Consider the following 57671-nt stretch of genomic DNA (forward strand, 5'->3'; position numbering starts at 1 on the left):
TCACCCAGCCATGCGTGAAAATGCAACGGACCCGCCGTGCTCGCCTGCTCAAAATCCGGCGCTTCCTGCCCAAGCTGTAACGACATCAAGCTTCCATCCTGCCTGTTGGTGCCCCATCGGGCTTGCCACATGAGGTGGGGGCGACCGGGCGGATTTACCACCGGCCCCTCTCATCGAATTCTGGCTGGCCCGCTCTCCCTCCCGCCCTCAAAGTCGGGAGGGTGCGGCTAGGCGCGTAGCCCGGGATCGCACGCCCAACATCAGGATCGGGAGATCACGATGCCAAAGCTTACCTTGGCCACCATCGCCGCCTTGGGGATGTTGACGCTGAGCGGCGCGCTCGTCACGGCCGGCGCTGCCTGCACGCAGCATCAGTCAGCCAGCGCCCAGAGCCAGGAAAAGCCACCGGCCAGGACGAGCGGCCAGTCCAGCTGAGCTCGTCCTCGTCATCCCTTAATCCAGGTTGACCCTCCTCGTCCGGGCCCCTTTCGGGCGCGCATGTGATCCTTCGCCCTCTGGCCTCAAGCTCTGCATGGGGCTATGGCGGGCCGACGCCGATGCTTGATGCGGCAGGTGCGGCGCCCACAGGGCTCAAGGCAAAAAGGATCGCAATATGGATTACGTGAAGCTCGGCCAGACCGGCCTCGATATCTCGCGCCTTTGTCTTGGCTGCATGACCTTTGGCGACCCTGATGCCGGCGCCCATCCCTGGACGCTGAACGAGGAAGCTTCACGGCCGATTTTTCGTCACGCGGTCGAGAACGGCATCAATTTTTTCGATACCGCCAACAGCTACTCGGCCGGCACCTCCGAGCGCATGGTTGGCAAATTCCTCAAGGAATTCACCCGCCGCGACGAGACGGTAGTGGCAACCAAGGTCTATTTCCCCGAAGGGGCCGCCGGCGGCCCCTGGCACCCGAACCGCCAGGGCCTCTCGCGCAAGGCCATTTTCACCGGTATCGATGCCAGCCTGCAGCGCCTCGGGCTCGATCACGTCGATCTCTACCAGATCCACCGCTTCGACCCGACCACGCCCATCGAGGAGACGATGGAAGCGCTTCACGACGTCGTGAAGGCGGGCAAAGCCCGCTATATCGGCGCCTCGTCGATGTATGCCTGGCAGTTCGCCAAGATGCAGGTGGTGGCGGTGCGGCATGGCTGGACCCGCTTCGTGACGATGCAGAACCATCTCAACCTCCTTTACCGCGAGGAGGAGCGGGAGATGGTCCCGCTTTGCGAGGACGAGGGCGTCGGCATGATCCCCTGGAGCCCGCTGGCGCGCGGACGCCTGGCGCGGCCATGGGAAACGGAGACTGGTCGCAGCCGGACCGATGCGGTGATCGGCCGGCTTTATGCCAAGACCGAGGCCGCTGATCGCGAGGTCGTCGAAGCCGTGGCCAAGATCGCGGCCGCGCGCGGCACGCCCATGGCGCAGGTGGCCCTGGCCTGGGTGGCGCAAAAGCCGGTCGTCTCGGCGCCGATCGTCGGTGCCTCCAAGACCGCCCAACTCGACGATGCCCTGGCCGCCCTCTCGGTCAAGCTTTCCGCCGAGGAGATCGCCGCCCTGGAGGCGCCCTACGTGCCGCACGATCTGGTGATCTGACGGGTGCCATGCCTTCAGCGCCTCGCATGCCTTGCTACACTGATACCGTGAGCGGTGATCGCGAGGCGAGTGCATGACGGTTGACCCGTTCGATCCGGCCACAAGGCTTGTGCGCCTCCTGCGGGAGCGGCGCATCGGCGCGCTCGAGCTCCTGGACCAGATGATCGAGCGCGTTCTCAGGCTGGACGGCCCGCTCAATGCTGTCGTCGTCCGTGACTTCGAGCGCGCCCGCGAGCGCGCGAGGGGGCTGGACTCGACGACAGGACCTGTCGGCCCGCTGCATGGCCTGCCCATGACGGTCAAGGAGAGCTTCGACATCGTCGGGCTGCCCACCACTTTGGGTTTCCCCGAGCGTGCAAGATACAAGATCGCCGAGAGCGCCCTCGCGATCGAGCGCCTCGAGGCGGCCGGTGCGGTGATCTTCGGCAAGACGAACGTGCCAACGGCGCTGGCCGACTGGCAGAGCGCCAACGCCCTCTATGGCACGACGTGCAATCCCTGGAATCTCGAGCTGACGGCGGGCGGCTCCTCGGGCGGCTCGGCTGCCGCGCTGGCGGCCGGCCTCACGCCCTTGGAGCTCGGCAGCGACATTGGCGGCTCGATCCGCCAGCCCGCCCATGCATGCGGTGTCTTCGGTCACAAGTCGACCTATGGCCTCGTGCCACGCCGGGCGGCACCGGGCAGGCTGCCCTTCGCCGTCGACATCGCCGTCAGCGGGCCACTGGCCCGGACGGCGGCCGATCTTGACCTCGCTCTCGACGTCCTGGCTGGACCTGACCCGGCTTTGACCCGGGCCAGGCTCAGCCTGCCGCCAGGGCCCGTCACCCTCTCAGGTCTCAAGGTGGCGATCTGGGCCGAGGATGGCGCGTCGCCCACGGATGGCCAGATCACCCAGGCCATCCTCGATCTCGTGCCGCGTCTGGAGGCCAAGGGTGCCATCGTCGATGTCCGCGCGCGACCGGCCTTCGATCCCGCCTTCGCCATGGCGCTCTATCTGATGCTGCTCACTCAGCCTCTGACGATCGGCGTCGAGCCCGAGATCGCGGCTGCCAAGGCCGCCGAGTTCAAGGACCTCTTCGCGCGCTTTCCCATCGACCAAAGTCCAGTCGGCCTCAGCCATCAGGCGTGGCTGAAGCTGGACGCGCAACGGAGCGACCTGACGCGCCGCTACGCCGCCTTCTTTGCCGACTGGGATGTTCTTCTCTGCCCGGCCTTCAGCATTCCCGCCCATCGCCACCTGACGGGCGAGCAGAAGGACTGGCACCTCGACGTCGGCGGCCAACTCATCGACTATGGCGAGTTGCTTTTTTGGCCGGGCATCATCGGCGCCTTCGGCCTGCCCGCAACCGTCGTCCCTTTGGGCATCACCCGAGACAACCAGCCCTTCGGCCTCCAGATCGTCGGCCCCCTCCATGGCGACCGCATCACCATCGCCGTGGCCGGCCTCCTCGAGGCCATGGGTCTGACCTTCCAGCGGCCGACCGGCTATGGCTGAACCGGGCAGGGCGGCACAAAGGCACCAACCCCTTGTGGCGACCAGGTCGGCCAACTTGGCATTTCCCTAACTCCTTCTCGACCATCCGCCGCGTCGCGATCCTGCCGGCCGGTCGCCCGAAAATGCCTCTGGCGTTCAGACCGCTTCCAAACCCTCAACGAACCGCCTGAGCGCGGCATTGCCATTGTGTCGACGAAAGAGCGCTGCGATCGGTAATTCGGGAAAGGCGCGATCGCCCTGCAGGAACGTGACGCCTGGCGGCGCGGCACTTTGCAGGATGGTGGGCACGGTGGCTATGCCAAGGCCGGCGCCGACCAGCGACAGCAGCATGATCGGGCTTTGCGCATGGTGCCGTACCATGGGGGCGAACCCCGCCGCCTCGCGAAAGGCGTCGACTCCGAGATCCTCGCCCAGTGCTTCATAGGTGATGAACGGTTCCTCGCGCAGCAGGTCGAACGGCACCACCGCACGCTTGGCCAAAGGGTGCCCTGTCGGCAGGGCCAGCGCCATCCGCCAGCGCTCGACCACCAGGCTGTCAAATGCTGGCTTACGGCTCTCGGCATTGGCGACGACGAAGCCGATATCGAGTTCTCGGGTCAGCAGCGCCTCGCGCTGCATGGCCGGATGCAGCTCGCGGACGTCGAGCGTGATCTCTGGCAGCGCGGCATGGAACGCGCTCAGCAGGCGCGACAACAATCCGGAATAGGCCGTGGCAGCGGAGTAGCCGATCGCCAGCCGTCCGGCCTCGCCCCGACCGGCACGCTGGGCCAGGTCGATCGCCTGATCAAGGGCACGCAAGATCCGGCGCGCTTCCTCCAGGAACAGCTGCCCGGGCTCGGTCACGGCCACCGATCGGCGCGTTCGGTCGAGCAGGCGGACCCCCAACATCTCCTCCAGCTGGCGAATCTGCATGCTGAGGGCGGGCTGGACGATGTTGAGCCGCACGGCGGCGCGCCCGAAATGCAATTCCTCGGCGACGGCCGCGAAGGCACGCAGATGGCGAATCTCAGGAATCATCACGGCATTTGATCAGTATGGTCATAAACCAATATTGGACGAATAAGTGCCGTCTTTCCATCAGGGCAACGATCTTAGATTGGAAAACGCCATGATGAGTGGAGCCGGCGGCATGCCCCCTGCGCCGAGAGCCGTCGAGATGCGCGCAGGTGGGCCAGCCTTCACAGTCTTTCTGGGCGCCTTGACGGCGTTGCCCCCGCTCGCGATCGACATGGGGCTTCCTGGTATCCCCGCGATCGAGGCCGATCTCGCCGGCGCGGCCGGTCGCGGGGCGCTGACGCTCAGTCTGTTCCTGGCGGGTTTCGCGGTAGCGCCACTGGTGTGCGGACCCTTGGCCGATCGCTTCGGGCGAAGGCTTACCATAATGGCGGGACTGTTCGTCCTGTCGCTGGCGGCAGGCGCATGTACGATCGCGCAAAGCTTCACACTGCTGCTGGCCTGCCGGCTGCTGCAGGGAGTAGCCGCGGGCGCCTGCGTCATCCTGCCGCTGGCGATCGTGCGCGATCTATTTGACGGATCCGAGGCGCGCCAACATCTCAGCCGGATTAGCGCGGTGATGGGCCTGGCGCCGATGTTTGCGCCTGTCTTGGGCGGATGGGTGATGCTGATGGGCGGCTGGCGCGCCATCTATGGCGCTCAGGCGCTGTGCGGGGCGCTTTTGCTGGCCGTCGCCTTTTTTGGTTTCACCGAGACGCTGCCCGCCTCGCGGCGACGGCAGCTCGCGCCCAAGATCCTGGCCGCCGGCTATGCGACGGTGCTGCGCGACCGCGCGTTCCGCGGCAATACCCTCGTCTACGCCGTGACCTTCGCCTGCATGTTCAGCTTCATCTCCAGCGCGCCCGCCGTGCTGATGGGCCAGCTCGGCCTGTCCCCCACGGTCTTCGCGCTGGTATTTGGCCTCACCTCGTGCGGGACGTTGCTGGGATCGCTGCTCAGCGGCTGGCTGAACCGGCGGGGTGTGTCGGGTCCGGCACTGGTGGATCGTTCCGCGATCGGCATGCTCGTCGCGGCCCTCGTGCTGGTCGTGGTAGTGCTGACAGGCGTCGCCAATCTTTGGACGATCGTCGCGCCGGTCGCCGCGGCGATCTTCTGCTTCGGCCTGCTCGGCCCCAGCTCGAATCATGATGCGCTGCACGGCTTGCCGCAGGTGGCTGGTGCAGCATCCGGCGTCCTGCGCTGCTTGCAGATGGTGCTGGGCGCGCTCGCCAGCGCACTCGTCGCCTGGCTGGCGCCGCTCGACCAGCCGCTGGCGGTGATGGCCGGCCTGATGGCAGGAGCCGCGCTGGCGGCTATGGCAGTCCTGGTCAGGCTGCGCCTAGGAGAACGTCGCGACCAGCAGTCAAATCTCGTTCGCGACATGTCCTGACGGGCGACATCGCCCGCGGGGGCCAACGATCGCCGTCACGCCCAAGCCACTGCCCTCAGGCGAGCTGCCACGTCCGCTTGCCTGAGGGCAATGCGCGCCTAATCCTTGAAGACGACGGTCTTCCTGCCGTTCGGCAACACACGGTCGGCCAAGTGCCAGGCAAGCGCGCGGGCCAGAACCCGCCGCTCGATATCACGCCCCTTGCGCACGAGATCCTCCGGCTTGTCGGCATGCGTGATGCGCTCGACGTCTTGCTCGATGATCGGCCCCTCGTCCAGGTCGGGCGTCACATAGTGCGCCGTGGCGCCGATCAGCTTCACCCCGCGCGCATGCGCCTGATGATAGGGCCGGGCTCCCTTGAAACCCGGCAGGAACGAGTGGTGGATGTTGATGCAGCGACCGGCGAGCCTGGTCGATAGCTCGTCGGAGAGGACCTGCATGTAGCGGGCGAGGACGACGACGTCGGTTTGCGTCGACTGGACCAGATCCCAGATCGCCGCCTCCTGCTGCGCCTTCGTCTCGCGTGTTACCGGCAGATAGTGGAACGGGATGTCGCCGAAATCGTGATGCGCGTAGGTGGATCTCGGATAATTGGCGACGATGGCCGAGACTTCCATCGGGATCTCGCCGATCTGCCGGCGATAAAGCAGGTCCGCCAGGCAATGGTCGAAGCGCGAGACGAGCAGCATGACCCGACGCGTCTCCGCCTGCGAGCGCATCGCCCAGTCCATGCCGAACCGCGCCGCCACCGGTACGAAGGCGGCCCTCGCCGCCTCGAGCAGGACGCTTGCCGCCCTCTCGTCCCTGACAGGATTGAAGGTGATCCTGGCAAAGAAGCGGCCGCTCTCCTGATCGTCGTATTGATGCGCCTCGAGGACGTTGAATCCTTCCTCGAACAGGAGGGTGGAGGCGGCGGCGACGATGCCGGGCCGGTTCTGGCAGACAAAGGTCAAGACCAGTTGGCAGCCGGGCGAAGAAAGGTCGATGGACATCTAAACGTCTCGCAAGAAAGAAAGGACAGGCAGCTCTTGGGCAGCTGCCTTGGCCAGCCGGCCACCGCAGTGCCACCGCGCGGACCGTCCTTTCGCCGACCGGGCCCAATCGTATCGGCCAATGTCGGGATGACGCCGCCGCGCGCCCTTCAGCGCTGCTTGCCGCAGTCCAGAATTCACAACCTCGCCGAAGCGCTGGGCGCGCGGATCGCCTCGGGCCGGAGTCCTTCTATCTCCGTTGGATCGGCCGCAGAACCCTGTCGTTTTGGAGAGCGAGTATGCGCCGCATGGTCCGCTATGCCTGCTTTGTCGTCATCGCTATCCTTTTGCTTATTCTCTACGCTGCCGGCCAACAGCTTTCGCCGACAGCACACAAAGCGCTGCTCTATGCCCTGATCGTCACGGGCGCGTCGCTCGGTGCTTTTTGCATCGCCGCCAAGGGCAACGGCCGCGACGCGAACGGACCAGGCCGAGAATAGCCCCGAGCGTTCGACTGGACGGGCCGCGCGCAGACTTCTCATTGACAGGCAGGGCCTCGGCGCATGATTAATGGTTGGCGCGTCCTTTCGACCGCGTGGCTGCTCCCTTTCGATCCGACCGACATACCGAGCTCCCGCGCCTAAAACGTGCCGGGACGGTACCGGCCGAGCCGACAGCCTTACCCCAGTGGGCATCAGGTCAGGGCCGCTCAATGAAATTCGCCTCCAGATCGCCGCGTGCGATGTCTGCCTCGAACCGGCCGCCAGCTGATCGGCGCGCCGCCGCCTGTCCCGCAATCGTAGCCCGCGCATGAGCACGCCCATGTTGCGTATCCATATCGGCTGCCAGCTCAATTTCACGCTGCCGCAGATGACGCCCATGATCGTTATGCTGAATGTGCATTTCTCACGCTTTTCGGATCTGGAACGCCCCGATCATCTCATTACGAAGCCTGCCACCCAGGTTGCGGGCTATCGCGACAGCTTTGGCAACTGGTGCAGCCGTCTGGTGGCGCCTGCTGGCGAATTCACGCTCGGCACCGACGCGATCGTTCTCGATTCCGGCGCGTCCGACCCGATCGATCCCGGCGCCATCCAACATCAAGTGCAGGATTTGCCGGCGGAGACTCTCTTATTCCTCCTTGGCAGCCGTTATTGCGAGACCGATCGGCTCTCCGAAGAAGCTTGGCGGCTGTTCGGCCTTATGCCGCTCGGCTGGGCACGGGTCCAGGCCATCTGCGACTTCGTGCATAACCATCTGGAGTTCGGCTACGCGTATTCGCGGGCGACGCGCACCGCATTCGAGGCCTATACGGAGCGTCGCGGCGTCTGTCGCGACTTCGCGCACCTGGCGATCGCATTCTGCCGATGTCTGAACATTCCCGCCCGCTATTGTACAGGCTACATCACCGACATCGGGCTTCCTCCACCCTACGCGCCCATGGATTTCGCCGCCTGGATGGAGGTCTATCTGGGTGGCAGGTGGCACACGTTCGATCCGCGCAACAACGCTCCCCGGATAGGCCGCATCCTAATCGCCCAGGGCCGTGACGCCGCCGATGTGCCACTTACGCACAGCTTCGGGCCCGGCCTGTTGTCGGATTTCCGGGTGTGGGCGGAAGACGCGTCAGCGGTCGAGATGATGCTTTAGCTTATTAGCCATATCCGGCTAACCGACCGAAATTTCATCAAAATAGCCGGGCTCAGGCGTCGAGAAGAACGTCGCCTTGGGGCTGGCCGACGCAGGTGAGGACGAAGCCGTCGGCAATATCGTCCTCGCTCAGGACCTGTTGAGCGGGCATGTCCACCCTGCCACGGATCCGTTTGATTTTGCAGGCGCCGCAGATGCCGGATCGGCAGGAGCTCTGGAGATCGACACTTTCGCGGGTGGCTGCATCCAGGATCGTTTCGCCCGTGGCACACACGACGGTCTTGCCGGTTTTGCGGAACGTGACCGTTGCTCGTCCAGCACCGGCAGCTGGAGCAGCCGATGTGGGATACGACGGGTGCGCAGTCGACGGCTTGAGGACCGCCAGGGATCGCGGTGCGACGGCAGGGGGGGACGCCAGAGCTGTCGAGGTCGAGCTGCCGCCAAAGCGTTCACTATGGAGGCGCTGGCGCGGTAGTCCTTCCGCGAGAAGCAGGCTCTCCACCATGTCCATATAGCCCGACGGTCCACAGACGAAAGCTTCCCGTTCGGCCAGATCGTCGACCACCGCCCGCAAGAGTTGCGGGGTAAAGGGCCCGGTCAGCCCGTGCCAGGATTGGCCGGGAACTAGGCGCTTTGGCACGATGACCAGTCGCAATCGCTCTTGCAGGCGAGCGTTCAGATAGGAGAGTTCTTGCGCGAAAGCGACATCGGCGAGGCTACGCACGTTATAGATGACGACGCTCTTTGTGGGCGCTTCGGTGTCGGCGATCCAACGGAGCATCGAGATGATGGGGGTGATCCCGATCCCGGCAGCGATAAAGAGCAGCTTCGGCGAAGGGTGATCGACGCAGGTGAAATCGCCACCTGGCCCGGTAATATCCAATTCGAAGCCAGGGATGACCTCATCCCAGAGCCAGTTCGAGATCCAACCCAACGGCACGCGCTTTACCGATATCGACAAGGTGAAGGGCCGCGAAGGCGAGGAGGAAAGGGTATAAGTCCTCCTTAACAGACGGTCGCCGATAGGGGCTTCGACGGTGACGAACTGACCGGGCTTGTAGCTGAAGAAGCAGGGTCGGAGGGCACAAAAGCTGTAGGTCTTGACGTCGTGCGTCTCGATGGTCACCGACACACAACGCAGGCGCATCTTGCCGCCCTGCCAGAGGTCTTCCGTCTTACGGGTAATGCCTGGCGGTGGCCATGCCGGGAGGCCGAGCCCGGCGGCCGACGTGGCATTTGCGGGCGGCACGGAGTCTTTCGCCGGTGTGCTTCGGCTGCCCGCCTCCGCTCGCGACAAAGAGCCGCCTTTGGTCCCACTATTGGCCGGCGCGCGGCGTTCGGCTTGCAGAGCAGGCGCCAGCGGAGAGCCCTCGACCGAAGGCAGATCAAGCGGCGGCGAGGCCGCAGCCAATTCGAAAGCCGGCGGCGAAAATAGCGTCTCGCCATCCCTTTGCTGGATGAGCTTGCGGATCTCGCTGCGCACCTGCGCGCGAGATCTCGATTCGTTGCCGAGCGTGAACCGATGACCGAAAATTCGGCCATCGCCCGCCAGTTGGGTCACGAAGTCGTCGAGCGCGCGCATCAGGTCCGCATGATGGCCAGTATCGACGAGCGTACCGATCCTGGCCAAGGCGTCGGCGACGGCGGTTGGGCCTGTCACCAGCCGCCCGGCCTCATAAGCCCCCCACATGGAGGAGTAGCTGCGCTGCAGTTCGGCTAGTCCTTTGCGTATGTCCTCGTTCATTGTCCAAACGCCATCGCTTAACAATCGATGGAAATGTTGGACGTCGTGAGGTGTTATGTCCTTCTCGCAGTCGGCGATCGATATAAAGATCAGGAACATAATGCTCGCGAGCTCATCATGCAGATCGACAAGGTCCTGCACGGTCTTTGCTTCCGACATGACTCATTCCCCCTCGACTTGAAATCTATTTGGACGGATCAAATGGACGCATCACTCAATGTTGAGCGCGGCCGCCAGCGCAGGTGGCCGCGCGCTGGCGGCCCGACTTGAAGCCAATGACCTTTGTCCTCCGAGCGTGTCGCTCGGCGCCGTCCGCCAGTCTGGGGCGACGATAATGACGGCAAATTCGCTGACGATCTGGTAGACACGATCGCCGGTCGTCGCGCCGCCCTTTTGCGCTTCAGGAAATTCCAGCTGCACACGCGCACTCAAGCTGGCACTTTCAGCATCGTCGCCGGTCGGATCAGGTGAGTATTTGACCGAGCCCAGGTAGAGAAGATGGGCAACGCGCCCAGCTTCCGCCAACGGGCGAAGCTCGCCGCCGCACTTGTAGCGTCGCACTTCGCTCTCTTGTGCAATCATGGCCAGCCTGCCGAGCGGCATGTCGCCCAGGATGTCGAATTCGGCCAGCAGGAGGATGCGCGTGACGGTATCGTAGGCTTCCAACTCGTAGGACTTGGGCGCTTCCCAATCGAGCTTTAGGACGGGCCCTACTCCACCTATCGCGGCAAAGCTGATCGAGGCGCCGCGCTCGACGACGGCGGAGGCGCTATCGCACAAAAGGCCATCGACGAAGAAAGGGGCCAGGTCCAGACGCTCGACCCGCACCTCGCCCAAGTGGCGGACGATGGCCAGATGATAGGGTAGGAGGCTACGGTCCCGGATACTCACGTCGTTACCGGGCGCGCGCCCGACGGTGATCTTGGATTGGGTCCAGTTCGTTACCTGAGCCGTCTTGTCAGGCCATGTCACCGTGAGATGCAATGCCATGAGGCCGGCGGTATTGTTTCCACCCCTGGGGCCCATGGCCAAGAGCCCAGCTAGGACTTCATCGAGCAGCCAATGGCCAACGAGCTCGTCCTTCGGACGGCTGGCCTTGAGACCGGCTGCCGCCTCTGCGGCCAGTGGCGGATCGATACCGGCAAACGCCGTCAGGGTGAGCGCTTGGCCAATGGGATCGGCGTTGCCCAGGAGGGTCTCGAGATTTGCAGCCCCGTCCAGTCCTTGCACGATGACGTCGCGAAAGACGTGGCGCTCCAATCCTTCGGGCGATTCGAGCTCTTTTTGCGTATCTTGGAGACGCAGCGCAGCGACGAGATCGGGAGCCAGGGCGCTTTCCCAACTCGTCCCGGCATCGCGCGCGGCCGGAAGCAACAGAAGGGGTGCCATGACGTGGCCGGCAAAGCCTGCTGCGTCGCTCGCATACCAAAGGCCGAGCTCGCTCGGGCCCATGGCCCTGAGCAGGCTCAGTAGCCTGCAGCCAACATCCCGCAGGTGGCCGCCCACCTGGGTGTGCAGGAGGCGCCCCAGCGTGATCGAGAAGCTGTCGCCGCACAGGTTCGAATCCAGGAAAAAGCGCGCGGCCAGGAGGTCTTGCAGCGTTTGCAGGCAGATCGAGGCGCGCATGCTCATGATCCCGTTGGGCTCGGCAAGCCCGCGCAGCATCCTTTGATGATCTTCGGCTGAGACCTGCAAGCTTGCCTGCAGCACGTCGAAGGTGGTGCGCATGTCGTGGCTATCCCGCAGGCCCGCGAGGGTGCCCCCGGCCTCGACATGATTGACGACCATTCCTCCAGCCATGTCGCGGTAAGCAGCAAAGGCGGTTTCCTTCTCCAGGCTCGTCGCTTCCGACGCTCTTGAATCGACGACCTCGCTCATGCCTAAATCGTCGAGCAGCCGCGCATGGTCGGCGTCACTGATCCCCATCTGCGTACGGATGTCGTAGAGGAGGTCTGCGAAGGATGTCGTGCTCGTCGTACCGGTAGCGACGGCGTCGTCCAGAACATTGCGATAGGCTTGCAGCTTCTGCTCGTGTGAAAAGCCCGGCAGAACCTTGGTCAGCAGATAGAGCTCGTCGGGTCCGAGATCGTCGAGCTGGCGTCCGTCCAAATAATGAGCAACGTCGACTTTGAGCTTTTTCAGCTGACTTAGCAGGCTCGATGCCATGCCCTCGCGGCGATATTTGATGGGTGAGCGCTGCAGGGCCTGCCAGAGCCACATCGTCGTCAGGAGAACGATCAGAATGTCGACGATGTGCATCGCCAAAGCTGGCAGCAATAAAAGGTTGGGGCGCCCCCCGAACAGATAGAAGGTGTTGATCGAGACATAGGCGCTCACGCACAGGCAGTGATTGACAATCTCTGCCTCCGAGATACGCCCTTTGCGGTTGCGGAACGACCGATAGGCGCGCTCGAGGAGCTTGCCGATCGCAAGCGAGGCCACGGCCGCCAGCAGGAGAACCAGCGGCGCTGCCAGCACTTTGGGGATCGGCACCACCTGGCCTCTAAGATAGAGGCCAGGTGACATCAGCTTTGCAAGCGCGCCTTCCTCATGAGTCCAGATGCCGGAGAAGTAATAATCTCCGCTGCCAGAATATAGGTAATAGTATCCGTAAAATCCGACGATAAGACCAAAGAACATATAATAGACCTGCCGGCGGGCAGGATTGGCGATGCTATCCCAATATGAGCGCTCGAGGTCGATATCGCCGCAATTGGCCGTGCACGCGACACAGGCGCTGCGGTCACTCTCGTTGGAGGATGCCCGGCACATGGATTGCGGGGTCGCCGGTCGCTCCACATGCGGGGCGCTCTCCAGCAGGCCGCGTGGCTCAGTATAGATCTTCTGCACGATGTTGACCGGACAGAAATAGTTACACCAGCTCTTGCCGCCCCAAAGCGTCCCAACCAGGAACGCCGCGGCCAGCACGCCAAGCAAGGCCACCGCGAGCGCCATCCGGTCGCTGTTGATCAAGAGTATGCGCGATGTCAGGCCCGCAAACAGAAGGCCTAGCTGGACGTACCACGCATGCCGTGCCAGCCAGTCATTGCGGCCAATCAAGGCCAGGACGCGCTCGATTTTTCCCGTCCGGCGTTGAAGGACGATCCGCCGGCGCTGCAATCCCAGATAACGCGGGAATTGGGATACGAAGGAGAGCGGGCAGATCCGGCGCCAGGCCTCATGACCAAAGACCATGAGAAACAGCGGCAAAACCGGCACGACCATCGTCCAGAAGATACGAGCGCCCATTGCATAAGGGCTGTTTTGAAGAAGCTGGTCCTGTACGGGTATCCCTGTGGCCGTAATTCGAAAGGGGCTGCCGAGCTTCTCGGGCATGGTCCAGGCGGTGGTCAGCGGATCCCAAAAAAGCGACACGATCAATCCAAGCCATCCAAGCAGGAGGGTGGCACGGACAATAACCATCTTTCGCTCGGTCGTTCGCGCGAACATGCTTGAGGCTCCGGCGTCTCAGCTGAGCGCAGTTGGCAAGAACCGACCCGCGATCAGTCCCTGTCATTTCTTCCCCGACAGGTTACTCGCCGATGAATGGCCCCAAATAGTCGTTAGATGATATGCGGAAAATACATGCGAGTATGATTACGATCATTGTCGTCAGTATTGATATATGCGCATGCGATTTTGGCATTACCGCGACTGACCGCAGGGCGATGAAGATTGGGGCGACGCAAGACCGAGGATGATGTCTGTGATCTCACAGGGCGCGACAGCAAAAACCAAACGCCTGCCCATATTGCCGGCCAGGCCCGTTCGCCCGAGGCGACGGCGATGTCGGGCCGGCAATCGACGGGCGTTGTCTGTTGCGGATTGGCTAGTCCGGGCACTCGCGGGTGTGAACCTGGCATTCTTAACAGCGATACCAGCGGTCTCGGCTCAAGAAGCCATCGTCCCCATTCCGTTGCATCAGGATCTGGATTTACGCAAGGTCAAGCTCGGCGCTTCGCTGTTTAGAGACCCGCGCCTTTCGCACGATAACAGCAATTCATGTTCGACCTGCCACCTCTTAGAGCGCGGAGGTGCCGACGGTCTGCCTTTATCGGCGGGCCTGGACGGAAAGCCCGGCATGACGAACACGCCGACGGTCTTCAACTCTGCCTTTAACTTCCGGCTGAATTGGGACGGTCGGGGCGCCTCGCTGGCGACGCAGCTCGATGCCGCCATCAAGGATCCGACCGTCATGGGTGCGACTTGGCCCGAGATCATCGACAAACTGAAGGCCGACAAACGCTTCTCCGTAGAATTTACCAAAGTCTATCCGCAAGGCTTGACGCCAGATGCGACCATCGACGCCCTCGTTACCTACGAGCGCTCTCTGACGACGCCCGATGCGCCTTTCGATCGCTATCTCCGCGGTGATGTAGCAGCCGTCGATGCGGACGAGCTCGAGGGGTATCGCCTCTTTAAGGCCTACGGGTGCATCGCCTGCCACCAGGGAATGAACGTGGGTGGCAACATGATGCAGGTATTTGGCGTCCTCGGTGATCCCGGCGATTATTTTCGCGGGAAGGGGTCAACAACGCCCTTCGATACCGGCCTTTATCGGCTGACGGGCAAGGAAGAGGACAAGTTCGTCTTTCGAGTGCCGAGCCTTCGCAACGTCGCCTTAACGGCACCTTATTTCAATGACGGCTCCGCAACAACACTGCCGGATGCCATTCGGATCATGGCAAAATATCAGTTGGGCCGCCCCATCAGCGAGCGCGACGTCGACCTGATCGTGGCCTTTCTGCAGACCCTGACGGGCGACTATGAGGGCAAGCCCCTCGATGCCCCAAGTGCCAGTGCGGCCGCTCATTGACGACGGTTCGGCCAACTCAAATCCCCGCCGTGCTGTAGGAAGTTGCAAAGAGGTCTCTCGATGGAAAGACGAATACCAAAGCACGGATGGTCGCTCGCAATATGCATCGTCGTCCTGGCCGCGACGACCGCATCTTTCTTCTTGCTATCGCATTCGCCAACCCAGCAGTTCCGTGAGGCGGATGACGAGTTGGCCGAGCTGAAGCAAACGGATGCGCGCTGGACAGCCGACATTCTCAGCCTCGAGCTCGGTCTGAACGGCAATTACGATGTCGTAACGACGCCGCTTCGCGGCTTTAGCGCAGCCTATGAGAGGCTCGAGCGCACAATCGCTGCGATTCACACCAAGGACGAGGCGGCAGCAGCCTCGCAGGCCCTGGCCGACTACAAGGCCGTGATGGCACAGAAAATCGCGTTGGTGGACCGGATCAAGGCGCAATATGCGGTCTTGAGCAATTCATCGCGATTTCTTTCCGTGGCCGACAGCGAATTGTTCATGGTGTCCCAGTCGAGTGACGTCGATCTGACCGTTCAATCGCGGATCGCCGGTATTTTGAACCAACTTATGACGAGCGTTACCAGTTACATGGTAACACCCAATAATAGCCTGCGCGATGTCATCGGTCAGCAGATGCAGGAATTGCAGCGGGTGGCCGAAAGTGTGTCGCCCACAGCGAGCTCCAAGGCCGCGACACTGGTCAAACACACGGACACCATTCTGCGGCAGCGTCAGTTGGGCAACGAGTTGATCGTGGGCGCTGTAACCCTGCCGACCGCCAAGGCAATCGATCACCTGGCGATGCAGTTGCGCGGGCTGAGGGACCAGATCGAGGCAAAGTCCCTGATCTATCGTGACGTTGGCCTCATCTGCCTGGCCCTCCTGGCCGGCAGCCTCGCCTCGGCCGGTTGGCTCCTTTATCGGCACCTCTCCCGGCTCGACGCGTCGAACTCGAAATTGCAACTCGCCAATGACGAGGTGCAGACCCAGCTCATCCAATCGGCCAAGCTCTCCGCGATGGGGCAGATGGTTGCAGGCATCACGCACGAGATCAACACGCCTTTGGCCTATGTCAAAGCAGTCTTCTCCTTGATCAGAGAGCAACTGGCCCTGGTGGCAGCTGCCGACGGGGGACAGGCGCTCAGCCAGATCAAGACGCCCGGTGCCGAGACCAATTTGCTCGATGAAGTCCACATGTTGCTCGAAGAGGGGCTGCACGGCATCGAGGAGATCGCAACCCTTATCCTGACGATGAAGAATTTCAGCCGGCTCGACAAAGGCAGGCTCGACGAATTTTCCGTCGAAGAAGGACTCGAGAATGCCCTCTTGATTGCACGCTCGGAGTTGAAATACGTGGCCGACGTCACGCGTGATTATGGCAACGTGCCGTCGATAACCGGTTCGTCCTCGCAGATCAAACAGGTCTTCTTGAACCTGATCAACAACGCCGCCCATGCAATGGCAAGCCTTGATCGTCGTGGCGAGCTTACCATCCGAACCCGTCTGGAGGGCGAGGATCAGGTGGTTATCGAGATTGCGGACGACGGCCCGGGCATTCCGGCCGCGATTCGCGACAAGATCTTCGATCCGTTTTTTACGACCAAGGAGGTCGGCAAGGGGACCGGCATGGGCCTCTCGATCTGTTATCGCATCGTCCACAATCATGGCGGGTCGCTGACGGTCAATTCCGAGGAGGGGCGAGGTACGACCTTCATGGTCCTTCTTCCCATCCGCCATCAGCTGAATGACGCCGCCACTGCTGACACGCGGCTTGTCGCGGCAGTCTGAAATCTTTTCTTCTCAAATCGAGGAGCGCCGTTCGTGACCCAGAAGCCAACCCTTCTTTTCGTCGACGACGAAGAGCGCGTCGTCAAACTCTTGAAGATCATGTTTCGCGCGGATTATCAGGTTTTCACGGCCAATAGCGGCCGTGAAGCCCTAGCTATTCTCGAAGCGCATCATATCGACGTCATCGCCAGCGACCAGCGCATGCCGGAAATGCTTGGCATCGAACTCTTGGCGCAAGCGGCCAAACGCTGGCCGCATTCGGTCCGCATCCTCCTGACTGGCTATAGCGATCTCGTAGCCATCATCGGCGCGGTCAACGAAGGCGAGGTCTTTCGTTTTCTCAACAAGCCATGGAACCAGGATGAGCTTCGCGCCGTCATTGCCGAAGCGGTACAGATCTCCCAGCGCGATCGAGAAGCAGCACTCGCAGCGGCGGCCAGCCCACAAGGAGCCCCCGCCGAGGATGTGGCGCGGTCGAGCAGTCAGTTGCCTCTAGCGACGGCGGCCAAGCTCCTGGCGATCGACGGCATTGCGAGTGACCGTCAGGAAGTCGTCGAGATGTTCACGCAGGATTACCACGTGATCACGGCCTCCACCATCGAGACGGCACTCGAGATGATCGAGATGCATGATGTGGGCGTCATCGTGACGAACAGCATCGTCGACGGCGTCGACATCACCGACATGCTGGCGGCCATTCGTGAGCAATATCCAGCCATTACGGTCGTCGTCGTCACCACCAACCCCGATAGTGACACGATCATCAAGCTGATCAATCGCGGCCAGATCTATCGTTTCGCGATGAAACCTCTAAGCCCCAATATTTTCCGCTTGGCCGTAGGCGCGGCGATGCGGGAATATCATCGCCGGCTGGCCGACATTCGCTTGTCTCCGCCGACACCGCGGCATGACCCGAGTGCTGTCACATCCGGCGTCTTTGAAAGTTTCGTGCGCAGCATTGCCCGCTTCACCAAGGTGCGCGATCGTTCTTCGCTCTGAACGCCGCGAGGAATGAGCCCGGTTTCGTGCTACCAGGCCTCATCGAGCATCGGTCGATTGCCGACCCCATCAGCGATGATAGCAAAGCCAGTTAGATCGACCGTCCCGTGGCGCGGTAATGCGCTCATCCGGCAAGTGATGTTCTCTATCAGGGCGCTGCCATGATGTTGCTACGCAAGCAGTAGCATATGGCTCAATCGAGGCTTTATCGCGTGAGATGATGCCAAGCGTTCGCCGCACCGCTCTCTAGTCTAGAAGATAATTGTCATAATGTAACTTATCGACAACGCGCAAGCATTGCACTTTTTACAACGCACAGCATAGACTCGTCGTCTCGGACATGCAGAGGGTCTGTCCCCGCACATGCGGGGAACACAGCGAGACCAAAACACAATCGAGCATTATCGCCGGTTCATCCCCGCGCATGCGGGGAACACTCTTGCTGGAAAGTGTTGTAACGCAACGACTTTTACGATGCCAAAGAACGCACCGACGATGATAAGGAAATCTCCCTGCCCTTAAAAGGGCGGAATTTCGTTCAGATCGGCCGACGGATGGAATGCGACGAGGCGAAAATCGTCGAAGTCGACCGGTACGCGACGGTTCCGACCGCATGTGTCGAAGGCGAAACCGGCATCGTTGGGGGCTGCCCAGGCGATTACGGCGTTGCCCTCCCCCACCTGAGCCAGAACGTCGGCCCAGATCCGCTCGCGGACGCGCCGGGAATAGCTGCCGACATACACGCCCGCGCGAAGCTCCAGCAGCCAAACGGCGAGACGACCGCGTAGGCGCGGCGGGACATTTTCAGTGACAATCATCATCATGAGCAACCTTCCTCGACGCCAGCGTTCCGGAGAGGCTCAGCCACGATGACCCTCATTGCCCGATGGGGCCGGATCCTCGAAAGCGACCGGCTGGGCATCGGGCGGCGGGTCGGGGCGCGCCAGCCCACCCGCTTCCAGGATCGAATCGATGAGCGGGATCAGCCGCTCCAGGAGATTTGAGCGTCGGAACGCGTCACGACATCCCCGCCGGACCGCGCTCTCGAGCGACGGGGCATTAAGGCTCTTGCCTTGTATGGCCTGGGCGGCCACGCGAGTCGATGGGCCTGATCGCTCACCTCGCCGGGCAATAGTCTAGTACATAAAAGATTACACGCTTAGATACTTTATAATATAAAAAGCTAACTGTGAATAAAAGATTCTTTTATTCATTCTTTTACAATAATATTTATTTAGCACAGGGCGATTGCGCACGTCGCGGACCATGAAATTCAATAATCCCCGCACTTGGGCGACGAAGCCTATCTTCGGTCATCTTGTCAAAGAAGCGGCATGGAATTTGCTAAACAATCTCTTCAACCATGCTGTGATGAGTCGCAACAAAGGGAGATGTCGTGCTTCGTCGATCAATCCTTCAGCTTCCCCTGGCCGGCTTGGTCGGCAGCCTGCCGCTGTCCAAGGCGCTCGCTGCGGCCGGCGCCGGCACATTGCGGATCGGCATGACGGCCTCCGACATTCCGCTCACGACCGGTCAGACCGACCAGGGTGGTGAAGGCCAGCGCTTCATGGGTCTGACGCTCTACGACGCGCTGGTCGGGTGGGATCTTTCGAGCGCCACGAAGCCGTCAGTCTTGATCCCCGCTCTGGCTACGTCTTGGAAGGTCGATGCGAATGACCAGACGAAATGGACCTTCGTGCTCCGCGACGGCGTGAAGTTCCATGACGGCAGCGAATTCGATGCCGAGGCCGTCGTCTGGAATTTCGACAAGCTCTTGAAGCAGGATTCGCCGCAATTCGATCCGCGCCAGTCCGCCCAGGGGCGCTCGCGCATCCCCTCGGTCGCCAGCTACCGGGTCGTCGACCCGAAGACGGTCGAGATCACGACGAAGTCGCCGGACGCGACGCTGCCCTACCAATTGGCCTGGATTCTTTTCTCCTCACCGGCCAATTGGGAAGCCCAGGGCAAGAGCTGGGATGCCGTCGCCCAGAAGCCGTCCGGAACCGGACCCTGGAAGCTCGAGCACGGCTTTCGCCCGCGCGAGCGCGCCGAACTCACCCCCAACAAGGACTACTGGGACGCAACACGCGTCCCCAAGCTCGAATCGCTGGTCCTCATCCCCCTTCCCGAGCCCAACGCACGGGTGGCAGCCCTGCGTTCGGGTCAGGTCGACTGGATCGAGGCGCCGGCGCCCGACGCCGTGCCGTCCTTGCAGGCGGCCGGGTTCGACATCGTCACGAATTCCTATCCGCATAACTGGACTTGGCATCTCTCGCGCGTTGAAGGGTCGCCCTGGAACGACATCCGCGTCCGCAAAGCGGCCAACTTGGCCGTCGACCGGGAAGGCATGAAATCGCTCTTGGGCAACCTGATGATTCCGGCCGAGGGCTTCTTCCCCCCGGGGCATCCCTGGTTTGGCAATCCGAGCTTCAAGCTCGCCTACGATCCCGAAGCCGCCAAGAAGCTGATGACCGACGCTGGCTATGGACCCGACAAACGGTTGCATACCAAGACCGTCATCTCGCCCTCGGGCTCGGGGCAGATGCTGCCCTTGCCGATGAACGAGCTCATTCAGCAAAACCTGGCCGACATCTTCATCGACGTCGAATTCGAGGTGGCCGACTGGAATACCGTCATCAATATCTGGCGGGCGGGAGCCAAGGATCCGACTGCAAAGGGCGCCGACGCCGTCAACTATTCCTATTTCATCCAGGACCCGTTCAGCGGCCTCATCCGGCAGGTCGAATGCGATCTGGCGCCGCCTAACGGAACCAATTGGGGCTATTACTGCGACAAGGAGATGGATGCGCTCCTGAGCCAGGTGCGCACGACCTTCGATCCCGACGAGCAGGTCAAGGTCTTGCAGAAGGTCCATGAGAAATACGTCGACGACGCGCTCTTCTTGATGGTGGCGCACGACGTCAATCCCCGCGCGATGAGCCCCAAGGTCAAGGGCTTCGTTCAAGCGCAGAACTGGTTTCAGGACTTCTCGCCGATCACGATGGCCTGACCGCCGAAGATGCGGGGATCGCCCTGATGCTGGCTTATGCCTTCAAACGTCTTCTGCATGTCATCCCGGTGGCGTTCGGGGTAAGCATCGTTTGCTTCCTCCTTCTCCACATAGCACCGGGCGATCCCCTGGCGGCGATCCTCCCCGCCGATGCCACGGCCGAGCTCCAGGCGCAGATGCGGGCGCTCTACGGCCTGGATCGCCCGCTTGTTATCCAGTATCTCCTCTGGCTGCTTCGGGCCCTGCATGGTGATCTCGGTTTGTCGATCGCCACGGGCCGGCCGGTCACGCGCGAGATTCTGGGCGCCATGGTCAACAGCTTCATCCTGGCGGGTGTCGCCACCTTGATCGGCTTCTCGCTGGGCTCGCTTCTCGGATTCCTGGCCGGCCTCTATCGGGGCTCCTGGATCGACCGCCTGGCCTCCAGCATCGCCATGCTGGGCGTCAGCGTTCCCCACTATTGGCTGGGCATCGTCCTCGTCATCATTTTCTCGGTCGAGTTGAACTGGCTGCCGGCCACCGGCGGCGGGACGGACGGCTCGGGGGGACGGGCCCTGGATTGGAGCTATCTCCGCTTCCTCGTCCTGCCCGCCTTGACGATGTCGGTCATCCCGATGGGTATCATCGCCCGGACGATCCGCTCGCTCGTCGCCGAGGTGCTGGCGCAGGATTTCGTCCAGGCGCTGGCCGCCAAGGGTCTGATGCCCCGCCAGATCCTCCGCCACGTAATCCGCAACGCCGCGCCCACGGCCATCTCGGTGATGGGCCTGCAGCTCGGCTATCTGCTGGGCGGCTCCATCCTGATCGAGACCGTTTTTTCCTGGCCCGGAACGGGCTTTCTCCTCAACAACGCGATCTTCACCCGCGACCTGCCGATGCTCCAGGGCACGATCCTCATACTGGCCCTCTTCTTTGTCATCATGAACGTCCTGGTGGACATCGTTCAAAGCGCCATCGACCCCCGCATCCAGAGGAATTGAGCCGTTGGCCCTGACGCTGACCCGCGAGAAAGCCCAACCGGCCATCGTGCTCCGTTCGCCCGGCTACTGGCAAGGCGTTCTTGCCCGGCTGAGCCGCGATCGCATCGCGATGATTGCCCTGATCGTCGTCGCCCTCCTGATCCTGATGGCGATCCTGGCCCCCTACCTCGCTCCCGACGATCCGACGCGGGGCAGTCTCGCCCGCCGACTAAAGCCGCTCGGCACGCCCGGCCATGTCCTGGGTACGGACGAGCTGGGCCGCGACATGCTCTCCCGCCTGATCTGGGGAGCCAGGCTGTCGCTGGTCATGGGCGTGGTGCCGGTGCCAGTGGCTTTCGTCCTCGGCAGCGCCATCGGCATCATCGCCGGCTATGCGGGCGGCCTGACGAACAGCATCATCATGCGCACCGTCGACGTGTTCTACGCCTTCCCCTCGGTGCTGCTGGCCGTGGCACTTTCCGGCACGCTGGGCTCAGGCCTCACTAACGCACTGGTCTCGCTCACCGTCGTCTTCATTCCGCAGATCGCGCGTGTCGCCGAGAGCGTGACGACCCAGGTGCACCGGCTTGACTATGTCGAGGCGGCCCGCGCATCGGGCGCCGGTTCGCTGGCCATCGTTCGCGTCCACATCCTGGGTAACGTCCTAGCGCCGATCTTCGTCTTCTCGACCAGCCTCATCTCGGTTTCGATGATCCTGGCAGCCGGCCTGTCCTTCCTTGGACTGGGGGTGCGGCCGCCGGATGCTGAGTGGGGCCTCATGCTGAACACCCTGCGTACGGCGATCTACATCAATCCGACGATCGCGGCCCTGCCGGGCGTGATGATCTTTATCACCTCGATCGCCTTCAACCTTTTCTCAGACGGGCTTCGCAACGCCATGGACGTCAAGACATGAGCCTGGATCTTGGCGGTCCGGCCCAGCCCCTTTTAACCGTACAGGGACTGGTCAAGCATTTCCCGGTGAAAGGATCAGGCCTGATGCGACGGCGCGTCGTGCGCGCGGTCGACGGTATCGATTTCAAGGTAAAGAAGGGCGAGACGCTGGGTGTCGTCGGCGAAAGCGGTTGTGGCAAGTCGACGACCGCCCGGCTCATCATGAAGCTCTTGGACCCGGACTCGGGAACGGTTCTCTTCGATGGCCAGAAGCTCGGTCACGAACTCGAGCTTAGCGCCTATCGGCGGCAGGTGCAGATGGTGTTCCAGGACAGTTACGCCTCGCTCAATCCCCGCCTGACGATCGAGGAATCGATCGCCTTCGCGCCGCGGATCCACGGCGTCACCGCACGCGCCGCGACCGAGCGGGCCCATGCGCTGCTCAATCGGGTCGGACTCGATCCCGGACGTTTCGCCGGCCGCTATCCGCACGAGCTTTCCGGCGGGCAGCGCCAGCGGGTCAACATAGCACGCGCGCTCGCGCTCGAACCGAGACTCGTCATCTTGGACGAGGCCGTGTCCGCGCTGGACAAATCGGTCGAGGCGCAGGTTCTCAACCTCCTTCTCGACCTGAAGGACGAATTCGGCCTTACCTACATCTTCATCTCGCATGACTTGAACGTCGTCCGCTTCCTCTGCGATCGCGTCATGGTCATGTATCTGGGCAAGGCAGCCGAGATCGGCGATACCGAGGCGATCTACGAACGACCGGGTCACCCTTATTCCAAGGCGCTCCTGGCCTCCATGCCGAAGGCGAACCCGGCGGAGCGCATGGACGAGCCGCCGCTGGCTGGCGACCCGCCGAACCCGATCGATCCCCCCTCGGGTTGCCGCTTTCATCCACGCTGTGCGCTTGCCGAGCCGGTCTGCAGCCAATCGGAGCCGCCGTTGCTGCAGCTCGGCGGCGATCATGAGGCCGCCTGCCTCGCCAACATGTCGGGCTCGGGGCATAGCCTGGCGCCGAGCAGAGCACCTTGATCCATGCAGACGCCGCCCGCCATCATCGACATTCGCAATCTCGCCGTCACGTTTCGAGGCGGCAGCCGCAAGGTGCGCGCGGTCAACGGTGTCGACCTCACCGTTGACCGCGGCGAGGTCCTGGCTCTCCTTGGCGAATCGGGCTCGGGCAAGAGCGTCACGTTGCGCTCGCTCCTTCGCCTGCATCCCAAGGGCACGCTGATCGAGGGTGAGATCAAGGTGGCGGGGCAGGACGTCATGCGGCTCGGCCGGCGGGCACTGGCGGATCTGCGCGGCGGCACTGTGTCGATGATCTTCCAGGAGCCGCGACTGGCACTCGATCCGGTCTACAGGGTCGGCGACCAGATCGTCGAGACGATCCGCCGACACATGCCGGTGTCACGCAGCGAAGCGCGGGCGCGGGCACTCCGCCTGTTCGAGGACGTCCGCATCCCTTCGCCGGAGAGCCGGCTCGGCAACTATCCGCACGAGATGTCGGGCGGGATGCTGCAACGATCGATGATCGCCATGGCACTCGCCTGTGATCCCGCGATCCTCTTGGCGGACGAACCGACGACGGCTCTGGATGCGACCGTTCAGATCCAGATCCTCCTCCTCTTGCGCGAACTCCAAACACGGCGCGGCCTGGCCGTCGTCTTCGTCACCCATGACATCGGCGTCGCCGCCCAGGTGGCCGACAAAGTGGCCGTCATGTATGCGGGCCGGATCGTCGAATCGGGCCACATCGCCGATGTCATCCACAATCCTCGCCATCCCTATACGCAGGGACTATTGGATGCGCGCGTCGAGCTGGCGCAAGGCAGCAGTCGCCTGCGCACCATCGAGGGCGCCCCGCCCGACCTCTCGGCCCTGCCGCCGGGATGCGCGTTCGCCCCACGTTGCGGGAGGGTGGCCGAGACTTGTCGAACCGTCGTTCCCGAACTCCACTCGGGGTCCACCAGCGTCGCCTGCTTCGAGCCGCTGCGGGGCTGAAGATCGACGCCTTGACACGTCGGGCCCCGCTCCTTGGTTGGCGCAACTCAGCGCGGGCTATCTCTCGGCGTCGGTTTCTTCCAGACGGTCCTTGTCTTCCGGATCTTCCGTCAATTGCGAGAAGATCGCACTACCTCAGGACTTTCCGGTAGTCGATCGGTGCCATCCCGCTGCGCCCATCATTGCCTTTGGCCGGCAATCCTTCGGATGCGCGAGCTGGGCCCCAATCCTCGGTGTTGGGCCTCGTCTGTGATCGCCCGTAGGATCGCCTTGATTTCTTCCTGTCGGCCAGCTGCCGCTTTCTTATGCTGTCATGTATCTGGCGCATGCCCCCGGCGGGGACGGACGGGCATCACTTGGCTGCCGGCTACAGCCGCCGTGCGGGCTCAGCGCGTCCGGGACGTGAGCGCCCTGCCCTCGGTCCCCGCCTGAGGCGCCGGGTTCAGTTGGCGCTCGAGCACGGCGCGAAGATCGGCGGCAAGAAGCGGTTTGCGCACGACCTCCTTGATGCCGACGCGCTGAATGAGCTCAACCGAGGGAAGGCTCACGAGCCCGGTCATCAAGACGATCGGCAGGTCGGGAACGATCGCGTTCACGCGTGCGGCCAACTCGATCCCCTTCATGCGCGGCATGACCTCGTCGGTAAGGACCAGATCAAAACGATCGGGCGCCGCGGCAAGGGCCGCGAGGGCCGCGTGCGGATCGCTAAATCCCATGGGCTCGCAGCCCATCGAAGCCACGGCCTCCTCCGTGATGCGCAAAAGGCCGACCTCGTCATCGACGATCATGACGATCTCGCCCTGGCCCTGAAACGTGCTGCCCGTCCTGCCGGGGAGGTTGGCGACCTGCTGCGCGTGCGGCAGGTAAACGGTAAAGACGCTGCCGCGACCAGGTTCGCTCTCGACGTCGATCGCGCCTTGATGCTCCGTCACCATGACTCGGATCGTGGCCAGCCCCAGGCCGGTGCCGGCATCCTTGGTCGTGAAGAAGGGCTCGAAGATGTTCTCGATCACCGCCCGGCTCATGCCGACGCCATGATCCTCGACGCAAAGCCTAGCATAGGCACCGGTCGCCAGTTCGCCATGCGAGAGTTGGCGTGGGGCCGTCACGACCTCGAGATCGAGCGAGATGGTCACCTGGCCCTCACCGTCCATGGCCTGAGCGGCGTTGCGCGCCAGGTTCATGATGACCTGCTGCACCTCGGCCGGATCGGCGGCGACCGTCAGCGGCGAGGTGCCCTTATGGACGACATACGCGACCTTTGCTGCTAGCGAGATCTCCAAAAGCCGGATGGTCTCGTCGAGCAGGTCACCCAATTCGACCTGCTGGAGATGGTGATCGCGCTGGCGGCTAAGGGTCAAGATCTGCTCGACCACGTCGGCTGCTCGTCGGCCCGAACTCAGGATCTCGCGCACGTAGGTTCCGGCTGTCGAGCCAGGCCCGGTCTGCTCCAGGGCCATTTCCGCGTAGCCCAGAATGGCCCCCAGGATATTATTGAAATTATGCGCCACGCCGCTGGCGATCGTCCCGACCGCCTGGACACGCTGGGCATGATGGAGACGGCTTGTCAGCCTGTCGCGCTCGAGACTGGAGAGTCGTCCCTGCCATGCCTGCAGCACCGTGTCGGCGACCATCCGCATCAGCCCGATATTCTCGGCCGGCCACGGCTTCTCGACGCGCAGCCGATCCAGGCCCATGATGCCGATCACCAAGCTGCGATGCATGACGCTGACGCCAAGCCACGAGCGCACGCCATTGGCCTCGAACTGCTGGCGGAACGGGCCCGACGGCAGCTGCGAGACCCGGTCCACAATGGCCACACTCTCCTGCCGCGGGCAGCTTTCATCGTCGAACAGGGTCAGCGCCGCCTCGGCCCAAGCCAGCTGCGCCTCGTCGTCCGGTACGTCGTCAGCCGTCCAGATCGCGAAATGCCGTTCGCCATAGCTTGGATGGGTTGCCAGGAAATAGACTCGATCGGCCTCGAAATGCCGTGCCAGAATCGCCAGTCCGTCCTCGATCGCGGCCTGAACGCTGTCGGCCGGCACGCCGACAAGCATGCTCGACAGCCCCACCACCATCTGCTCCAGCGCGAGGCGCGATTCGAGCGACTTCGCCCGCAGATCGAGCAGGCGCGCACTGCGCCGGACCTGACCGTAGAGGAAGACGAACATCCCAAGGAGGCCAAGCGCCACGGTGTAGAGAGCCAACCGCCACCGCGCGGATTGAGCCTCCATCTGGACCACTTCGCCGTTGAGTGTCGCTTGCAGCGCGTTGATGGACTGGCCCGCACGGTCTTCGGCCAACGTACGCAGCATCTGATCGACAGCCGGCAAGGTGCGCTCGATCATGCGACCGTGCGCCAGCATGGCACGCATATCGCCATCGTCGTCTTGCGCCTGCACCCGACGGTCGAGCGCCGTCAGCAACTCTCGCAGGTGCTCATCGGCGTCCGCGGCCGTGGTCATCGCGAACCCCATCATGGCGTTGGCCAAGGGGCCAACCGCGTCGCTGAAGGGCCCCGAACGTTGGCTGCTGTGCGCTATCAATTGACTAAAATAGGCGACTGAATTGCGCACGGTGGCATTGCTGGCAGTGAAGGCGAAGACCTGCGACTCCTGCACACGCAGCGTCTCAGCAACCTTGTCGGTCAGTGCCATCTCGGTGGGCGACATGTTGGAATCCCTTGTAAGGGCCATTCCATCGTCGCGCAGCCTGTCCATGGCCGCGACGATCGGGTCGTCGTTGGCAACCAGATAGGACCGCGCCGCCAGCACCAGCTTTTGCAGCGATGCCTGCGTCATCACCATATCGCGCACCAGATCCAGATTATGCCGAGCATTCTCCAAGGCAGGCCGCGTCTGGACGAGGAGGAAGGTCAGGAGGAGGAAGAGAGCAACCGCGATCAGGGCGACGCGCTTCAATGCATAGCCCTCCCGGCGGCGTCCTTCTGCTCGAGGATTGGAGGACGGGCGGTAAGCGTCCGCAGGAAGTCGGCGATCAGCGCCACGTCCGCCGAATCCAGTTCGCGGCCCAGCTGGAATCCCGACATTTTCTGAATCGCCCCATCCAGGGTAGCGACCGACCCGTCGTGAAAATAAGGTGCGGTTTCAGCCACATTGCGCAGGCTGGGCACGCGAAAGACGCCCCGATCCGCCTCATCATGGGTGATGTCGTAGCGACCAAGTGCCGCCCGACTGGACGGTTGGCTTGCATTCGGATCGCCGAAGATTCCAAAGCGTTGATAGAGATTGCCGCCCACATCGCGCCCCTGATGACAGGCGATGCAGCCATATTCCTGAAAGCGCCGATAGCCTTCGAGTTCCGTCGGGGTAATGGCGCCGCTGTCGCCGGCCAGATAGCGATCAAAACGCGAATTTGGGGTGACGAGCTGACGCTCGAAGGCTTGAAGGGCATCGCCCACCTGCACGATCGAGGGCGTCCCTCCATAGATCGCCGCAAAGAGCGGACGATAGGCGGCACTGTCCATAAGCCGCTCCGACAAGGTGGCCTCGTCCAGTCCCATGATCGCCGGATTGAGAATGGCTTTGACCGCCTGCTCCAGCAAGGTTCGCTGGTCCCCTCGCCAACCCAAGCGAAAGGCCAGGGAGACATTGAACACCGTAGGTGTATTCAGACGCAGATCGGGGGACAAGGCTGGATCGGTTGCTGCCGTGTCAGCGCCAAAGCCGTCCAGATCGTGGCAGCTGGCACAGGAAACATTCTTGTCCCTGGACAGGATCGGATCACTGAAGAGCTTCTGGCCCAACGCAATCTTGCGCGCATCGTCCTGCGGCGGCGACGGAACCGGCACGATAGCCACCCGATGGGAGAGCACGCTGTCCTCCGCCGCCAGCCGGCCCGGCGCGCATGCCAGCAGCAGGATCAAAACGACCCGGGCCAAGTCAAGACGCATGCAACAAGTCCATCGAATGCCACCCGAGAAGCGGTCCTTGCCACCGCCATCGTGGCCGCTTCCATGACCGCCGTGAAGGGGCGCCGTAAGGTCTCGTGCGGCGAGCCAGTCGGCCTTCCCTCCCGTGGCTTTCGCCGATCAGGCGGCCGACATGTCGCGGGCAATATCTCTGTTGCGGACGACGGCCAGGGCGGCGCTCGCTATCTCCGCCCTGATCAAGGCGTGGCCGGCGTCCCGGTGATTGCGCTCATGCCAGATCAGCGAGACCTCGTAGGGAGGCAGGTCCACCGGCACGTCCATGACGGTCAGCGGCAGCATGGAGGCTGCCTGCATAGCCACGCGTTGCGGCACGATCAGACAAAGATCGGTTTCGGCCACCATGACGGGGGCAGCCATCATGTTCGGTACAATTAGCGGATTGGCATCGGGCAGAGCGAGCCCGCTCAGTGCGTCAAAGACCTGACCGAAGCCTTCCTCGGACCCAGGGGCCACCACCGCATGGCGCAGGGAGGCAAAGCTCTCTTCCCCCCAGCTCTGATCCAGGACCGGGTGGTCGCGACGCAGCAAGCACGCGAACTGGTCGACATAGAGACTGCGACGATAGAAGCCAGAAGGCGCGCTCACCACCTGACCGATCGCGTAGTCGATCTCGCCTGCCTCCAGGCGCTTGAGCGCGCCGGCGAACAAAGAGTGCGTCACGAGTTGCACATCGGGGGCGCGGGTCCGCAGCCGCGGCAGAAGGCGCGGCAGTAAAAGAAGTGTCTGATGATCCGGCATCACCACGTTGATGGTCGCTTGCCAATTGTCGACGGCGGTCTGCCGCAAGACCAGGAGGTCACGCACGGCACTCAAAGCCTGGGGCAGCCTAGCGGCGATCTGCTCACCGCGTGGCGTGACTGTAAAGCCTGTCGACGTTCGCACGAGAATATCGTCATCGAACATGCCGCGCAGTCGGGAAAGGGCCCGGCTCATGGCGGGCTGGCTGAGGCCGATCTGCTGGCCCGCATGTGTAACATTGCGATGATCCAAGAGCGCTTCCAGCGCCACCAGCAGATTGAGGTCCAGCGCAGCCAGGTTGACCTGGGGACGAGCTGGCGTCGCGAGATGAAGCGCGGCGGCCGTCATTGGGCGCGCCCGATCGAATTGGACGACATCCGGCCAGCGTCGTCCGGGGAGGCGGAAATGAGTAGCATTAGCACGTGTCGGGTACCTCCGATCCACGCCCTTGCTCACCAGGGCAGCATTTCGTTGAGCTCGTTCCACGACCGATCCTCTGGGCGTCGCCGGCTACGCTGGGATTTCAGTCCAGATCTTTTTGGTTGCATTTGTAACTTTGCGAGGCTGATCTATCGCAAGCAGCCATGGACGACATCATAGACGGGCCGCCGGCCTTCGATCGCCGCGTGCCTCACCTTGCCCTGGTCGAGGGTGGCGGCAAGCTGCTGATCGGCCACGAGGCTGATCTCTTGAGTAAGCTCTTCGCGCATCGCCGCGAAACTACGGTCGACAGCCGACTGCGAAACCGTCGCCAACCGGTCCCGGATAGCGGCCGCTGCCTCGGTCATGGCAGCTCCGTTGATGGCGGCGTGCTGCTGCTCGCGCGCGATGATCAGCTTGTCCCAGCAGCTTCCCGGCTGACTTTCGCGGGCAACCCGGATGACCTGTTGGCCTTGCAGCTCAACCACGATGTTGGTCGGATAGACGCAGAGCTCGTGGCCGATCAGCGTGCCGGCAAACTGCACGTCGGTGATCCTGGCTGTCGCCTGTGCGTCCACCATGCCCCAGATTTCCGCTCCCCGCCCATAGTCGAGCTGGCGCTTACGCGCCAATTGCGTAAGCGCGCGCAGCCGCATGGACCGGTCTCTCCCCACTTGGCTGCCATCGCCCGCGTCGACGATCACCTTGACGCTGTCCGGTGGTTTGGCGTTGCCGCATGTCCCTTGGGCGTGCGGCATTGGTCCCGCAGACAGGTCAGCTTCACTTGATACCGCAACGGGCGGGGGCATCGCGGTTGGCGGAGGCGGCGCGGTCACGGCCAGAGCCGCCGGGGGGGCGAATAATACCGCCAGGAAGCCGACAAAGGGACGAGGAGGCATAGGGCTGAACCTCAGGCTGGGACAGCTCGCACATGCCGCCAAGAGCGATCACGAAGCAATCCCGTTCGCTCGCGATCCATGACCTCTAAAGGCGGGGATCGGGCATACTCGATAAATTTGATCGAGCTAAAAAAGGTTTATTCTATAGGTACTTGATGAATAACGCAGATGATCTGGACGCCTGGTGATGTATAATGGAATATCCTCAACGATCATCCTTGGATGCAAGACATGCATGAGCGGCCATATTTGGCATGGTTGCATGACGAGGTGACATTTGACCCGGGCCGTAACTGGACCATGCTACGCGGCCGAACTCTATGACTGGACGTCAAAAGATGAGCAAAGCCGCCCCGGCTTTCGCCGCTCCCTCCCTCGTCACCCTCCTGGATAATGACCGCTATGCGGCCATCACCTCGGCGGCTTTCGATGTACGCGAAGTCAGGCTGATTTCGGTCAAGGGGACCGAGCGACTGAGCGAGCCTTTCATCTATGACGTGCGCTTCTCGAGCCTGCGGCGCATGCGCAGCTTCGCCCAGGCGCCCGGGCAACGCCTGACCGTCGGCTTCAAGCTCAAGGATCACGGCACGCGCTATATAGACGGGTTCATCCAGAGCCTCGACTATCTGGGAATCGACGAGACGCGCAGCCCGATCTACGAGGCGCGGATCGTGCCGTGGCTCAGCTTTCTGGCACAACGCCAGAATTCGCGCTGCTTTCAGAACATGACGAGCATCCAGATCGTCCAGACGATTTTCGCCGACCATGCGGCGATCGCCAACTTTACCGACCGGACCGGCGGCGCTTGGTTGCCGACGCGTCCCTTCTGCGTCCAGTATCACGAGAGCGACCTCAATTTCATCAGCCGACTGCTCGAGCAGGACGGCATTTATTATTTCTTCACCCACGCGGAGCGGCAGCACCGCTTGGAGCTGGTCAATCGGCCCTCCAGCCACCGTCCCTGTGACGACTCGCCCATCCAGACCAAGCTGAACCTGCGGCCCTACCGGGTGCAAAACGACGTCATCTGGGACTGGCGTGAGCACGCGAGCCTGCAGCCCGGCCGTGTGGTGCTGCAAAGTTATGACCACGAGAAGCCCAACACCAATCTGATGGCGTTCACCGACGTCCCCGAAGTGAAGACGGGCGGCGTGCCCATCATCGACGAAGTCCAGGCCGCCGCCCGACGCGGCGCCGGCCCAAGCCCGGTCGAGCACATCCAGACGGATGGAGGCCCGTTTGCGAAGCAACGGGAAATCTTCAGCTTCCCCGGCTGCTACCAGGAGCGCCGGGCCGGCGAATTCCACGCACGCGTTCTGGCCGAGGAGATCGCCTGTCGCCGCTGGCGGGCGCATCTCAAGGGCAGCCCGCGCCACCTGACCACAGGCTCCACCTTCAAGGCGGCCAATCCGTTCGAGATCACCGATACCGATCTCGCGCCGCGGGAGATCGACAATTATCTGGCCGTGGCCGTTACAATGTCGCTGACAGGTGATCCCGAACACGGCGCACATGGCGACGCTGGCTCGTCCTTCTTCTACGAAGCGTCGATCGAGGCCCAGCTGGCCGTGACGCAATTTCGACCGCCTCGGGTCGCCATGGCACCTGTGATCAACGGGCCGCAAACGGCAGTCGTCGTCGGGCGCAAGGGCGATATCGTGACCACCGATCAGTTTGCCCGCATCAAGGTCCAATTCCATTGGGATCGCTACGGAACGAACGACGAGGCCAGCTCGACCTGGATCCGGGTCGCACAGGACTGGGCTGGCAAGAACTATGGCGGCTTCGTCATTCCCAGGATCGGCCAGGAAGTCGTGGTGGCCTTCATCAATGGCAATCCGGACTGGCCGCTGGTAACGGGTTGCGTCTATAATGCTGTTAACATGCCTCCCGAAGCAGTTCCTGACAATGCGATGCGGTCTACGTTCAAGACGAGGACGGAGAATGGCCGTCCCGACGAGTTCAACGAACTTACGTTCGAGGACAGAAAGGGTCGAGAGGAAGTCTTCATGCGTGCGCAACGCGACTATCGATTAGCTGTCGGCGATACTCATACGATCGAAGTCGCCAGGCGCTTTGCGCTGAACATGCCGATGATGCCCACCCCGCTGCCCGAGAGCGCCGGAGCATTACCCCCGCGCCCGGGCGGACCGGGCAGCCGAATCGAGGTCACGCCGGAAAAGATCAGCTTTGTGGTCAACGGCCCGACCGGTCCCCAGGCAATCGAAATCACCCCAACCGGGATCGTCCTGGTGGGCATGACCATCGGCATGATGGCACGCGGTGCCATCACCGCCTTGCCGCCGCCCCTCCCCACCCAGTCGCCGCTGGCCACCAAGACCATGGCCGAACTCGCCGCGGCGGAAGCCGGGCTCGACCCGGGAGGGCTGGTGTGACCCACGTTCTCGTCGTCGACGACGATCGCGCCATGCGCGACATGGTGGCGACTTATCTACGCAGCCAGGATTTCGAGGTGACCGCCGCGGCGAACGGACCGGAGATGGAGCGCGCCCTCCATGCCGGCACTATCGACCTTGTGGTGCTGGACCTCAAGCTCGGTCGGGAGGATGGCATAGACCTGTTACGTGCCCTTCGGCCGAAGCTCGACATGCCCTTCATCATCATCAGCGGCCATCGCCGCGACGAGATCGACCGGGTGATCGGCCTGGAAATCGGCGCGGACGATTTCCTGACCAAGCCGTTCGGCCTGCGGGAATTGCTGGCCCGCGTGCGCGCCGTGCTCCGGCGCTATGAACAGCGCGAACAGGCGCCCGCCACCAGCCGCGCGCCGCGCTATCGCTACCACTTCGCCGGCTGGTCACTTTCCAGCTGGGACCGGCGACTTGTCGATCCCGGCAATGGCGAGGTGCCGCTGACCGCCAGCGAATATGCGCTGCTCGTTGCCTTCGTGCAGGCACCGCAACAGATCCTGACCCGCGAGCAGCTCTTGAACGCCTCGCGCCTCCACGAGGATATTTTCGACCGCAGCATCGATGTTCAAGTGCTGCGCCTCAGGCGCAAGATCGAGGTCGACCCGCGCAATCCGGGACTGATCCAGACGAGGCGCAATGCCGGCTATATCTTCGATACGCCGGTTGAGCGAATCAAGGTCTGATCGAATCAGTGCGCGGAACGGCCGTCCCGGATGACCGGAGCAAAGGTCCGCTTGAACTCCTTCCTGAAATCGTCGCGTTCCTCGTCCTTGTCGATGAAGGAGGCCAGCTGTTCGCCAAAGCCGTCGAGAGAACGCGCCTCCAGGGAGCTGCGCTTGACGAGGACACCGGCGATCGGCCCGATGAAACGGGCCAGCATCAACTGAGCGCTCGACATCACATCAGGAGTCAAGGAGGGCTCATCATCGGTCGATTCGGGCGCGGAAGTCGGCTCGCGGGCCGACTCCTGGAGAGCCTCGTGCTCGGCCTGCGGCACCGATAAAGTCTCTCGGCTGGCAAGGGTGCGTTTGATGACAGCAAGAAAGCGCTCCTGCTGGCGCTGATCATCGATCGACGCCGCCAATTTCTGCACCAGATGCTCGATGTCCCGTGCGGTACGTGCCTCGCGCGCCACCATGAAGGCGGCGATCGGGCCCATTGTCTCAGCCAGCGCGTTCGCCAAGGCACCCGCCAGCCATTCGGGCATGGCCAACCCCTGGCCCTCGGTCGCGGTCGGCACCGGCTTTGGCCGCGCTGGCAAATCCAGCGGCCAGATCTCCTCCTCCGTTCGCTCGATCGTCATGGCACGCAGCATGCGGGCGAAGGCTTCGGCACTCTGAAACCGTTGCTCGACGTCCTTGGCCACAGCCATGGCGGTCACGGTAGCCAGCCGCGGATCGATGTCTTCCAGCGCGGTGACGTCGATCGGCTCAGAGGCAGCCATGCGGCTGAGGACGACAGCCACGCTGCCGTCGCCATAGGGCAAGGCGCCGGTGACAGACCGCAACAGCAGCATGCCCACGGCGAAGATGTCGGCACGATGATCGGCTGACTCTCCTCGCGCCTGCTCGGGAGCCATATAACTGGGCGTTCCCAGCATCAGGCCGGGCGTGGTAAGGCCGGCCGCGCTCATGCGGGCAATGCCGAAATCCGTGAGAATGACACGATCCTGGCTCAAGATGACGTTGGCGGGTTTGATGTCGCGATGCACCACACCCCTTGCATGGGCATGCGCCAAGGCATCCAGCACCTGCAGTGTGATATCGATGCCGTCCCTGACCGATAGCGGCCCGGCTGCCAAGCGCCGTTGCAGGGTCTGCCCCGGCACATAGGCCATGACGATATAAGGGTCGCCCTCCTGCTCGGCCACGTCGTAGATCGTCACGATGCCCGGATGAACGCAGCGGCCGACGGACTGGGCCTCCTGTCGAAAACGCTTGCGATAATTGTCGCGATCGCTTTCCTCGAGCAGGTCGGTCCGGATGACCTTGATGGCGACCTCGCGGTCGATCAGCGGATCCTGGCCCCGATAGACCACGCCCATTGCACCCGCACCGATTTTCTCCGTGAGCCTGAAGCGGCCCAGATTGATGGGCAGCTCCGTCTTCATCGTCAGTATTCCTTTCGTCTGAGGGCCTTCATCCTCATGCCTCGATCATCTTGAGCGCACTCTCGAGGCTGCGGCGCATCCGGTTGAAGGCCCGTGCCAGGGTGCCGATCTCATCGCTGCTATTATGCTCGTAGATGGGAATATCGCTCCGCCCGAGGCTGACATCGTCGGCGATGCGCGCCATCCGCTTGATGGGCCGGATGACGAGCAGGAAGAGAAAAATGTTAAGGAGGATCAAGACGACCAGGAACACCGAGCCGAAAGTGATGAGCAGCGAGCGATAGGCGACACCCGCCCGCTCCAGCGTCGGCGCCACCGGCACCGTGACGATCTCCGCACCCACCGTCTCGCCTGCCTTCCAGCCAAAGCCGCCCTTGTCGCCATAGAGACTGACCATGGAGGGAGGGGCGCGAGCCGGCGTGTCGTGACAGGCAAGGCAATCCTTGCCAACCACGATCGGTCGCGAAAGCTTGAGCGATGCCGTCGATCCCTGGCCAAGCCTAGTGACGAGTTCATCGAGCTCCTTGTCGGCACGGAACTGCGCGATGATACCCTGACCTGCCTCATCCGGGCGATCATCGGGATTGGTCGGGTTCAAGGCTACGTTGTGAACGGAGTAGTCGGGATAGTCCTTTTGGAGTTCTTTAAAGACACTGGCGGTCGCGAAGAAGGGCACGGCAGCCTTGGCGAAGACGTGATCGGCCCCCAGCAAGCGCGGCAAGGGCGATACTTCGCGATCGATGAAATGCATCATGCCATTGCTGGCCGCCAGCATGATGCGTGCGCTTTGCAGCACCTCGTCGCGCGCCCCATCGACAAACCGGTTCCACATCAGCTGCGCGGAGACCGCGAGCGCCAGCGCGAAAGCCAGCGTGATCACGAGATTGATCTTGACGATGAGGCGCACCTAGCTCACTCCGCCGCCAGGCTGCTTCGCGCCTGCGCCAAGGAGTCACTCATCTCACGCAATCCATGCGTCAAATGCGGTGCCACATAGTCGCCGCTGCCGATGGGCGCTTGCGCCAGCAGCATGGCCACATGGCTGCCCGCGATGTAGCTTTGCGCCGCTGCCACCTCCTGCTCGGCCAGGGCGATGGCATCATTGCGCTGTGAACCTCGGGTTCCCTTGATCGCTCGGACGGCCTGCTTGACCCTGGCGGTATTCAGCCCCCGGAAGAGATCCTCCACTTTGTCCCAATTGCCACCCAGCGCCTCCACGCTCCAACTCGGGTCTTCCGCCTGGAGAGCGCTTTGGACATCACTTTTCAACGTGTTGAGATCGCTTTCGGCTCGGCCCAGCGCCAGGTCCCACGTCCGCAACGTGGGAGGGATGAAGATATCCTCCGGCGCCAGTGGTGTATTTCTTCCCAACCCCAGGTAAAGGGCAAGCCTGTCATCGCTGGCGAAGCTGGCACTTACGTTGGCGCAAAGCTTGCGGATCACCTCCAGCCTCTTGTCGCCCTGTTCGGCAGGCCAGTTGGCGCGTACCATTTGATCGATTTCCAGGTCATTGGCGGCGTCAAGGTGGGGCAGCTCGCGCTGGCGCGCCAGCTCCATCCCCTGGCTGAAGAGCTCTTGAACCACATCCTCGATGCTAGGCGCCTCGGTCTCGATGTCTTCGAGATCGAGGCGGCCATCGAGAATAGTTGAATCAGCCTTATCCGCCTTTTCAGCGCCCGCTGTCTTGGTGGCGGCATTGCTCTTCTTCGTATATTGGACGTCGCGAAGATTTTCGGCCCTGCAAAGCGCCAGGGTGAGCTGCTGCATGAAGGTAATGAGCCTGTTTTCGCGCTCCGCCTCGGGCGTGGCGGCAAGGATCTGCACCAGCCAACCGGCAAGCTTGGCCGCCAGATCGCCCACCGTCGTGCGACTCGGCAGGCCGATGATGCCCGAGATCCTTATGACGTGCTCGGCGACACGCGCGGCTTCCGATTGGACCTTCGCTCGCAAGGATTCACTGAGCTGCGCCTTGGCGGCCGCGATGCGTTTTTCTTCTTCGTCCTGGTCGGTGTCGCCATCGTCGCCGTTCGCATCCGGGCCCTCGGCCGCTTCCGCCGAAGTGCTCACTTCGTCGACATCGTCGTCGGCGACGCTGGTCTCTTCGGCGAATTCGCTCATGACCTTGTCGAAATCATCGACCTCCGCCGACGGGTCGTCATCTTCGAGTACATTATAATTGTCGGTGTCGGCATCCGTCAGCGGCAAGGTGTGCACCTTGGCAAAGGGCTTGACCAGTTTGTTGCCGGTCTTGAAGAACCCGACCGCCGCCTTTTGCACGAGACCCGGCATCGACTTGGCTGCCCTGACCGTCAACGTGCTGCCATCGAGCTTTGCCAGCCCATGCAGGAGGACAGGGAACTTGAGCTCCTTGCCCTTCGCATCGATGTAACCGGGATTACCACCCGCCCATTCAAAGGCGCGCCCCGCGTCCGAGCGTGCCGATGCCATTGCCTTGCGCGTCGCCACAAACACATATTTGTTGAGCTTACGGTCGTGCGCGATGGCGATGGCGCAGGGCGACTTGCCCTCACCGCGCGTTGCCAGAAGCGTCATCAAGGATTTCTTGGCGATCTCCTTGGTCAATTTGAAAGCCATGGATGCACCTCTTCGTATAGGCGTTTGCTCAGCCGCGCGAGCGGCAGCGGATAATCGGGTCTGGGTAGATGGGCAGCCAGCATGGCGGGATCGCCGATGTCGGTGACGGCAATCGTGACGACGCCCAGACCGGCCAGAAGCAACAGAGCGGATACAAGGGCTAGCGCCCGATACCGACGCCCGACAAAACCGACGGCGGCGGCGAGCACGAAGGCCAGTTCAGCCCAGAGCAGCAGGGCCTGCCGGGTATCGGCTAACGCCAGGTTGCTGCCCGGGCTCATCTGCATGATGGAGGCGCTCTGTCCGCTCGTGAAGATAGCCGCCAGTAATGCCATCATGCACAAGCGTCTGCCCCAAGCATGTACGCGCCTACCGCGTTCTGCATCTACACGCGCCGGCACGCGGCAGGGTGCGCTCAGCTTTGCCAAGGTTTTCGGCACCGCCGCACGCTGTGGCTCGACCTTGAGCGCCACCCGCACGACGACAGCGGTGACATTGTCGGGCCCTCCTTGATCCAGGGCGTCACCAATGAGCAGACCCACCGCCATCCTTGGGTCGGGGTCAGCCAGATGCTCAATCAGCGACGCTTCAGCGACGGTCTTGCTCAGCCCGTCGGTACAAAGGAGGAAGACATCGCCCGGCTGGATCATCCCCGTCAGTCGGTCGAGGTCAACGTCTAGCGCCACGCCCACGGCGCGGCTGACAATGTGATCGAGGCCGACAATACCCGCATCGTCCCGCTTGAGGAGCCCTGCCGCGATGGCCTCTTGCACCGGCGTGTGGTCGCTTGTGATCTGCGTCAGGAAATCGCCGCGGAGCCGATAGAGCCGGCTGTCGCCTGCCCATAGACAGACGAATTCTTCCCCCTCGCGAATCAACGCGACCACGGTGGCGGCGGACTGACCGCCACCTTGCTCGTAAAGCTCGTTGTTGATCCCGCGCAGTCGAGCTTCGGCACGCGCAGCCAAGCCCGGACCTATCGCCAGCCTACCCAGTTCCTCGACGATCGCCCGACTGGCGCTTCCGCCACCGCTAAGGCCGCCGATTCCGTCGGCAACCACCCAAAGGCCGATATCGGACCGACAGAGATAGGCGTCCTCGTTGGCCTGACGGACCCGGCCACGATGCGTATCACCAGCAGCCCTTATTGATTTGCCAACGCTGTCGGGAAACTCCTTAAGTGTCATGATAGCCTCGCGCGTGAGGCGCTTGAGGGGCGCTCGTCCAGCCAATCGACGGCGTCATGAAATGCGCTCGCATGCCCGCGCCAGCCGTGCGGCTGCCAGCGGCCATCGACAAAGGCCGCAAAGCTGACTGGGACTACGAGACCATGGCAGAGGGCAAGCCCCGGCGCAAAACCAACGCTGCCCGTCGTCCACCAAAGGGCCGGCGGCGGCGCAGATCTACCCCCTTTGGCGGGAACGAGGGTCTGGACGACGCGGTATGCCGCCGATGCCAAGGGTAGGGCATACCAAAGACCGGCCCGTTCGCCGGCCGTGTCCGGCCAGGCACGCTGGACGTAACGCCCAGGCGAAGAAATGGACGGCAGACGCCGATCGAGGTCCCTTAACGAGAATTCGCTGCCGAGGGCACGAAGAGCCAGCCGCTCGGCAGCAGCAAACCATGCGGCCGCCCCTTCCATCACGGCCAGTGGATCGAAGGAAGGAGCCAGCTCAAGCCCGAGCATCAAAGGAAAGCAGCGTCCCACAGCGTCGACGCTGGGCATCATCACGCCCACCAGACCATGCGGGCCACACGCTCCCGACGGCAAGATGAAGCGCCAGATCGGCGCGCCGAAGAATGCCTCGCGCCACGTCTCACCCAAAGCCTGCTGGCTGGCGGCCAGCGCTTCCTGCATCCAGGCGTCCCAGGGCTCGATCGTCGAGCGTTGCAGCCGCCCATGAACGAAATCGGCATGGATCGGCACCTTGCCGTAGAAGCCGCAGGCAGCACTCTCCATCGACCCGTCTCCTAAAAGCCGGTGGGGCATTGAAAGGATGCCAGCATCTCACCATCGAATGGCGTCTGGGTGCTGTCCGCCTGAATCTGCACCGTCGCTTCCCGACCCTCCCCACGAAAGCGCGCCCGGACCAGACCGGGCACGCCGGTCCGCTGCCGTTGCGCACGATCAATGAGCCGGAAGAGCGCCCAGGGGCCCTCTTCCAGAATAGTCGACGCCGGGGCACCATCGTCGCTTGCCAGCGTCACGGAGGCCCGATCGGTACCGCCATCTACAGGCCAGACCACGCGGCGCGTCGCTGGTGCGTCGGGTTGGAGATCGATCGTCTGACCGCCGATATTGACGCTCACCCCACGAGTGGCGGCGTTCATGGCGACGATCCGCAATTGCAAGCCCAAGGCCGGCAGGCCGCCACCACGAGCGAACATCGTATCGCGAATGGCAGCGGCACGCTGGAGAGCCTTGAGCGCATCCTTGGGGCCGTCAAAACCGCCTTCCGAGGGATCTCGCCAACGCCAGGCGGATCCGCTCATGTCGACATAGGGAGCGAGCGTTTCCTTGACGAACGTGTCGATGGCGCCGTCTCGGGCGAAGAGACGGCCGAAATCGCCGAGCGGCATATCGACGGCGGCATTGGCCGCAAAGGGATAGCGATTCTTGGTCGCGTCCATGCAGAACTGGCCGGCGCCGCGCCGCCAGAGCTCGGTCAACCGATGGCGCAGATCATCCTGGGATAGGCTGGCGCTGTCGTCGCTGACGCCGAACAGCCAGTCCTTGACGGGTGAGGGAAGATTGCCAGCAGTCGCCTTGATCTGTGCCATGGCGGCCGCGCGGCCGTCGGCCGGCCGGAGCGGGTTGCTCTTGAGATCGTTGAGCGAACGATAGAGCAAGCCCAGATCGTCGATGGCCCGGTCGATGGGCGGGGCCGCCCCGGTCTGGCTATTCGCCGGCACCTCGACTAGACCGTGCAACGCGCTGAAATGGGCCTGGCCGTATTGTTCCGCCATGGCGATCGGCGAATCGGCGACACTCAGGCGACCACGGAACAGATCGCTCAATTGATCTGGCGGGGTACCGATTGCCGGCGACGCTGCCGGCAAGCTCGTCGTCGTGGCCCTGTCACCGCCCTTGTTCTGATTGCCGTCGGTGCCCGCGGCCGCCGCCGGGCTGGGGGAGGCCGGCGCAAACGTCGTCTCCTGAGCGGCCGAGGCGATCAGCAGGCGGATGGGCGAAGTTGGCGCCGAGAGCACGTTCAAGGTACGCAGGCTGTCGTCCAGGGACTTGATCGGCTTGATCGTCACATCGCCCAGCAGGCTATCCCACCGCAATCCGAATTCCTGCAGATAAAGCGCCGTCGCGTCGCGCTCGAGCCTGGCCGTCGCATCGGCGTCCGCGTCTGTCAATGTCGCGGCATCGCCATCGACAACCCATCGCTCTTTCAAGATGGCTGAGACAGTTCCGGCCAGCATCGGCGCGAATACCTGCCGGTAGCCCGCCTGCGTGTAGATTCCGGCAATGCCGTCGACAAAGGCCGCGCCCGAGCGGCGTTGCATCACTGAACCTGCCGAGGGGCCCGCGTGATCCGATGGTCGCCAGGGCGGCAGGACCAGGGCTTCCGGGCTGTTGACGATCATGGTGACGGCGCGCTCCGCCAAGGGCGTGCGATGCAGTATGTCCCGGACGCGGGCGATCAGATCGCCATCCAGGGATACGGTGCCGAACGGACCGCCAAGGAGGCTCTCCACATGGTGCCGAAGCGCTTCCCTCAAGGCCACATCAGCGTCGCCCGGATAAGCCGTCCCGATGTCGAGAGTGAGCCAGCGGAGGAGGAACTGCCTGTCGACCGGCCCCTGTCCACCCAGCATCAAATAGGCCTTGAGGCCGGGATAGAGGAAGGCAGGGTCACCCTGGCGCGCGCTGAGCTCGCTCTCGAGCCGCAGCACCAGTCGTGGAACGAGCAGGCTGGAGAGCGCGCGGGCATAGGTGGAGCGCGTCTGCGTCCCGAGCTTGCCGCGCTGATCCAGGGCCGCCAACGGAAGGAGACCGCCCTGCCCGCCGCGCACCTCCGCATCGAGGTCGCGCAGCTGGTTCAAGAGAAGCGTAATCTGACGCAGATCGGCGTCGGCGACACGCTCGGGATGCAGGGGTGCGGCTGCCTGCGCATAGGCGTCGGCACGACTCGCGACGTCGTGGACGAGGGCGACGTTCTTGACATAAACGCCCAGCATCCAGCCCCCGAGCAGAAGGACGGCAGTCGCCATGAGAGCGAGCAGGCCGAAGCGCAGCCGGCGACGGCGTCGCAGTGCTTCAGGTGCTGCATCGGCCAGCCCTGCTTCCTTGAAGACGACTTGGCGCAAGAGATTGGTGAGAAAGTAGCTGCGCTTATTGTCTGCAAGCGCCGGCAAAGGTGGCGGGGAGATCGCGAACATACGCGCCATCGACGCCATGACCCGATCAAGCGGCGTGCCGCTCTGCGTACCGCTGGCGAAATAGACCCCGCGCAACAAGATCGCCTCGTCGAAGGAATTGGGCTCGAAGACCTCGTCGATGAATTGCTGCAGGAGATCCTTTAGGCTCGCCATCTGCTGCGGAAAGCCGAAGATCAAGGCACGGCGCTGGGGGTCGGCTTCGTGCTGCATGCGATCGAGCAGCCTCGTGTCGAGCCGTCCGATCAGATTATCAAATAGATGCGGATATTCGGCCGCATAGCCTTCAGGCGGCTCCGGGTCCCGCAGCTGCAGCGTCGAGCCCCAGACAGCCTCGCGCCCTTCCTTGCCCAAATCGTCGAAATACTCGGAAAACCCGGCAACGAGATCTGCCTTGGTGAACATGACATAGACGGGCAGCCGCAATTCGAGCTCACGGTAGAGCTCATCGATCCGCTGGCGAATGCTCGCCGCGTGCGCCTGGCGCACCTCGTCGCCCGCACCGATCAGATCACTGATGCCGATGGCAACCAGGATGCCGTTCAGTGGCTGATGGCGGCGATAGTGCTTAAGGAGCTTGAGGAAGCCCAGCCACGCGACGCCATCCTGTTCCCGATTGCTTTCCCGGGTCGTATAGCGACCAGCCGTGTCGATGATGACCGCATCGTCGGTAAACCACCAGTCGCAATGGCGTGTCCCACCGACGCCACCCAATGCCTTGCGACCGAATCTGTCGGCCAACGGGAACGTCAGGCCGGAATTGACGATGGCGGTGGTCTTGCCCGCGCCGGGCGGCCCGATGACAACGTACCAAGGCAACTGATAGAGCCAGCGCCGCCGGCCACCGGCGATAAAGCGCCGCTTCTTAAGAATGGCCAGAGCATCCTTGAAGCGCCGATTGAGCAGCTCGACTTCCTCCTTGCCCGGCGCCTCGTCGTACTTGACAGACGAAATGCCGGTGGCGACGCGCGCACTGCCCTGGCCGAGCACGCCGGTTAGAGCCTGAGTCATCTTCGCGTTGACCCCGCTCTCCAGCATTTGCCGCCCCTGCAGCAACAGCATGTAGCCGCTCGGTACAAGAACCGCGATGAAGGCTCTGCTCTCAAGGCTCTGGAGAGGCGTGATGCCGTTGATCGAGACCAATTGGCCCAGGCCCAGAATCAGCAAGACGACGACCAGGAGAGCCCCGGTTACGAAAATAAGCCGGAGGCGCGACATGGATTTCAGCGTGGAGAGCATGATGCGCCTCAGTTTGGCTTGGTCAGGATAAGTTCGATCCGGCGGTTCAGCGCGCGCTGAGCTGTCGTATCGTTGGGCGCTATCGGCTCGGATGCTCCCTTACCCTCGATGGTTACGCGCGCCCGATCGCGCATCGGTTCGGTGATGATGGCCGCCACGGATTTCGCCCGGGCGAGCGAAAGCTGGTAGTTCGACGGGAACGCGGGCGTGCGGATATTCACATTGTCCGTATGCCCTGTGACCAGCACATCGCCCGGCTGGTCGTTCAGCGCCTTGCCGATCCGATCGAGCAGCGACCGGTAGGAATCGATCACCGCATCCTCGCCAGAGGCGAACATGCCGGCTCCTCTGATCAAGACTTTGATGGACTGTGCATCTTCCTGAACCGTGACCAGCCCGGCCTTGATCTCCGGCTCGAGGAAGTGGCGCAGGCGTTCCGATTGCGGCACCACGACCGGCTTCGGCGGAGTGGCCGAACGTGCCAGGCTGACGGTACCGGTGGGCGGCAGGGTGGCCAGCCGGTCGAAAAGATTGTCCGACATGCCGTTCAGCAAGAGGGCCAAAAGCGTGTAGAGGCCGAGGAGAACACCCAATGCCGCCGTCCCCGCTACCCAGAGCGGTACGATCGTTACGAGACGTTCGGCCGGCCGGATCGCACCTCGCCAGTCGGGCGAGAGGTCGCGCTCGACATCGCCTCTGGCCGCACGGATCAGACGGTAGACGTCCTCGCGCAGCAAGGTCAGCTCGGCCGCCCCGCGCGGAGCAATGCGATATTTGCCTTCGAAGCCCAGGCTCATGCAATAATAGAGCAGCTCCAGAAGGTCGACATTGACGCCCGGATCCTTCTTCAGCTGCGTCAGTAGGTCGAAGAATCTGTCGCCGCCCCAGGTCTCGCTGAAGAGCGAGCTCACCATGCTGCGGCTGGTCCAAAGACTGCGACTGCCCCATGGGCTGTTGAGAACTAGGTCGTCGATCGTGGCACAGAGGGCATATTTGGCAGCCCGCACCGCGCGCGGAGCCAGCCCCAGGGGCACGATACGGCGCTCGAACGCGTCGATCTCGCGCAAGACGCGCAATCGCAACCCCTCGATATCGGGATGGCTGACGCTGGCGCGGATGCGAACGCAGAGATCGAGGAGGGGAACGGCCGCGACCACTAGAGGCATATGGCGTTCGATCGACCAGTGATCGAAGATATTGGGGACCGCCCCCGGCACAGCGGTGGGCTCCGGGCCCGGCGTCAGCCGACCGCCGGGATTGGGCCGTGCTAGGAAACTGGTCGCGACGATCGTCTCGTCATCCGACATCGCCGATGCCTCCCTGCCTGACCTGCCGCGAGAGCCTCATGCCGGCGGGACCGGCATGATCCTGTCCCTCTCCCCCGCCATCGCGGTAGCTCTGGGCGATCTCCCGGCCGAAGATCCGCGCGGAATCGTTGTCCAGGCCCGCGGTCACATCGGTAAAGGCAGCCCTGTAGGCGGCCCAGCGCTGCGCGTCGCGCGCGCCCGGGCGCAGGCGGCTCAGGGGTGAACGACCGGTCAGACTCGCCTCGATCAGTGCGGGGGAAAGTCGATGACAGACGGTCTCAAGGGCGGCGCGAAGGGCGGCCACCAGGGCCAACTGATGCGCCTCGATATCCTTAAACGCGAACTCGACAGCCTCGTCGGCGGCAAGAAAGCCGGGCAGGCTGCGGACCAGCAGGACACGCAGCGCGTCCTGCGGGTCCATGACGAACTTCAACGGATTATTGTTGCTCTGGCCCAGCATCGTCCGATCGACGCCGAACCCGTCTTTGGTAAGATCGCGCACGTTCAGCAAGGCGTGCAGGTTGGCGATGGAAAAGCGCAATGCGCGACCGGCTCGACCCATCATCAGCGTCAGGTCGCCCGCAGCTAGATCCTCACTGACGAGCCCGACCCCTTCGAGGAAAGCGGCGATGGCCGCCTGCTCGGGCGTACGGCCGCCAGCGGCAAGCGAAGCCGATGCCGGCCCCTCCCCCTCCGGCCCTTGTAATGGCTGTCGTGCGTCGGGCTCAGAAAGATCGTCTTCCTCGGCAGGCGCCTCCGGCTCGCTCTGCGGCGTGCCGAGCTCGGCCAGCAGATCCCAGTCGTCGGGAATGCTCTCTGGCCTGACCCCCGGCCGCACGAAGGCGGCATGTCGCACCTCCACGTGATCGGCGAAACTGGGCCTCGCACCATACGCGCCGAAGGGCTCGTCGCCAGCATCCTCCCCACGATCGAGGAAGGAGGCCATGCCGCGCTCGCCTTGCCGGCTTGGCGACGCCGCCCAGCGGGAGGGGTCCCCCGAGCGACCGTCGATGGCGCCGAGGAAGCTTTCCTCAGCGGGTAAACCCGGGCGAACGTCGGCTACCCGATCCTGATCGTTCCCGAAGTGCGAGGGCGCATCGAGCGAGAGCACGGTAAGCGTGAAGCTCGATAGCTGAAGGCGATCGTCTACCCTCAGAACCACGGAATGGTCTTCTGCGAGAGCAATCATCCGACCGTTCAGATAGGTGCCGTTACGGCTGTGATCGACCAGGGTGTAGCCCCGCTCGCCGCGCTCGATCGTGCAATGATGTTTGGATATATTGCGCTTGGTATCTAGCAGAACGAGACCATTGTCAGGCGCTCGACCGATCGCGAGCCGCTCCTCGATCGTAATGCGGCCTTCTTCGTCCACGCCGGATGGACGGTCCGCCTCGGCGCCCTCATAGCGCAGGATGAGAGTCATGGTCGGCCTCCCGACAGGGAATGGACATGAGACCGCGCCGCCATTGCAGCCTCTACTGAGCACGGATGGCCCAAAGTGCCAGCTCGAGATTGGGAAATTCGCCGGCGACATGGAGAGCCAGACCGCTCGAGTGGCGGAGATCACGCCAATAAGGGCTCTGCGGATCGACCTCGAAATAAGTAGTGCCGGCATGAAAAGGGATCTGGCGTGGCGCCACAGGCAAGGCGTTGATGACGATACCCGGCAAGGCGACGTTGACGAGTTCCTTGATCTTCTCAGCGGGCCCGATCTTGATCTGGGAGGGAAATTCGCGCCTGAGACGCGTGGCCTCGATATCGGCCCGGACCGCCAGTACGAAGGTGGCGCTGGTAAAAAGTGTACGGTCCGAAACTTCCGCGATCTGAACGCCGTATTTGTGCAGGCGCAGCCGGATCGGCACGGCCGACTGTTCCAGAACCATGCCCAGTGAGGTACGGATCGACTGGATCAGCGGCAGGAAGCTGCGCGCGAGGTCGGTATGCTGGTAGCTGCTTTGGGGTGTCAGATGCTTCTGAGCACCGGCATATGTTGCAAGTTCCCCCGCCAGTTGGGCCATGGCGAGATAAAGGCTCTCGGGATGCAGGAGAGAGGCCTGCGCATAGTGCCCGAAGAGAGGCTCCCAGCGATTGATGGCCTGGAGGAGAAGAAAGTCAGCGATCTCGGCGACGCCGCGGGTGCCCGAATGGACGACCCGGTCGGCCAGAGCTTCGGCCCGATGATGAAGCAGGCCATGAATCTCGGTGACATAGCCGGCCAGGACGACCGAGGCGCCGCAATCCAGAGCGGGGACCACATGGCCCTCGTCGAGAACCACCTGCAGATCGGGCCGCCGCTCGACCAGCCGAGCGATCGGTAGGCTCGCAAAGCCGGAGCGATCGGCTCCTTCGGGCAGGATCTCGAAACGCAGCCTCGCGACTTCGATGGTGACCGCATCACGCTGCCCGGCATTATTGTCGACCAGTTCCTGATCGCCGGCGATATAACGCACGGCTATGTCGGCCGCGTGCGCCGCGCCGATCTCGATACTGCCGGGCTGGTGCAAAGGCACGGCCAGATGGATGATCTCATTCCGCAAATGCTCAGGCACGTCATACGGCCTTGGCTGATCCGCATCGTCGGGGATGGCGAAAGGCATGCCGTCCGGCGTAATGCCCCGGGCACGCTCGATCGCGATCTTGCCCAGACTCAAGAGCTCGCGGTTCAGCTTGAGCTCGGTGAAACCCCAGCCGTGGCCGACGAGACTGGTGGTCGCCACGCGCACGAGCTTCTCAAAATAGCGATCGCTCTGTTGCAGATGCTGTGGTCGGAGAAAGAGTCCTTCCGACCACACCACCTTGTTGTCCCAGGACATGAGTGACGGTCTCCGTGGCGCCCGCGGCCGAGTGGTGCGACGCGCAGGCATCGAATGACCCTGAACCTGCCAGGAAAGCTGGTACCTGGAGCATGCGCAGTTGGTATCGCAGCATGCCCCCGCGTACTGCGCGCGTACATATGCGATCCGCATGTGTCCATGTCCGAAGAGCATATAATGGCCAGCACACGATGCTTTAGACGGTCGTTCTGTCCAAGTAGTGACGAAGTCTTTCCTGCATTCGGAAAGTGTGAAGAAGGTAATGATTATCCTTGATGTCGCAGCCTTTCTGGCGCCGATAAGCCAACAGGAGCCGTGCGGCCAGGCCTTGGACTATGACCTCGATTTTCTCGATTTCGACATGGCCATACGTGGCAAACCCGCTCAACACCTGGGTGAGTCGCTCATACCGGCGGAAGCCCCGGACTGGGCCACAGTCGTCAAGGCGGGCACTGCCCTCGGACGGCGCACCAAGGATCTGCGCATCGTCGTCGCACTGGCCTCGGCCGCGCTAGTGGAAGGCGGTTTTCCCGGTCTGCGGGAAGCATTGGCAATCATCGCCGGCTATGTTGAGGTCGACTGGCAGGAACTCCATCCGCGTCCCGATCCCGAGGACGGCGACGATGAGACGGTCCGCATCTCGGCCCTGACCAATCTTTGCGATCCCGAGGGGCTGATCGCAAGGCTGCGGCAAAGACCGCTCGCCGCTTCCGAGCGTTATGGCGCCCATCCCTTCCTTGCATGGCAGGAAGCCCAGCGAGACATTCTCGAAGGCAAGGAACAGGCAGGCCCTGATCTCGCCATCCTCGAGCAGGCCCTGCGGGACAGCGATCCGCATCTCCTCAAGGCTAGCCATCAGGCGCTCACGGAGAGCTTGCAGATCCTGGCTCGGATCGACAAGGCACAACGGCAGCATCTGGGAGTAGCCCAGGCCGTCGACCTGAATCCCTTACGAATGACGATCGAACAGATCGGCGCCACCCTCGAGCCCTTCATACCCGGTGAGACGGCCGAGACGCCGAGCAGTCGGATCGCTGAGGCGCCGGCGGACATCCCCAGCACCTCGCATGGGGAGATCCGTGGCCGCGACGATGTGGTCCTAATGCTCGATCGGATCTCCACCTGGTATCGACTGCACGAGCCGGCAAGTCCGGTGCCGACGCTTCTGGAACGAGCCAAGCGGCTCGTTTCCAAGGATTTTCTCTCGCTGCTCATGGAGATCGCGCCCGATGGAGCCGGTCAATTCAGGGCACTGGCCGGCATGTCGGCCGAGCAAGGTCAATCATGACCATGGCCCCTCGCGGGTACGGACAGCTTTAGAAAGGAGCGATCATGGCGCAGGCCAATAGTCAAAAGTTCATCGGCCGCAACCGGGCGCCGCGCGTACAGATCGAGTATGACGTCGAAACCTATGGTTCCGATCGAAAGGTCGAGCTGCCGTTCGTGGTCGGCGTGATGTCCGACCTTGCCGGCGCGTCCCTGGTCGAGCAGCCAGCCCTGGCCGAGCGCAAGATGATGGAGATCGACGTCGATAATTTTGACGCGCGCATGAAATCATTGTGCCCGCGCGTGGCCTTGCACGTGAAGAACACGCTAAGTGGCGAAGGTGATCTTCCCATCGACCTCACCTTTGAAAGCATGGAGGATTTCTCTCCAGCAGCGATCGCCTCCAGGGTCGACAGCTTAAAAAAGCTTCTGGAAGCGCGCAGCCAATTGGCAAACCTCCTGACCTATATGGATGGAAAGAGCGGCGCAGAGCAGCTGATCAGCCAGCTTCTGGCGGATCCGGCCCTCCTCGCGGCGGTCGGGGGTCAGGCAAAGCCGGCGTTGCCGATGCAGGACGATGCATCGGATGCCGACCAGTCGAAGGATGCTTGAGCATGCCTACCGCAACGTCGCAGCTTCCCAACCCCGTCTTGAGCGTCGAGAGCGCGGAAGACGGCAGGTTTACAGCACTTCTCGATCGCGAGTTCCGACTGCGCTCGGACCTGGCCCGTCAATCCGTCAATCAGGCGGTCAGGACCTTGGCCGAACAGGCACTGGCCGATACAGCTCTCATTGAGAGCGATGTAATCTCCTCGATCCAAGCCATCATCGCCTCCATCGACAGCAAGCTTACCTCACAGATCAATGAGATCTTGCACCACGAATCGTTCCAGCAACTGGAATCCTCCTGGCGCGGCCTGCACCATCTGGTCACCAACACCGAGACCGACGAGACTCTGAAGATCCGCGTATTGCCGGTCTCCAAGCGCGAACTGCAAAGAAGCTTGCGCAAATACAAAGGCATCGCCTGGGACCAGAGCCCCGTCTTCAAGAAGATCTATGAGGAAGAATATGGCGTCATTGGCGGTCAGCCCTATGGCTGCCTGATTGGCGACTATTATTTCGACCATAGTCCGCCGGATGTGGAACTGCTGAGCGGCCTCGGCAAAATCGCGGCAACAGCGCACGCGCCTTTTATCTCCGCCGCCAGCCCTGATCTAATGGGGATGACATCCTGGCAGGAACTGGCCAATCCGCGTGATTTGACCAAGATCTTCCAAACGCCCGAATACGCTGCCTGGCGCTCGCTACGGGACAGCGAGGATTCGCGCTATATCGCGCTCACCATGCCCCGCACCCTGGGGCGACTTCCCTACGGCACGCGCACCGATCCAGTCGACGCCTTCGATTTCGAGGAGGAAACGGACGGTAGCGATGCCAGCAAGTATCTCTGGTGCAATGCCGCCTACGCCATGGGCACCAACATCACCCGCTCGTTCAAGCTCTATGGCTGGATGTCGCGCATTCGCGGCGTGGAATCAGGCGGCCTCGTCGAGGACCTGCCGGCTCACACCTTCCCGAGCGACGATGGCGGCGTCGATCTCAAATGCCCGACCGAGATCGCCATCAGCGATCGCCGCGAAGCCGAGCTTTCGAAGAACGGACTCCTGCCGCTCCTGCATCGCAAGAACACGGACATGGCGGTTTTCATCGGTGCGCAGACCCTGAACAAGCCGGCCGTCTATGAAGAGGTGGACGCTTCGGCCAACGCGCAGCTTAGCGCCCGGCTGCCTTATATCTTTGCCACCTCGCGCTTCGCCCATTTCCTCAAATGCATCGTTCGCGACAAGATCGGCTCCTTCAAGGAGCGGGCCGACATGGAGATCTGGCTCAATCGCTGGATCAGCCGCTATGTCCACCCCTCGGCCGCCATCGCCTCGGAAGAGGATCGGGCACGCATGCCCTTGAGTGCCGCCGAGGTCACGGTGGAAGAGATGCCGGACAATCCCGGATATTACAGCGCCCGGTTCTACATCCGGCCACACTACCAGCTGGAAGGCCTGACGATCTCCCTGCGTCTGGTTGCCCGCCTGCCCTCCGCACGTTCCGCCTAAATGGCGACGTGTCGCGCAGCACCATCCCTCACAAATTCTGTTCTCGAAAGGTAGTCAATCATGGCATTCGACGCTGTCTTGAGTTTCCCGGTTCCCTCCGCCACTGGCATCAAGATCGAAGGCGAATCGAAGATCGTCGAGAACGGTATCGCTCTGACCGATCAATGGGGCTTTTCGCTTGAGAACAAGCTGAACATCACGCAGCACACCTCGGGTGCTGGCGCTGGCAAGGCCGAGTTCGATGCCTTCACAATCAAGAAGCAAGTCGACAAAGCCTCCCATACATTATTGCTGGCCTGCGGCTCGGGCGCTCATTTCAACGGCGTGACGCTCAAGATCTTCAAGGCCGGCGGCAATTTCATAAATGCCAAGGCCAATCTCTATATCTGCTGGACCTACAACCAATTGGCGGTCGAGAAGGTTGAATGGGCTTTCGGAGATCCGGCACCCGAAGAGACCATCACATTCAAGTTCGGTGCCTGCTCGATCGCCTACGGCACGCAGGACGCATCCGGCAAGATCACACCAGCTGGCATCGGCAGCTGGAACCAGATCGCCAACAAGCAGGATTTCATGGCCGATATCCTGGGCGGCCTGCAAGCGGTCAACATCGCCTGATTGCCGATGCGCGCGCGTGCCCAACCCTCTCTGCTCGACCGACTGACCGATCATCGGCCGGCAGAGCTAAAGGACAGCGAGGCCGGACGATCCGCCTCGCTGTCCGCCCTGCAGGCGGCTATCCGGCGGGATCTCGCCTGGCTCTTGAACACCACCCGGCTGCAGGAGAGTAGCGATCTCACGGCCTTCCCGCACGTGATGGCGAGCACGCTGAATTATGGCGTGCCAGCTTTGGGCGGCCAGGTGGTCGAAGGGGTGGATCGCGAGCGCCTGCGCCTTGAGATCAGCCTTGCTCTTCGCCTGTTCGAGCCGCGTCTGCTGGCTGGGACAGTACGCGTCACGCCGCTCGCCGATGACGTGGGCGGCCCCCTGCGCGCATTGAATTTCCGCATCGAGGCGGAGCTCTTTGCCCACCCCGCACCCTTGCGCATCATCATGCGGACCGAGTTCGACTTGGAATCGGGTGACATCCGGATCGCCGGCATGCGTTCGGACAAGCATTAATGGATCCTCGCCTCCTGCAACTCTACAATGACGAACTCGCCTATATGCGCGAGATGGGCAGCGAGTTCGCGCAAGCCTTCCCCAAGATCGCCGGGCGCCTCGGTATGGAAGGCGACGAGGTTGCCGATCCCTACGTTGAACGCTTGCTAGAGGGCGTGGCCTTTCTGGCGGCACGCGTCCAATTGAAGCAGCAAGCCCGGTTTCCGGCCTTCACCCAGCATCTGCTCGAACTAGTCTATCCGCATTTTCTTGCCCCTATGCCCTCGATGACCATCGTACGGCTGGAACCCGATCCTGAAGCCGGTCGGCTGGAGCAGGGCTATATTGTCCCGCGAATGACCAGGCTTGTCAGTCAGCCGCCACCGGGCGCGGTGACGCACTGCACCTTCCATACGGCGCATGACGTCCAACTCTGGCCGCTGCAGGTCGAATCCGTCGACTACCAGACTCTCTCGAGCGCGATCGCGGCCATGCGTCTGCCGTCACGCCCAGGCGTCAAGGCGATCTTGCGGATCCGGCTGCGGACGACCAACGGCATGCAACTGCGGCGCCTGGCCTTGCGCAAGCTCGACCTGCACCTGACGAGCCATGGCAGCCTCGGCGCACTGGTCACGGAGCAGCTCCTGGCCGGCACGATCGCCATGGTCGCACGGCCGACGACCAGACCCGCTCCATGGCAGGAGGTAATCGAACGCCGTCACCTCCGGCAGACCGGCCTGGAGCCGGAACAGGCACTGTTGCCCGACATTCCACGCACTTTCGATGGCTATCGTCTGCTGCAGGAATATTTCTCGCTGCCCGAACGTACCTGCTTCATTGAAGTGACCGGCTTGGCTGATGCGATCGCGCGTTCGGCCGACGAGCGGATCGATCTCATCTTCCTGCTGGACCGCATCGATCAGAGGCTGGAGCGACATCTCGCCACCGACAATATCGCGCTCTTCGCGACGCCGGCGATCAATCTCTTCGAGTGGCAGGCGGACCGGGTCGAGGTCAGCGATCGATCCTATGAATACCATCTGGTACCCGACCGGACCCGGCCGTTGGACCTCGAGGTGCATTCCGTTCTCGACATCAAGGGCGAGTTCGAAGGCGATACCAAGCCATTGCATTTCAAGCCCTTCTACAGCATGGCCGACCATGAGCCTGCCGACAGCGAGGGTGCCGCCTATACGATCCGGCGCGACCAGCGCCTGATCTCGGCCCATCAGCGTCGCCAGGGGCCAAGGAGCGCTTATGTCGGCAGCGAGGTCTTTCTCCAGCTGAGCGATCGCAATGCAGCACCTTTTGCCCAGGACCTGCGTCAGCTCACCGTCAAATGCCGCTGCTCCAATCGCGACTTGCCGCTCCTCTTGCCCGTCGGCAAGGGCAATACGGACTTCACGCTCGAAATCGGCGCGCCGGTATCCAATATCCGTTGCCTGAACGGCCCCACGCCACCGCGCGCCTCACGCGCCACGGGTGATGTGGCCTGGCACCTGATCAGCCACCTCTCGCTGAACTATCTCTCGATCACCGGCGCCAAGAACGCCGAAGTACAAGGTGCCGATGCCTTACGCCAACTTCTGCGCCTCTATGCCGAGGACGGCGCCACGCCACTGCTGCGCCAGATCGAGGGACTGAGGCAGGTCATCTCGCGGCCGATCGTCCGCCGACTGCCTGGGGGTGGACAGACCGCGGTCGCACGTGGACTCGAAGTCGAGCTAACCGTCGACGAGACCGCGTTCGCCGGGACCGGCGCCTTTCCCCTGGGCGCCGTGCTCAGCCATTTCTTCGCAAAATACGTGTCGATCAACAGCTTCACCGAGACCGTCCTCGTGAGTGCCCAGCGAGGGGAGATCATGCGATGGCCGATGATGACCGGTCGCCGCGCGACGCTTTGAACCCGGGAGAGCGGCTGCTAGAACGGATCGCCAATCATCCCGAAGCCTTCGATTTCTTCCAGGCACTAAGGCGCCTGGAAGCTCTTCATGCCGACTTGCCCCGACTGAGCGAGGCCGCCCGTCCAGGCGACGAACCGATCCGCCTCGGGCAGGAGCCGGCCCTTTCCTTCGCCCAGCGGCCACTCGCCCGACTGGTGCCAGGAGAGAACGGCCAGCCACCGAGGCTCGAGACCTATTTCTTCGGCCTGTTCGGGCCCAATGGTCCCTTGCCTTTGCACCTGACCGAATACGCTTTCAGCCGCCTGCACAATGAGGGCGACGAGACCTTCGCGCGCTTTGCTGATATGCTTCATCACCGGCTGGCTTCCTTGCTTTTTCGCGCCTGGGCCGAGAGCGAGCCCACTGTCAGTCACGACCGGCCGGGCGAGGATCGTTTCGCCATGCAACTGGCCGCTTTGGCAGGGCTCGGCATGGAAAGTCTGCGCCGTCGCGACGCCATGCCTGACCTCGTGAAGCTGCATTTCACCGGACGCCTCGCGGCCGAGGTCCGCAATCCCGATGGCCTGCGCGCCATTCTGGGCAGCTTCCTTACGACCGAGGTGGCGATCGTCGAGTTCGTCCCGACATGGGTGGAGCTGCCGGCACGCGAGCTCTGTCTCCTTGGCCGGGATTCAGCCACCGGCACGCTGGGCCAGACCCTGACCGCAGGTGCCAGGATCCATGTCCATCACCATCGCTTTCGGATCGTCATCGGGCCGCTTCGGCTGGAGTCATATGAACGCCTCCTGCCAACGGGCACCGCTTTGCAGCGCGTCGTGGCGATCCTGCGCAATTATGTGCACGAGGAACTGGACTGGGAGCTCGAGTTGCTGCTGTTGGCCGAGGAAGTGCCAAGGTTGCGACTGGGTGCGAGCGGCCATCTCGGCTGGACCAGCTGGCTGGGCACGCGGCGCACGCAACGTCCGGCCAACGATCTTCGGATCAGCGCCGCGGTGGCCTCCCTCGGGGTCGACCGTACACCCTGATCGATGGCACTCCGAATGGCCGCGAAGCCGGGCGCGGCTTTGACAGGAGCGCCGGACGCCTCCTAACTTTGCGCCCTGCAGGCGAAGGGGGGTCCTGGCGTGGCAGCGCGGCCAATGAAGCTCGGGCTCAACATCGTCGCCAACGGCGCGCATGCGGCCGGCTGGCGCCTCCCCGAGGCCAAGGCCGATGCTGCCCTGGATTTCGAGCTTTGGACAATGCTCGCGACTCGCGCCGAGACCGCCTGCCTGCATTTCATGTTCTGGGCCGATGGTGCTGCCATCCGACACAATGCTCCTTCGCAAGAAGCCCTGGCCTATCTGGCCAGGATCGACGTCTGGGAGCCACTTACGGTAATCGGGGCGCTCGCCGCCCTCACCAAGCGACTGGGCTTCATTGCCAGCGTTTCGACCACCTTCAACGAGCCTTATCACGTCGCCCGCAAGCTGGCTTCGCTCGATCATATCTCCAAGGGACGCGTTGGCTGGAACGTGGTGACCTCCTGGAGCGAGCAGGAGGCACGGAATTTCGGTCGCGCAGCGCTCATGCCGCATGCCCAGCGCTATGCGCGGGCGGAGGAATTTGTCGACGTCGTGACGGCGCTTTGGGACAGCTTCGAGGACGATGCCTTCATCCGCGACAAGGCGAGCGGTCGCTATTTCGATGCGGACAAGCTGCATCCGCCAGGCCATGCCGGCCGGCATTTCGCTGTCGAGGGCCCCCTCAACATTGCCCGGCCGGTGCAGGGCTACCCGATCATCGCCCAGGCGGGTTCGTCGGGACCGGGCCAGGCGCTGGGGACACGGATCGCCGACATCATCTACACGGCACAAAAGGACAAAGCGGCAGCGGCGGCCTTTTATCGGGCGATCAAGGCGCAGGCGGCGAGCATCGGCCGTGATCCGGCCCGTGTGCTGGTCATGCCGGGCATCCTGCCCATCATCGGGGCCACGCGGCGCCAGGCCGCCGATCGCTTCGAAGCCTTGCAGGAACTCGTTCCGCCAGCCCTGGGCCTGCCGCTGCTCAAGGCCTCCTTCGGCGACCTTGCGGGTCTGGACCTGGACGGCCCGCTGCCCCCGCCTTTGCCGGAGAGCAACGCGCTCAAGAGCGAGCACGCGGCCCTCGTCAGGCTGGCCGCCGCCGAGGGCATGACGATCCGCAAGCTCTACCAGATCCTGGCCGGCGCCTCGGGCCATTACATCGTTCACGGCACCGCCAGCGACGTTGCCGACCGCATGCAGGACTGGTTCGAGGGTGAGGCCTGCGACGGCTTCAATCTGATGCCGGCATGGCTGCCAGGCGCCGCCTTCGACCTCTTCGACCAGCTGGTACCAGAGTTGCAGCGGCGCGGCCTCGCACAGACCGCCTATGCCGGTGACGGCACACTGCGTGGCAGCCTGGGCCTGCCTCGACCGCCCCATCGACGTCACCGCTCGAGCGCGCCTGGAGAAGATAGGAACGCATGACCTGCTACACCCTTGACGGCCACGCTCCCACCCTGCCGCCCGAGGGGCGCTACTGGATCGCTCCGGGCGCCCACCTGATCGGCAAGGTGATTCTCAAGGAAGATGTCAGTGTCTGGTTCAACGCCGTCCTGCGCGGCGACAACGAACCTTTGACCATTGGTGCACGCAGCAACGTCCAGGACAATGCCGTGCTGCATGCCGACTTGGGCTTTCCCCTGGAAATCGGAGAGGATTGCACGATCGGCCATGCGGCCATCCTGCATGGCTGTGTCATCGGCGAAGGCGCGCTGGTCGGCATGGGGGCCACAATCCTGAATGGTACCCGGATCGGCAAGGGCTCGCTAATCGGCGCCAACGCGCTGGTCAAGGAAAAGAGCGAATTCCCCGACTTCGCCCTGATCGTCGGCTCGCCCGCCCGCCTCGTGCGGATTCTCGATCCCGAGGACGCGGCACGGATAAAAGCCGGAGCTGCCCACTACGTCGCCAACTGGCAACGCTTCGCCAACGGACTGAAGCCGGCCTGAAGGTGACATGGCGTACTCGGCGGGATCCCGCTTGACAGGCCGCGATCGGCGGTTCAGCATCTGTGCAAATGTTCGGACCATGAAGTTTTGTGCAAAGGTTCGACGCCCGATCAGGGGCAGGAAAGCAGTGGCGCATGGAACGCGAGGAAACTGACCTAGCGGCGCGCGCAGCCTGGTTGTCCTACGTGGGCGAAATGACGCAGGAGGCGATCGCCGCCCGATTGCGGGTCTCGCGCATCAAGGTCACCCGGTTGATAGCTCAGGCTCAACGCCTGGGGCTTGTGCGCGTCTTCGTCGATGGCGAGATCACCCATTGCCTTGCCCTGGAGAACGCCATCACCGCAGCCTTCGGGCTCGAATTCTGCTCGGTGGCCCCCGATCTTGGCGAGGATGGCATCCCGCTGAAGGCACTGGCCAGCGCGGGCGCCCGCTACCTCATGGGCGCCCTTGACGGCTCACGGACGATCGGGCTCGGGCATGGACGCACGCTTGCCGCCATGGTTGAAAGCCTGCCGCGCCAGCTCCGCCCCGATATCCGATTCGTCTCCCTCTTGGGGTCCTTGACCCGCAAAGCTGCCGCCCATCCCTTCGATGTCATCCACAAGATCAGCGAGATTACCGGCGGCGAGGGCTATTTCGTCCCAGCGCCTTTCTTTTCCGACAGTCGCGAGGACCGCGACGTTTTCATCGCCCAGCGCAGCGTCGCCACCGTTTTCGCGATGGCGGCCGCGGCCGATCTCTACCTCGTCGGTGTGGGCGACGTGGGTCCAGGTTCGCAATTGTTGGCCACGGGCATGATCACGCCATCGGAGCAGCGCGCGATCGTCCGGGCTGGGGGTGTCGGCGAGGTGCTGGGCACGTTCGTCGACGCCAATGGCCGCAAACTGTCGATCGAGCTCAATGAGCGCTCGGTTGCTGTCGATCTCGAGATTTTGCGCGGCAAGGAGGCCCTGCTCGTCGCGGGCGGCGAACAAAAGGCCCAGGCTATTGCCGCAGTACTACGGACCGGAATCTTCAAGGGCCTGATCGTCGACGAGAGAACCGCTGCCAGCCTGACGGAGGG

At 63.0% G+C, this 57671-nt stretch carries 45 protein-coding genes (1 of these 45 running past the window's edge); 27 read left to right on the plus strand and 18 right to left on the minus strand.

Features of this window, described 5'->3' with window-relative positions; translation table 11 throughout:
• Window positions 1-279: 279 nt before the first annotated feature.
• From CFB17_RS19265 to CFB17_RS14770, 3 genes are all read left to right on the plus strand, one after another.
• Window positions 280-435 (plus strand): hypothetical protein, encoded by a 156-nt coding sequence (locus CFB17_RS19265; RefSeq protein ID WP_165769631.1) that lies wholly within the window; start codon window positions 280-282, stop codon window positions 433-435.
• Window positions 436-613: 178 nt separating this feature from the next.
• A complete protein-coding gene (locus CFB17_RS14765; protein ID WP_088562345.1) occupies window positions 614-1603 on the plus strand; it encodes an aldo/keto reductase in 990 nt (329 codons plus the stop codon).
• A gap of 73 nt (window positions 1604-1676) precedes the next feature.
• Window positions 1677-3098, plus strand: coding sequence for an amidase family protein (locus tag CFB17_RS14770; RefSeq protein WP_088562346.1), 1422 nt, complete (start codon window positions 1677-1679; stop codon window positions 3096-3098).
• A gap of 135 nt (window positions 3099-3233) precedes the next feature.
• On the opposite strand, the gene CFB17_RS14775 is transcribed toward CFB17_RS14770, so the two are convergent.
• Entirely contained in the window at window positions 3234-4115 is an 882-nt protein-coding gene (locus CFB17_RS14775; RefSeq protein ID WP_088562347.1) for a LysR substrate-binding domain-containing protein, read from the minus strand.
• Window positions 4116-4254: 139 nt separating this feature from the next.
• On the opposite strand from CFB17_RS14775, the gene CFB17_RS14780 reads away from it, so the two are divergent.
• Window positions 4255-5481: a multidrug effflux MFS transporter gene (locus tag CFB17_RS14780; protein ID WP_279311753.1), complete on the plus strand. Its 1227-nt coding sequence runs from the start codon at window positions 4255-4257 to the stop codon at window positions 5479-5481.
• Window positions 5482-5579: 98 nt separating this feature from the next.
• Here the strand turns inward: CFB17_RS14780 and purU are convergent, their stop codons facing one another.
• On the minus strand, window positions 5580-6473 hold the full coding sequence (gene purU, locus CFB17_RS14785) for a formyltetrahydrofolate deformylase (protein WP_088562349.1): 894 nt from the start codon (window positions 6471-6473) through the stop codon (window positions 5580-5582).
• A 278-nt stretch (window positions 6474-6751) separates the two neighbouring features.
• Here purU and CFB17_RS14790 point away from each other — a divergent pair, with 278 nt between their 5' ends.
• The gene (locus CFB17_RS14790; RefSeq protein ID WP_088562350.1) at window positions 6752-6952 is read left to right on the plus strand and encodes a hypothetical protein; all 201 of its coding nucleotides are present in this window, start codon (window positions 6752-6754) and stop codon (window positions 6950-6952) included.
• Between the two features lie 325 nt (window positions 6953-7277).
• Window positions 7278-8102 carry a transglutaminase-like domain-containing protein gene (locus CFB17_RS14795; protein ID WP_088562430.1) on the plus strand — a complete coding sequence of 275 codons (825 nt, stop codon included), beginning with the start codon at window positions 7278-7280 and terminating at the stop codon, window positions 8100-8102.
• 52 nt (window positions 8103-8154) lie between these two features.
• On the opposite strand, the gene CFB17_RS14800 is transcribed toward CFB17_RS14795, so the two are convergent.
• Together CFB17_RS14800 and CFB17_RS14805 are read right to left on the minus strand one after the other, a co-directional pair.
• Window positions 8155-10005 carry a hybrid-cluster NAD(P)-dependent oxidoreductase gene (locus CFB17_RS14800; protein ID WP_088562351.1) on the minus strand — a complete coding sequence of 617 codons (1851 nt, stop codon included), beginning with the start codon at window positions 10003-10005 and terminating at the stop codon, window positions 8155-8157.
• Window positions 10006-10056: 51 nt separating this feature from the next.
• Window positions 10057-13221 (minus strand): 4Fe-4S binding protein, encoded by a 3165-nt coding sequence (locus tag CFB17_RS14805; RefSeq protein WP_165769633.1) that lies wholly within the window; start codon window positions 13219-13221, stop codon window positions 10057-10059.
• A 325-nt stretch (window positions 13222-13546) separates the two neighbouring features.
• On the opposite strand from CFB17_RS14805, the gene CFB17_RS14810 reads away from it, so the two are divergent.
• Genes CFB17_RS14810 through CFB17_RS14820 form a run of 3 tightly spaced genes read left to right on the plus strand, consistent with a single transcriptional unit; the run spans window position 13547 to window position 17446 of the window.
• The gene (locus CFB17_RS14810; protein WP_088562353.1) at window positions 13547-14662 is read left to right on the plus strand and encodes a cytochrome-c peroxidase; all 1116 of its coding nucleotides are present in this window, start codon (window positions 13547-13549) and stop codon (window positions 14660-14662) included.
• A 60-nt stretch (window positions 14663-14722) separates the two neighbouring features.
• Window positions 14723-16447, plus strand: a complete 1725-nt coding sequence (locus CFB17_RS14815; protein WP_088562354.1) for a DAHL domain-containing protein — start codon at window positions 14723-14725, stop codon at window positions 16445-16447.
• A gap of 33 nt (window positions 16448-16480) precedes the next feature.
• Window positions 16481-17446, plus strand: coding sequence for a response regulator (locus tag CFB17_RS14820; protein WP_088562355.1), 966 nt, complete (start codon window positions 16481-16483; stop codon window positions 17444-17446).
• A 518-nt stretch (window positions 17447-17964) separates the two neighbouring features.
• Here the strand turns inward: CFB17_RS14820 and cas2e are convergent.
• Window positions 17965-18270 carry a type I-E CRISPR-associated endoribonuclease Cas2e gene (gene cas2e, locus CFB17_RS14825; protein ID WP_088562356.1) on the minus strand — a complete coding sequence of 102 codons (306 nt, stop codon included), beginning with the start codon at window positions 18268-18270 and terminating at the stop codon, window positions 17965-17967.
• A gap of 45 nt (window positions 18271-18315) precedes the next feature.
• Between cas2e and CFB17_RS19850 the strand changes: the two genes are divergently transcribed.
• The 6 genes from CFB17_RS19850 to CFB17_RS14855 all read left to right on the plus strand — a co-directional run bounded on the left by CFB17_RS19850 (window position 18316) and on the right by CFB17_RS14855 (window position 24319).
• Entirely contained in the window at window positions 18316-18450 is a 135-nt protein-coding gene (locus CFB17_RS19850; protein WP_279311752.1) for a hypothetical protein, read from the plus strand.
• A 497-nt stretch (window positions 18451-18947) separates the two neighbouring features.
• Complete coding sequence (locus CFB17_RS14835) at window positions 18948-20456, plus strand: ABC transporter substrate-binding protein (RefSeq protein ID WP_088562431.1); 1509 nt, start codon at window positions 18948-18950, stop codon at window positions 20454-20456.
• Between the two features lie 26 nt (window positions 20457-20482).
• Window positions 20483-21436: an ABC transporter permease gene (locus CFB17_RS14840; protein WP_088562358.1), complete on the plus strand. Its 954-nt coding sequence runs from the start codon at window positions 20483-20485 to the stop codon at window positions 21434-21436.
• Window positions 21437-21440: 4 nt separating this feature from the next.
• A complete protein-coding gene (locus CFB17_RS14845; RefSeq protein ID WP_088562359.1) occupies window positions 21441-22331 on the plus strand; it encodes an ABC transporter permease in 891 nt (296 codons plus the stop codon).
• Complete coding sequence (locus tag CFB17_RS14850) at window positions 22328-23347, plus strand: ABC transporter ATP-binding protein (RefSeq protein WP_088562360.1); 1020 nt, start codon at window positions 22328-22330, stop codon at window positions 23345-23347. Before CFB17_RS14845 ends, CFB17_RS14850 begins: the two co-directional genes overlap by 4 nt.
• Window positions 23348-23350: 3 nt before the next feature.
• Window positions 23351-24319 carry an ABC transporter ATP-binding protein gene (locus CFB17_RS14855; RefSeq protein ID WP_088562361.1) on the plus strand — a complete coding sequence of 323 codons (969 nt, stop codon included), beginning with the start codon at window positions 23351-23353 and terminating at the stop codon, window positions 24317-24319.
• A 386-nt stretch (window positions 24320-24705) separates the two neighbouring features.
• Here CFB17_RS14855 and CFB17_RS14860 read toward each other — a convergent pair whose 3' ends face one another.
• From CFB17_RS14860 to CFB17_RS14875, 4 genes are all read right to left on the minus strand, one after another.
• Complete coding sequence (locus CFB17_RS14860; RefSeq protein WP_088562362.1) at window positions 24706-27240, minus strand: DAHL domain-containing protein; 2535 nt, start codon at window positions 27238-27240, stop codon at window positions 24706-24708.
• On the minus strand, window positions 27237-28232 hold the full coding sequence (locus tag CFB17_RS14865; RefSeq protein ID WP_088562363.1) for a cytochrome-c peroxidase: 996 nt from the start codon (window positions 28230-28232) through the stop codon (window positions 27237-27239). Before CFB17_RS14865 ends, CFB17_RS14860 begins: the two co-directional genes overlap by 4 nt.
• A gap of 138 nt (window positions 28233-28370) precedes the next feature.
• Window positions 28371-29357 carry a LysR family transcriptional regulator gene (locus CFB17_RS14870; protein WP_088562364.1) on the minus strand — a complete coding sequence of 329 codons (987 nt, stop codon included), beginning with the start codon at window positions 29355-29357 and terminating at the stop codon, window positions 28371-28373.
• Window positions 29358-29578: 221 nt separating this feature from the next.
• Window positions 29579-30085, minus strand: a complete 507-nt coding sequence (locus CFB17_RS14875; RefSeq protein WP_088562365.1) for a hypothetical protein — start codon at window positions 30083-30085, stop codon at window positions 29579-29581.
• A 581-nt stretch (window positions 30086-30666) separates the two neighbouring features.
• Here CFB17_RS14875 and CFB17_RS14880 point away from each other — a divergent pair.
• Window positions 30667-32724: a type VI secretion system Vgr family protein gene (locus tag CFB17_RS14880; RefSeq protein ID WP_165769634.1), complete on the plus strand. Its 2058-nt coding sequence runs from the start codon at window positions 30667-30669 to the stop codon at window positions 32722-32724.
• Window positions 32721-33443: a response regulator gene (locus CFB17_RS14885; protein WP_243389903.1), complete on the plus strand. Its 723-nt coding sequence runs from the start codon at window positions 32721-32723 to the stop codon at window positions 33441-33443. Before CFB17_RS14880 ends, CFB17_RS14885 begins: the two co-directional genes overlap by 4 nt.
• Window positions 33444-33448: 5 nt before the next feature.
• Here CFB17_RS14885 and CFB17_RS14890 read toward each other — a convergent pair whose 3' ends face one another.
• From CFB17_RS14890 to tssK, 9 genes are read right to left on the minus strand one after another with little or no spacing between them, the layout of a single operon-like run.
• Window positions 33449-34870, minus strand: a complete 1422-nt coding sequence (locus tag CFB17_RS14890; RefSeq protein ID WP_088562367.1) for a serine/threonine-protein kinase — start codon at window positions 34868-34870, stop codon at window positions 33449-33451.
• 34 nt (window positions 34871-34904) lie between these two features.
• The gene (locus CFB17_RS14895; RefSeq protein WP_088562368.1) at window positions 34905-35777 is read right to left on the minus strand and encodes a c-type heme family protein; all 873 of its coding nucleotides are present in this window, start codon (window positions 35775-35777) and stop codon (window positions 34905-34907) included.
• A 5-nt stretch (window positions 35778-35782) separates the two neighbouring features.
• Window positions 35783-37465 (minus strand): hypothetical protein, encoded by a 1683-nt coding sequence (locus CFB17_RS14900; protein ID WP_088562369.1) that lies wholly within the window; start codon window positions 37463-37465, stop codon window positions 35783-35785.
• A complete protein-coding gene (locus tag CFB17_RS14905) occupies window positions 37450-38652 on the minus strand; it encodes a PP2C family protein-serine/threonine phosphatase (RefSeq protein WP_088562433.1) in 1203 nt (400 codons plus the stop codon). The genes CFB17_RS14900 and CFB17_RS14905 overlap by 16 nt, the downstream gene beginning before the upstream one ends.
• Window positions 38649-39425, minus strand: a complete 777-nt coding sequence (gene tagF, locus CFB17_RS14910; protein ID WP_165769635.1) for a type VI secretion system-associated protein TagF — start codon at window positions 39423-39425, stop codon at window positions 38649-38651. Before tagF ends, CFB17_RS14905 begins: the two co-directional genes overlap by 4 nt.
• 11 nt (window positions 39426-39436) lie before the next feature.
• Window positions 39437-43090, minus strand: coding sequence for a type VI secretion system membrane subunit TssM (gene tssM, locus CFB17_RS14915; RefSeq protein ID WP_088562371.1), 3654 nt, complete (start codon window positions 43088-43090; stop codon window positions 39437-39439).
• Window positions 43091-43098: 8 nt separating this feature from the next.
• Window positions 43099-44397: a type IVB secretion system protein IcmH/DotU gene (icmH, locus tag CFB17_RS14920; RefSeq protein ID WP_088562372.1), complete on the minus strand. Its 1299-nt coding sequence runs from the start codon at window positions 44395-44397 to the stop codon at window positions 43099-43101.
• Window positions 44387-45820 (minus strand): type VI secretion system-associated FHA domain protein TagH, encoded by a 1434-nt coding sequence (tagH, locus tag CFB17_RS14925; RefSeq protein WP_165769636.1) that lies wholly within the window; start codon window positions 45818-45820, stop codon window positions 44387-44389. Before tagH ends, icmH begins: the two co-directional genes overlap by 11 nt.
• A 52-nt stretch (window positions 45821-45872) precedes the next feature.
• Window positions 45873-47210: a type VI secretion system baseplate subunit TssK gene (gene tssK / locus CFB17_RS14930; RefSeq protein ID WP_088562374.1), complete on the minus strand. Its 1338-nt coding sequence runs from the start codon at window positions 47208-47210 to the stop codon at window positions 45873-45875.
• Between the two features lie 262 nt (window positions 47211-47472).
• Here tssK and tssA point away from each other — a divergent pair, with 262 nt between their 5' ends.
• The 10 genes from tssA to CFB17_RS14980 all read left to right on the plus strand — a co-directional run.
• The gene (gene tssA, locus CFB17_RS14935; RefSeq protein WP_088562375.1) at window positions 47473-48498 is read left to right on the plus strand and encodes a type VI secretion system protein TssA; all 1026 of its coding nucleotides are present in this window, start codon (window positions 47473-47475) and stop codon (window positions 48496-48498) included.
• 44 nt (window positions 48499-48542) lie between these two features.
• A complete protein-coding gene (tssB, locus tag CFB17_RS14940; protein WP_088562376.1) occupies window positions 48543-49088 on the plus strand; it encodes a type VI secretion system contractile sheath small subunit in 546 nt (181 codons plus the stop codon).
• A gap of 2 nt (window positions 49089-49090) precedes the next feature.
• Window positions 49091-50590: a type VI secretion system contractile sheath large subunit gene (gene tssC, locus CFB17_RS14945; RefSeq protein ID WP_088562377.1), complete on the plus strand. Its 1500-nt coding sequence runs from the start codon at window positions 49091-49093 to the stop codon at window positions 50588-50590.
• A gap of 60 nt (window positions 50591-50650) precedes the next feature.
• Window positions 50651-51208 (plus strand): type VI secretion system tube protein Hcp, encoded by a 558-nt coding sequence (locus tag CFB17_RS14950; RefSeq protein WP_088562378.1) that lies wholly within the window; start codon window positions 50651-50653, stop codon window positions 51206-51208.
• Between the two features lie 6 nt (window positions 51209-51214).
• The gene (gene tssE / locus CFB17_RS14955; protein WP_088562434.1) at window positions 51215-51712 is read left to right on the plus strand and encodes a type VI secretion system baseplate subunit TssE; all 498 of its coding nucleotides are present in this window, start codon (window positions 51215-51217) and stop codon (window positions 51710-51712) included.
• Entirely contained in the window at window positions 51712-53595 is a 1884-nt protein-coding gene (gene tssF, locus CFB17_RS14960) for a type VI secretion system baseplate subunit TssF (RefSeq protein ID WP_088562379.1), read from the plus strand. The genes tssE and tssF overlap by 1 nt, the downstream gene beginning before the upstream one ends.
• Complete coding sequence (gene tssG, locus CFB17_RS14965; RefSeq protein WP_088562380.1) at window positions 53559-54620, plus strand: type VI secretion system baseplate subunit TssG; 1062 nt, start codon at window positions 53559-53561, stop codon at window positions 54618-54620. Before tssF ends, tssG begins: the two co-directional genes overlap by 37 nt.
• Before the next feature lie 99 nt (window positions 54621-54719).
• On the plus strand, window positions 54720-56084 hold the full coding sequence (locus CFB17_RS14970; protein ID WP_243389904.1) for an LLM class flavin-dependent oxidoreductase: 1365 nt from the start codon (window positions 54720-54722) through the stop codon (window positions 56082-56084).
• A complete protein-coding gene (locus tag CFB17_RS14975) occupies window positions 56081-56608 on the plus strand; it encodes a gamma carbonic anhydrase family protein (RefSeq protein ID WP_088562382.1) in 528 nt (175 codons plus the stop codon). The genes CFB17_RS14970 and CFB17_RS14975 overlap by 4 nt, the downstream gene beginning before the upstream one ends.
• Window positions 56609-56742: 134 nt before the next feature.
• Window positions 56743-57671 carry the 5' portion of a sugar-binding transcriptional regulator gene (locus CFB17_RS14980; RefSeq protein ID WP_088562383.1) on the plus strand. The gene runs 46 nt beyond the window's last position, so only the first 929 of its 975 coding nucleotides appear in the window; its start codon is at window positions 56743-56745; its stop codon lies beyond the right edge, outside the window.

The sequence above is a fragment of the Arboricoccus pini genome (assembly GCF_900187945.1).
Taxonomy (GTDB): domain Bacteria; phylum Pseudomonadota; class Alphaproteobacteria; order Geminicoccales; family Geminicoccaceae; genus Arboricoccus; species Arboricoccus pini.

Excerpts from the sequence above, each read along its gene's own strand:
- CFB17_RS19265 (WP_165769631.1), top strand. The coding sequence starts at position 280 with ATGCCAAAGCTTACCTTGGCCACCATCGCCGCCTTGGGGATGTTGACG.
- CFB17_RS14765 (WP_088562345.1), top strand. The coding sequence starts at position 614 with ATGGATTACGTGAAGCTCGGCCAGACCGGCCTCGATATCTCGCGCCTT.
- CFB17_RS14770 (WP_088562346.1), top strand. The coding sequence starts at position 1,677 with ATGACGGTTGACCCGTTCGATCCGGCCACAAGGCTTGTGCGCCTCCTG.
- CFB17_RS14775 (WP_088562347.1), bottom strand. The coding sequence starts at position 4,115 with ATGATTCCTGAGATTCGCCATCTGCGTGCCTTCGCGGCCGTCGCCGAG.
- CFB17_RS14780 (WP_279311753.1), top strand. The coding sequence starts at position 4,255 with ATGCGCGCAGGTGGGCCAGCCTTCACAGTCTTTCTGGGCGCCTTGACG.
- purU (WP_088562349.1), bottom strand. The coding sequence starts at position 6,473 with ATGTCCATCGACCTTTCTTCGCCCGGCTGCCAACTGGTCTTGACCTTT.
- CFB17_RS14790 (WP_088562350.1), top strand. The coding sequence starts at position 6,752 with ATGCGCCGCATGGTCCGCTATGCCTGCTTTGTCGTCATCGCTATCCTT.
- CFB17_RS14800 (WP_088562351.1), bottom strand. The coding sequence starts at position 10,005 with ATGTCGGAAGCAAAGACCGTGCAGGACCTTGTCGATCTGCATGATGAG.
- CFB17_RS14810 (WP_088562353.1), top strand. The coding sequence starts at position 13,547 with ATGTCTGTGATCTCACAGGGCGCGACAGCAAAAACCAAACGCCTGCCC.
- CFB17_RS14815 (WP_088562354.1), top strand. The coding sequence starts at position 14,723 with ATGGAAAGACGAATACCAAAGCACGGATGGTCGCTCGCAATATGCATC.
- cas2e (WP_088562356.1), bottom strand. The coding sequence starts at position 18,270 with ATGATGATGATTGTCACTGAAAATGTCCCGCCGCGCCTACGCGGTCGT.
- CFB17_RS19850 (WP_279311752.1), top strand. The coding sequence starts at position 18,316 with ATGACCCTCATTGCCCGATGGGGCCGGATCCTCGAAAGCGACCGGCTG.
- CFB17_RS14835 (WP_088562431.1), top strand. The coding sequence starts at position 18,948 with ATGACGGCCTCCGACATTCCGCTCACGACCGGTCAGACCGACCAGGGT.
- CFB17_RS14840 (WP_088562358.1), top strand. The coding sequence starts at position 20,483 with ATGCTGGCTTATGCCTTCAAACGTCTTCTGCATGTCATCCCGGTGGCG.
- CFB17_RS14850 (WP_088562360.1), top strand. The coding sequence starts at position 22,328 with ATGAGCCTGGATCTTGGCGGTCCGGCCCAGCCCCTTTTAACCGTACAG.
- CFB17_RS14855 (WP_088562361.1), top strand. The coding sequence starts at position 23,351 with ATGCAGACGCCGCCCGCCATCATCGACATTCGCAATCTCGCCGTCACG.
- CFB17_RS14865 (WP_088562363.1), bottom strand. The coding sequence starts at position 28,232 with ATGCGTCTTGACTTGGCCCGGGTCGTTTTGATCCTGCTGCTGGCATGC.
- CFB17_RS14870 (WP_088562364.1), bottom strand. The coding sequence starts at position 29,357 with ATGACGGCCGCCGCGCTTCATCTCGCGACGCCAGCTCGTCCCCAGGTC.
- CFB17_RS14875 (WP_088562365.1), bottom strand. The coding sequence starts at position 30,085 with ATGCGGCTGCGCGCGCTTACGCAATTGGCGCGTAAGCGCCAGCTCGAC.
- CFB17_RS14880 (WP_165769634.1), top strand. The coding sequence starts at position 30,667 with ATGAGCAAAGCCGCCCCGGCTTTCGCCGCTCCCTCCCTCGTCACCCTC.
- CFB17_RS14890 (WP_088562367.1), bottom strand. The coding sequence starts at position 34,870 with ATGAAGACGGAGCTGCCCATCAATCTGGGCCGCTTCAGGCTCACGGAG.
- CFB17_RS14900 (WP_088562369.1), bottom strand. The coding sequence starts at position 37,465 with ATGGCTTTCAAATTGACCAAGGAGATCGCCAAGAAATCCTTGATGACG.
- CFB17_RS14905 (WP_088562433.1), bottom strand. The coding sequence starts at position 38,652 with ATGACACTTAAGGAGTTTCCCGACAGCGTTGGCAAATCAATAAGGGCT.
- tagF (WP_165769635.1), bottom strand. The coding sequence starts at position 39,425 with ATGGAGAGTGCTGCCTGCGGCTTCTACGGCAAGGTGCCGATCCATGCC.
- tssM (WP_088562371.1), bottom strand. The coding sequence starts at position 43,090 with ATGCTCTCCACGCTGAAATCCATGTCGCGCCTCCGGCTTATTTTCGTA.
- icmH (WP_088562372.1), bottom strand. The coding sequence starts at position 44,397 with ATGTCGGATGACGAGACGATCGTCGCGACCAGTTTCCTAGCACGGCCC.
- tagH (WP_165769636.1), bottom strand. The coding sequence starts at position 45,820 with ATGACTCTCATCCTGCGCTATGAGGGCGCCGAGGCGGACCGTCCATCC.
- tssK (WP_088562374.1), bottom strand. The coding sequence starts at position 47,210 with ATGTCCTGGGACAACAAGGTGGTGTGGTCGGAAGGACTCTTTCTCCGA.
- tssA (WP_088562375.1), top strand. The coding sequence starts at position 47,473 with ATGATTATCCTTGATGTCGCAGCCTTTCTGGCGCCGATAAGCCAACAG.
- tssB (WP_088562376.1), top strand. The coding sequence starts at position 48,543 with ATGGCGCAGGCCAATAGTCAAAAGTTCATCGGCCGCAACCGGGCGCCG.
- tssC (WP_088562377.1), top strand. The coding sequence starts at position 49,091 with ATGCCTACCGCAACGTCGCAGCTTCCCAACCCCGTCTTGAGCGTCGAG.
- CFB17_RS14950 (WP_088562378.1), top strand. The coding sequence starts at position 50,651 with ATGGCATTCGACGCTGTCTTGAGTTTCCCGGTTCCCTCCGCCACTGGC.
- tssE (WP_088562434.1), top strand. The coding sequence starts at position 51,215 with ATGCGCGCGCGTGCCCAACCCTCTCTGCTCGACCGACTGACCGATCAT.
- tssF (WP_088562379.1), top strand. The coding sequence starts at position 51,712 with ATGGATCCTCGCCTCCTGCAACTCTACAATGACGAACTCGCCTATATG.
- tssG (WP_088562380.1), top strand. The coding sequence starts at position 53,559 with ATGGCCGATGATGACCGGTCGCCGCGCGACGCTTTGAACCCGGGAGAG.
- CFB17_RS14975 (WP_088562382.1), top strand. The coding sequence starts at position 56,081 with ATGACCTGCTACACCCTTGACGGCCACGCTCCCACCCTGCCGCCCGAG.